Origin of the sequence: Halorussus halophilus (genome assembly GCF_008831545.1) — an archaeon.
In the GTDB taxonomy this organism is placed as follows: domain Archaea; phylum Halobacteriota; class Halobacteria; order Halobacteriales; family Haladaptataceae; genus Halorussus; species Halorussus halophilus.
On sequence record NZ_CP044525.1, the window covers coordinates 57,672 to 114,929 of the forward strand.

The 57,258-nt window shown below is 57.8% G+C and carries 57 protein-coding genes and 4 pseudogenes (1 of these 61 cut by a window edge); 40 read left to right on the plus strand and 21 right to left on the minus strand.

Annotated features, from left to right (window positions below; all coding sequences use genetic code 11):
• Positions 1-213 precede the first annotated feature (213 nt).
• Positions 214-813 (minus strand): DUF5789 family protein, encoded by a 600-nt coding sequence (locus F7R90_RS20935; RefSeq protein ID WP_158059523.1) that lies wholly within the window; start codon positions 811-813, stop codon positions 214-216.
• Between the two features lie 108 nt (positions 814-921).
• Between F7R90_RS20935 and F7R90_RS20940 the strand changes: the two are divergent.
• The 4 genes and pseudogenes from F7R90_RS20940 to F7R90_RS20955 all read left to right on the plus strand — a co-directional run.
• A pseudogene (locus F7R90_RS20940) lies at positions 922-1,262 on the plus strand (CBS domain-containing protein); the annotation flags it as partial.
• 129 nt (positions 1,263-1,391) lie between these two features.
• Entirely contained in the window at positions 1,392-3,563 is a 2,172-nt protein-coding gene (locus tag F7R90_RS20945) for a CDC48 family AAA ATPase (protein WP_158059524.1), read from the plus strand.
• Between the two features lie 450 nt (positions 3,564-4,013).
• The gene (locus F7R90_RS20950; RefSeq protein WP_158059525.1) at positions 4,014-4,322 is read left to right on the plus strand and encodes an amino acid kinase family protein; all 309 of its coding nucleotides are present in this window, start codon (positions 4,014-4,016) and stop codon (positions 4,320-4,322) included.
• A gap of 34 nt (positions 4,323-4,356) precedes the next feature.
• Entirely contained in the window at positions 4,357-4,596 is a 240-nt protein-coding gene (locus F7R90_RS20955) for a hypothetical protein (protein WP_158059526.1), read from the plus strand.
• Positions 4,597-4,634: 38 nt separating this feature from the next.
• On the opposite strand, the gene F7R90_RS20960 is transcribed toward F7R90_RS20955, so the two are convergent.
• Complete coding sequence (locus F7R90_RS20960; protein ID WP_368408588.1) at positions 4,635-5,075, minus strand: hypothetical protein; 441 nt, start codon at positions 5,073-5,075, stop codon at positions 4,635-4,637.
• 343 nt (positions 5,076-5,418) lie between these two features.
• Between F7R90_RS20960 and F7R90_RS20965 the strand changes: the two genes are divergently transcribed.
• The 3 genes from F7R90_RS20965 to F7R90_RS20975 all read left to right on the plus strand — a co-directional run bounded on the left by F7R90_RS20965 (position 5,419) and on the right by F7R90_RS20975 (position 7,121).
• On the plus strand, positions 5,419-5,826 hold the full coding sequence (locus F7R90_RS20965) for a universal stress protein (protein WP_158059528.1): 408 nt from the start codon (positions 5,419-5,421) through the stop codon (positions 5,824-5,826).
• Between the two features lie 215 nt (positions 5,827-6,041).
• Positions 6,042-6,470, plus strand: coding sequence for a DUF7539 family protein (locus F7R90_RS20970; protein WP_158059529.1), 429 nt, complete (start codon positions 6,042-6,044; stop codon positions 6,468-6,470).
• 318 nt (positions 6,471-6,788) lie between these two features.
• Positions 6,789-7,121 (plus strand): DUF5789 family protein, encoded by a 333-nt coding sequence (locus F7R90_RS20975; protein ID WP_158059530.1) that lies wholly within the window; start codon positions 6,789-6,791, stop codon positions 7,119-7,121.
• A gap of 58 nt (positions 7,122-7,179) precedes the next feature.
• Here F7R90_RS20975 and F7R90_RS20980 read toward each other — a convergent pair whose 3' ends face one another.
• From F7R90_RS20980 to tnpA (F7R90_RS21000), 4 genes are all read right to left on the minus strand, one after another.
• A complete protein-coding gene (locus tag F7R90_RS20980; RefSeq protein ID WP_158059531.1) occupies positions 7,180-8,430 on the minus strand; it encodes a magnesium transporter in 1,251 nt (416 codons plus the stop codon).
• A 389-nt stretch (positions 8,431-8,819) separates the two neighbouring features.
• Positions 8,820-10,031, minus strand: coding sequence for a CBS domain-containing protein (locus F7R90_RS20990; RefSeq protein WP_158059533.1), 1,212 nt, complete (start codon positions 10,029-10,031; stop codon positions 8,820-8,822).
• A 308-nt stretch (positions 10,032-10,339) separates the two neighbouring features.
• Positions 10,340-11,575, minus strand: a complete 1,236-nt coding sequence (locus tag F7R90_RS20995) for an RNA-guided endonuclease InsQ/TnpB family protein (RefSeq protein WP_158059534.1) — start codon at positions 11,573-11,575, stop codon at positions 10,340-10,342.
• Positions 11,572-11,961, minus strand: a complete 390-nt coding sequence (gene tnpA / locus F7R90_RS21000; RefSeq protein WP_158059535.1) for an IS200/IS605 family transposase — start codon at positions 11,959-11,961, stop codon at positions 11,572-11,574. The genes F7R90_RS20995 and tnpA (F7R90_RS21000) overlap by 4 nt, the downstream gene beginning before the upstream one ends.
• A 437-nt stretch (positions 11,962-12,398) precedes the next feature.
• Here tnpA (F7R90_RS21000) and F7R90_RS21010 point away from each other — a divergent pair, with 437 nt between their 5' ends.
• The gene (locus tag F7R90_RS21010) at positions 12,399-12,752 is read left to right on the plus strand and encodes a hypothetical protein (RefSeq protein WP_158059536.1); all 354 of its coding nucleotides are present in this window, start codon (positions 12,399-12,401) and stop codon (positions 12,750-12,752) included.
• 181 nt (positions 12,753-12,933) lie between these two features.
• Here the strand turns inward: F7R90_RS21010 and F7R90_RS21015 are convergent, their stop codons facing one another.
• Complete coding sequence (locus F7R90_RS21015) at positions 12,934-13,482, minus strand: hypothetical protein (RefSeq protein WP_158059668.1); 549 nt, start codon at positions 13,480-13,482, stop codon at positions 12,934-12,936.
• 141 nt (positions 13,483-13,623) lie between these two features.
• Between F7R90_RS21015 and F7R90_RS21020 the strand changes: the two genes are divergently transcribed.
• The 16 genes and pseudogenes from F7R90_RS21020 (at position 13,624) to F7R90_RS21095 (ending at position 25,925) form a co-directional block, all read left to right on the plus strand.
• Positions 13,624-14,037, plus strand: a complete 414-nt coding sequence (locus F7R90_RS21020) for a MarR family transcriptional regulator (protein ID WP_158059537.1) — start codon at positions 13,624-13,626, stop codon at positions 14,035-14,037.
• Between the two features lie 795 nt (positions 14,038-14,832).
• A pseudogene (locus tag F7R90_RS21025) lies at positions 14,833-15,147 on the plus strand (toxin-antitoxin system TumE family protein).
• Between the two features lie 20 nt (positions 15,148-15,167).
• Complete coding sequence (locus F7R90_RS21030; protein WP_158059538.1) at positions 15,168-15,587, plus strand: HVO_A0114 family putative DNA-binding protein; 420 nt, start codon at positions 15,168-15,170, stop codon at positions 15,585-15,587.
• Positions 15,588-15,705: 118 nt separating this feature from the next.
• Positions 15,706-16,188 (plus strand): hypothetical protein, encoded by a 483-nt coding sequence (locus tag F7R90_RS21035; protein ID WP_158059539.1) that lies wholly within the window; start codon positions 15,706-15,708, stop codon positions 16,186-16,188.
• Positions 16,189-17,060: 872 nt separating this feature from the next.
• Positions 17,061-17,627, plus strand: a complete 567-nt coding sequence (locus F7R90_RS21040) for a DUF7342 family protein (protein ID WP_158059540.1) — start codon at positions 17,061-17,063, stop codon at positions 17,625-17,627.
• Positions 17,620-18,069: a hypothetical protein gene (locus tag F7R90_RS21045; protein WP_158059669.1), complete on the plus strand. Its 450-nt coding sequence runs from the start codon at positions 17,620-17,622 to the stop codon at positions 18,067-18,069. The genes F7R90_RS21040 and F7R90_RS21045 overlap by 8 nt, the downstream gene beginning before the upstream one ends.
• 135 nt (positions 18,070-18,204) lie before the next feature.
• A complete protein-coding gene (locus F7R90_RS21050; RefSeq protein WP_158059541.1) occupies positions 18,205-18,651 on the plus strand; it encodes an SWIM zinc finger family protein in 447 nt (148 codons plus the stop codon).
• A 56-nt stretch (positions 18,652-18,707) separates the two neighbouring features.
• Entirely contained in the window at positions 18,708-18,926 is a 219-nt protein-coding gene (locus tag F7R90_RS21055) for a hypothetical protein (protein WP_158059542.1), read from the plus strand.
• Between the two features lie 118 nt (positions 18,927-19,044).
• On the plus strand, positions 19,045-20,436 hold the full coding sequence (locus tag F7R90_RS21060) for an ATP-binding protein (RefSeq protein ID WP_158059543.1): 1,392 nt from the start codon (positions 19,045-19,047) through the stop codon (positions 20,434-20,436).
• Positions 20,437-20,737: 301 nt separating this feature from the next.
• Positions 20,738-20,989 carry an AbrB/MazE/SpoVT family DNA-binding domain-containing protein gene (locus tag F7R90_RS21065; protein WP_158059544.1) on the plus strand — a complete coding sequence of 84 codons (252 nt, stop codon included), beginning with the start codon at positions 20,738-20,740 and terminating at the stop codon, positions 20,987-20,989.
• Positions 20,990-21,124: pseudogene (locus F7R90_RS21070) on the plus strand (VapC toxin family PIN domain ribonuclease); the annotation flags it as partial.
• Positions 21,125-21,256: 132 nt separating this feature from the next.
• Positions 21,257-21,688 carry an IS200/IS605 family transposase gene (gene tnpA, locus F7R90_RS21075; RefSeq protein ID WP_158059545.1) on the plus strand — a complete coding sequence of 144 codons (432 nt, stop codon included), beginning with the start codon at positions 21,257-21,259 and terminating at the stop codon, positions 21,686-21,688.
• Entirely contained in the window at positions 21,685-22,959 is a 1,275-nt protein-coding gene (locus F7R90_RS21080; protein ID WP_158059546.1) for an RNA-guided endonuclease InsQ/TnpB family protein, read from the plus strand. Before tnpA (F7R90_RS21075) ends, F7R90_RS21080 begins: the two co-directional genes overlap by 4 nt.
• Positions 22,960-23,009: 50 nt before the next feature.
• Positions 23,010-23,780, plus strand: a complete 771-nt coding sequence (locus tag F7R90_RS21085) for a CARDB domain-containing protein (protein WP_192498524.1) — start codon at positions 23,010-23,012, stop codon at positions 23,778-23,780.
• Positions 23,781-24,754: 974 nt separating this feature from the next.
• Complete coding sequence (locus F7R90_RS21090) at positions 24,755-25,444, plus strand: nucleotidyltransferase domain-containing protein (protein WP_158059548.1); 690 nt, start codon at positions 24,755-24,757, stop codon at positions 25,442-25,444.
• Complete coding sequence (locus F7R90_RS21095; protein ID WP_158059549.1) at positions 25,437-25,925, plus strand: hypothetical protein; 489 nt, start codon at positions 25,437-25,439, stop codon at positions 25,923-25,925. The genes F7R90_RS21090 and F7R90_RS21095 overlap by 8 nt, the downstream gene beginning before the upstream one ends.
• A gap of 10 nt (positions 25,926-25,935) precedes the next feature.
• Here F7R90_RS21095 and F7R90_RS22615 read toward each other — a convergent pair.
• The 4 genes and pseudogenes from F7R90_RS22615 to F7R90_RS21115 all read right to left on the minus strand — a co-directional run.
• Positions 25,936-26,145 (minus strand): annotated as a pseudogene (locus tag F7R90_RS22615) (IS200/IS605 family transposon protein TnpB); the annotation flags it as partial.
• A 19-nt stretch (positions 26,146-26,164) separates the two neighbouring features.
• Complete coding sequence (locus F7R90_RS21105; protein ID WP_158059550.1) at positions 26,165-26,938, minus strand: fumarylacetoacetate hydrolase family protein; 774 nt, start codon at positions 26,936-26,938, stop codon at positions 26,165-26,167.
• Between the two features lie 205 nt (positions 26,939-27,143).
• Positions 27,144-28,442 (minus strand): MFS transporter, encoded by a 1,299-nt coding sequence (locus F7R90_RS21110; RefSeq protein WP_158059551.1) that lies wholly within the window; start codon positions 28,440-28,442, stop codon positions 27,144-27,146.
• Positions 28,443-28,540: 98 nt separating this feature from the next.
• Positions 28,541-29,371, minus strand: coding sequence for an aldo/keto reductase (locus F7R90_RS21115; RefSeq protein ID WP_158059552.1), 831 nt, complete (start codon positions 29,369-29,371; stop codon positions 28,541-28,543).
• Between the two features lie 158 nt (positions 29,372-29,529).
• Here F7R90_RS21115 and F7R90_RS21120 point away from each other — a divergent pair, with 158 nt between their 5' ends.
• The 6 genes from F7R90_RS21120 (at position 29,530) to F7R90_RS21145 (ending at position 36,544) form a co-directional block, all read left to right on the plus strand.
• Positions 29,530-30,186 carry a hypothetical protein gene (locus tag F7R90_RS21120; protein ID WP_158059553.1) on the plus strand — a complete coding sequence of 219 codons (657 nt, stop codon included), beginning with the start codon at positions 29,530-29,532 and terminating at the stop codon, positions 30,184-30,186.
• 153 nt (positions 30,187-30,339) lie between these two features.
• Positions 30,340-31,242: an ABC transporter permease gene (locus F7R90_RS21125; protein ID WP_158059554.1), complete on the plus strand. Its 903-nt coding sequence runs from the start codon at positions 30,340-30,342 to the stop codon at positions 31,240-31,242.
• Position 31,243: 1 nt separating this feature from the next.
• The gene (locus F7R90_RS21130) at positions 31,244-32,287 is read left to right on the plus strand and encodes an ABC transporter ATP-binding protein (RefSeq protein ID WP_158059555.1); all 1,044 of its coding nucleotides are present in this window, start codon (positions 31,244-31,246) and stop codon (positions 32,285-32,287) included.
• Positions 32,284-33,363: an oligopeptide/dipeptide ABC transporter ATP-binding protein gene (locus tag F7R90_RS21135; protein WP_158059556.1), complete on the plus strand. Its 1,080-nt coding sequence runs from the start codon at positions 32,284-32,286 to the stop codon at positions 33,361-33,363. The genes F7R90_RS21130 and F7R90_RS21135 overlap by 4 nt, the downstream gene beginning before the upstream one ends.
• A 109-nt stretch (positions 33,364-33,472) precedes the next feature.
• Positions 33,473-34,474, plus strand: a complete 1,002-nt coding sequence (locus F7R90_RS21140; RefSeq protein ID WP_158059557.1) for an ABC transporter permease — start codon at positions 33,473-33,475, stop codon at positions 34,472-34,474.
• A gap of 294 nt (positions 34,475-34,768) precedes the next feature.
• Positions 34,769-36,544 carry an ABC transporter substrate-binding protein gene (locus tag F7R90_RS21145; protein ID WP_158059558.1) on the plus strand — a complete coding sequence of 592 codons (1,776 nt, stop codon included), beginning with the start codon at positions 34,769-34,771 and terminating at the stop codon, positions 36,542-36,544.
• Positions 36,545-36,643: 99 nt separating this feature from the next.
• On the opposite strand, the gene F7R90_RS21150 is transcribed toward F7R90_RS21145, so the two are convergent.
• From F7R90_RS21150 to F7R90_RS21160, 3 genes are all read right to left on the minus strand, one after another.
• Entirely contained in the window at positions 36,644-37,375 is a 732-nt protein-coding gene (locus tag F7R90_RS21150) for a fumarylacetoacetate hydrolase family protein (RefSeq protein WP_158059559.1), read from the minus strand.
• Between the two features lie 277 nt (positions 37,376-37,652).
• The gene (locus tag F7R90_RS21155; RefSeq protein WP_158059560.1) at positions 37,653-39,101 is read right to left on the minus strand and encodes an amidase; all 1,449 of its coding nucleotides are present in this window, start codon (positions 39,099-39,101) and stop codon (positions 37,653-37,655) included.
• 92 nt (positions 39,102-39,193) lie between these two features.
• Complete coding sequence (locus F7R90_RS21160; protein WP_158059561.1) at positions 39,194-39,982, minus strand: HpcH/HpaI aldolase family protein; 789 nt, start codon at positions 39,980-39,982, stop codon at positions 39,194-39,196.
• A gap of 250 nt (positions 39,983-40,232) precedes the next feature.
• Here F7R90_RS21160 and F7R90_RS21165 point away from each other — a divergent pair, with 250 nt between their 5' ends.
• Entirely contained in the window at positions 40,233-41,492 is a 1,260-nt protein-coding gene (locus tag F7R90_RS21165; RefSeq protein WP_158059562.1) for an RNA-guided endonuclease InsQ/TnpB family protein, read from the plus strand.
• A 201-nt stretch (positions 41,493-41,693) separates the two neighbouring features.
• Complete coding sequence (locus F7R90_RS21170; protein ID WP_158059563.1) at positions 41,694-43,403, plus strand: pentapeptide repeat-containing protein; 1,710 nt, start codon at positions 41,694-41,696, stop codon at positions 43,401-43,403.
• Between the two features lie 353 nt (positions 43,404-43,756).
• On the opposite strand, the gene F7R90_RS21175 is transcribed toward F7R90_RS21170, so the two are convergent.
• Positions 43,757-44,797, minus strand: a complete 1,041-nt coding sequence (locus F7R90_RS21175) for an NAD(P)-dependent alcohol dehydrogenase (protein ID WP_158059564.1) — start codon at positions 44,795-44,797, stop codon at positions 43,757-43,759.
• A 573-nt stretch (positions 44,798-45,370) separates the two neighbouring features.
• On the opposite strand from F7R90_RS21175, the gene F7R90_RS21180 reads away from it, so the two are divergent.
• The 6 genes from F7R90_RS21180 to F7R90_RS21200 all read left to right on the plus strand — a co-directional run bounded on the left by F7R90_RS21180 (position 45,371) and on the right by F7R90_RS21200 (position 50,156).
• Positions 45,371-46,024 (plus strand): ribonuclease HI family protein, encoded by a 654-nt coding sequence (locus F7R90_RS21180; RefSeq protein WP_158059565.1) that lies wholly within the window; start codon positions 45,371-45,373, stop codon positions 46,022-46,024.
• An 81-nt stretch (positions 46,025-46,105) separates the two neighbouring features.
• Positions 46,106-46,522 (plus strand): DUF1214 domain-containing protein, encoded by a 417-nt coding sequence (locus F7R90_RS21185; protein WP_225741389.1) that lies wholly within the window; start codon positions 46,106-46,108, stop codon positions 46,520-46,522.
• A gap of 318 nt (positions 46,523-46,840) precedes the next feature.
• Positions 46,841-47,962: a DUF1214 domain-containing protein gene (locus F7R90_RS21190; RefSeq protein ID WP_158059566.1), complete on the plus strand. Its 1,122-nt coding sequence runs from the start codon at positions 46,841-46,843 to the stop codon at positions 47,960-47,962.
• Between the two features lie 19 nt (positions 47,963-47,981).
• Complete coding sequence (locus tag F7R90_RS21195) at positions 47,982-49,106, plus strand: DUF1214 domain-containing protein (RefSeq protein ID WP_192498525.1); 1,125 nt, start codon at positions 47,982-47,984, stop codon at positions 49,104-49,106.
• 511 nt (positions 49,107-49,617) lie between these two features.
• Positions 49,618-49,770, plus strand: a complete 153-nt coding sequence (locus tag F7R90_RS22430; protein ID WP_192498526.1) for a hypothetical protein — start codon at positions 49,618-49,620, stop codon at positions 49,768-49,770.
• Positions 49,767-50,156, plus strand: a complete 390-nt coding sequence (locus tag F7R90_RS21200; RefSeq protein WP_158059567.1) for a type II toxin-antitoxin system VapC family toxin — start codon at positions 49,767-49,769, stop codon at positions 50,154-50,156. Before F7R90_RS22430 ends, F7R90_RS21200 begins: the two co-directional genes overlap by 4 nt.
• Positions 50,157-50,718: 562 nt before the next feature.
• Here F7R90_RS21200 and F7R90_RS21205 read toward each other — a convergent pair.
• Together F7R90_RS21205 and F7R90_RS21210 are read right to left on the minus strand one after the other, a co-directional pair.
• The gene (locus tag F7R90_RS21205) at positions 50,719-51,639 is read right to left on the minus strand and encodes a universal stress protein (RefSeq protein ID WP_158059568.1); all 921 of its coding nucleotides are present in this window, start codon (positions 51,637-51,639) and stop codon (positions 50,719-50,721) included.
• 371 nt (positions 51,640-52,010) lie between these two features.
• Positions 52,011-52,553 (minus strand): hypothetical protein, encoded by a 543-nt coding sequence (locus F7R90_RS21210; RefSeq protein ID WP_158059569.1) that lies wholly within the window; start codon positions 52,551-52,553, stop codon positions 52,011-52,013.
• An 818-nt stretch (positions 52,554-53,371) separates the two neighbouring features.
• Here F7R90_RS21210 and F7R90_RS21215 point away from each other — a divergent pair.
• Entirely contained in the window at positions 53,372-54,241 is an 870-nt protein-coding gene (locus F7R90_RS21215) for a matrixin family metalloprotease (RefSeq protein WP_192498509.1), read from the plus strand.
• Between the two features lie 86 nt (positions 54,242-54,327).
• Here the strand turns inward: F7R90_RS21215 and F7R90_RS21220 are convergent, their stop codons facing one another.
• Positions 54,328-55,050: an alpha/beta fold hydrolase gene (locus F7R90_RS21220; RefSeq protein ID WP_225741391.1), complete on the minus strand. Its 723-nt coding sequence runs from the start codon at positions 55,048-55,050 to the stop codon at positions 54,328-54,330.
• Here F7R90_RS21220 and F7R90_RS22620 point away from each other — a divergent pair.
• Positions 54,988-55,179 carry a hypothetical protein gene (locus F7R90_RS22620; RefSeq protein WP_225741392.1) on the plus strand — a complete coding sequence of 64 codons (192 nt, stop codon included), beginning with the start codon at positions 54,988-54,990 and terminating at the stop codon, positions 55,177-55,179. The two genes, F7R90_RS21220 and F7R90_RS22620, sit on opposite strands and share 63 nt — an antisense overlap.
• Before the next feature lie 62 nt (positions 55,180-55,241).
• Here F7R90_RS22620 and F7R90_RS21225 read toward each other — a convergent pair whose 3' ends face one another.
• The 3 genes from F7R90_RS21225 to F7R90_RS21235 form a co-directional block, all read right to left on the minus strand.
• The gene (locus F7R90_RS21225; protein WP_158059572.1) at positions 55,242-56,066 is read right to left on the minus strand and encodes a class I SAM-dependent methyltransferase; all 825 of its coding nucleotides are present in this window, start codon (positions 56,064-56,066) and stop codon (positions 55,242-55,244) included.
• A 193-nt stretch (positions 56,067-56,259) separates the two neighbouring features.
• Positions 56,260-57,084, minus strand: coding sequence for a helix-turn-helix transcriptional regulator (locus F7R90_RS21230; RefSeq protein WP_158059573.1), 825 nt, complete (start codon positions 57,082-57,084; stop codon positions 56,260-56,262).
• 144 nt (positions 57,085-57,228) lie between these two features.
• On the minus strand, positions 57,229-57,258 hold the 3' portion of the coding sequence (locus F7R90_RS21235; protein ID WP_158059574.1) for a hypothetical protein. Its footprint extends 390 nt past the window's final position; the window shows 30 of its 420 coding nt (coding positions 391-420); its start codon lies beyond the right edge, outside the window — the gene reads right to left on this strand; its stop codon occupies positions 57,229-57,231.

Genomic DNA, 57,258 nt, shown 5'->3' on the forward strand with positions numbered 1-57,258 from the left:
ACGAATCGCTAGTGACTGGGACGTCGAAAGCGACTGGACTATCTCCACATCGGCTCTAGATTGTCTGCTCGTGGGAGGGAGCGATAGATGGTTCTGTCGAACGTCTGCCGATTCACCACCGGTCCCACTGGAACACCCGTTCGATAGGTGTGGGTTACAATCACACGTGGCGCTTGCTAGCCACTGCTTCCACAGATGCCCGTGACCGTCGCTCTAGATGCCGAGCCACTCGTCGACCCTGACCTGATAGCCGTTCGCCCGACAGAACTTCGCCGCCTGTCGGCGCACAGCTCGGGACGAGGGAAGCTTCTCTTTCTCGTGGATTTGGTCGACGATCCAGTCGCTGATAGCTGTGATCCCTTCGTCGTCGTCATCGGCGTCGATCGATTCGAGTTCCTGGAACGTCAGCTCGTAGGCTTTGCGCTGTGTCCAACTGAACTCCGTATTTCCCAGCGTCTCACTGGCTTCGACGACTCGTTTCATCGCCGCAGCAATTGTCGGCCGCTGTACCTGCACTCGCACGGCAGCCGGGGAGTCGAACGTCTCGGCCTCCGTTGCTGGGACGAGATCCTCGATCGTGTAGGTCCCATCGATCGATTCGATCGCGCTGTCACCGACCGTCGCGACGATCTCAGCCCCCGTCGCCGGGAAATCTATTGTTTCGAGTTCCGCCTCGAGATCACCGAGTTCCGCCGCCTCGACCGGTGGCTCTGTTTCGTCTCCCCGCTCCAGTTCAGTGGCGACCTCACGCTCTTGTTGGCGTCTCTCTGCGTCTCGCGCTTGCTTGTCTCGCCCGCTCTTATTATCTGCCATTTCATGACCTAGGCTCTCCAGTCGGATAGTCCTGTGGTGGAGGATAGGTGCGCCTGGCGTTCACGCTGGGTGCAGCCGAATCATTCGCTACGCAGGCGTCCTATTTTCCTCGATAAGTTCGAGGGCCTGACGCGAGACGATGTCTTGATGGGTATCGACAGCGTCACCTCGAAGTACGGCGACATGACCGTTATCAAGGCGAGTGTCGAGCTGCACGAACACAAGGAGCAGTCACGGGGTGTTCCGATGGTGCTGGCCCGCATCCGTCTCGTCACCGACTGAGGCTACTTCACGGCAGACGGTGAGGGCTACGGCGCGACACACGCCCTCCGTCTGGCGGCCAACGCTATTGAGCGACAGCTCCTCAAGGGCAAGACCTACGCCAGTCGAAGAAGCATCCGAACCCGGACGCCCGGGAGCAACTGTACGGCTGGTGGCTCGGCGCCTGATAGGACAGGCAGACGCACAGGTATTTCCGTCAGGGAGCAGTAGTTGGGGTAGTTCCAGTTCTGTATCTGTCTCGACGACGTGGACAGCCGCGTCACTTCTTTCGAGTGCAGCCTGGACGGTGACTACTGATGAAATTGATTGTGAAGCCACTCGACAGGCAGAGTGCAGGCAAGGGTATCGCAGCGATAGACCGCGAGGCGATGTCGGAACTCGGCATCGAAAGCGGTGATTTCGTCCGTATAGACGGCGACAGCGGCACTGCAATCGTCCGTGTCCGACCGGGACAGACCGGCGAGCGACAGCGCGGGGTCCTCGGTATCGACGGGCAGACGCGGAAGGCTATCGGCGCACGCCTCGACCGGCTCGTCTCGGTCGGGGCCGCCGACGTGGAACCAGCGGCGACGCTGTCGGTTGCGCTCCCCGAGGGTCTCCAGATTCGAGGGAACCTCTCCTCGTATCTCCGCGAGAAGCTCGCCAACCGGGCCGTGCAGGCGGGCCAGACCATCCCGCTCTCGCTCGGACTCGGCGCGGCGATGGGGCGCTCGAACCGCCGGATTCCGATACGCGTCGTCGGTACCGACCCCGAGGGAACAGTCGTCGTCACGGGGTCGACCGACGTCGAGGTCGTCGACCGATCTACCGAGGCCGTCGACGCGGCGGGCGACGTCGAGAGTTCGGCTGCCGAGCTACCAGGCGTCACGTACGAAGACGTCGGTGGGCTGGACGACGAGCTCGACCAGGTGCGGGAGATGATAGAGTTGCCGATGACACACCCCGAACTGTTCCAGGCGCTCGGTATCGAACCGCCCCAGGGCGTCTTGCTTCACGGCCCTCCGGGGACTGGGAAGACGCTGATAGCGAAGGCGGTCGCCAACGAGATAGACGCCAACTTCTCGACTATCAGCGGGCCGGAGATAATGTCGAAATACCACGGCGAGAGCGAGGAGCGACTCCGTGAAGTGTTCGAAGAGGCCGCCGAGAACGAGCCCGCGATTATCTTCATCGACGAGATCGACTCCATCGCTCCGAAGCGCGACGACACCCAGGGCGAGGTCGAGCGCCGGGTCGTCGCCCAACTGCTCTCGCTGATGGACGGCCTCGAAGAGCGCGGCCAGGTGACTGTCATCGGGACGACGAACCGCGTCGACTCCATCGACAACGCCCTCCGGCGCGGCGGGCGATTCGACCGCGAAATCGAGATCGGTGCGCCCGACACACAGGGCCGGAAGGAAGTTCTCCAGATTCACACCCGCGAGATGCCCATCGCCGAGGACATTGACCTCAACACGTACGCCGACAACACGCACGGCTTCGTCGGCGCGGACCTCGAAAGCTTGGTCCGCGAGTCGGCGATGAACGCACTCCGGCGCGTCCGCCCGGACTTAGACCTCGAAGGCGACGAGATAAGCGCCGAGACGCTTGAGACGCTCGAAGTCACTGAAGGGGATTTCCGTTCGGCGCTTCGGGAGATTGACCCGAGCGCGCTCCGAGAGGTGTTCGTTGAGAAGCCCGACGTGACATGGGACGATGTCGGTGGCCTCGCCGAGACCAAAGAGCGACTGCAGGAAGCCATCGAATGGCCGCTCGCTTACCCCGACGCCTACAAACAAGTTGACCTCCAGTCGACGAAGGGGATTCTGCTGCACGGACCGCCCGGCACCGGCAAGACCCTGCTCGCCAAGGCAGTCGCGAACGAGGCACAGTCGAACTTTATCTCCGTGAAGGGCCCCGAGCTGTTCGATAAGTATGTCGGTGAGAGTGAGAAAGGTGTCCGGGAGATATTCGAGAAAGCGCGCTCGAACGCGCCCACCGTGATATTCTTCGACGAAATCGATGCCATCGCCAGCAAGCGCGGAAGCGGTGGCGGGGACAATCAGGTCGGCGAACGCGTCGTCTCGCAACTGTTGACCGAACTCGATGGGTTAGAGGAGCTCGAAGACGTGGTCGTGGTCGCCGCCACGAACCGGCCAGACCTCATCGACGATGCGCTAACGCGAGCGGGCCGCATCGAGCGCAAGATAGCGGTCGAGGTGCCCGACGAGGCGACTCGGCGCGAGATTCTGACGATTCACACCCGCAAGCGGCCGCTGGCAGACGACGTGGACCTGGACCAGCTAGCCGCCGACATGGACGGTCTCGTGGGGGCGGATGTGGCCGCGCTGTGTCGCGGCGCGGCTACCGCCGCCGTTCGCGAACACGTTCGCTCCCAGTCCGGCGACGAACCGACGGCCGTTGAGGATATTGTCCTCACCCAGGCACATTTCGACGCGGCACTCGCAGAGCTGACAGACGAGTCATAGGCTGTGACGGCCGTCGTCTCCTCATGGCGTGGGCAGATTTTCCTGTACGCTTTTCGGAAGCCGATTGCCGGTCGGGTAGCGCTGTGAAAGCGTAGCGGGCACAGGTGATGCGTCCGCGTCACCCGAACGCAACGTTCCCATTCGAATTGCTGATTTTAGAGGTGAGCGTCGGCAAGGCCTCAAGTACCCGCGTTGTCGGTCTTCGTCAGTTATCGCATACGACAGCTCTCGAGAATCTGAACGACATCTCTGTAATCCACAGTCACTCGCGAGCACCCGCCCGTTGACTCAGAGATGGTGAAGGCCGTGGAACCCCTGCGGTTCGACACCGTTTCTAGTGAGCGGTCGTTTGGTCGGTGGGCGGAGGAGTCTCGGTACTGAGAGCCTACTTTTCAAGAACCCAAGCCATATCGGCGTGCGGACACTCCGCCTTAGGGAGGTTCTCAACTGATGGATCTGCTCGATTCGTTCGGGGCGTTAGTTAGCGCGGACCCTCACACTCACCCAGACGCAGAGCCATTCGACGAGTTACGTGCGAGCCAGCTCATTACCCTCATCCTCGATATGGACAGTACTGCCGGGAGCAGTGTGCCGATCGACCTTCTTGCCGCGAAGATGATTCAACGTGCACACTGCGACACAGTGGTTATCGATGGAACGGATCCAGAGTGCATTCTCACCGCTGTCCAAACCGGCGAATTCGAGGGGACGAGAATCATCTCGGATGGCGACGATGACACGCCACCGGCTGAACCATGACATTTGTTAACTCCGTGGAGAACTACATCTGCGTATGTCTCGTTACCAAGCGTCCTTCGAGATAGACTCAAAGACCGATTCGTACGCCGCTCGACGCATTCTGGAACGAACATACGATACGATTCGAGAAGAATCACGGAGCGTCAGAGAGGGGTCGGACGACGCCGACGAGCTCCTGGAAGCGTTCCGGACGCTTCGAGACGCAGCGAAACAGCCGACGGCGGGGAAACTGACCATCACCTACGAACAATACGATGACGAATTCGAGAACTGAGCTCGCAGAACATCCCTCACCGGGAGAGATACGCAACCTCAGTCTGCAGTCCGCCAGCGTCCCCCAAGTTCTTCACGTTCGAAATCGTTATGTTTTCCATCGCGGAAGACGGTCACACGACCGTTCTCTTCGCTCAGCGTTACGCTGGCAAGGACCTCTTCTCGCAGGGACACCTCTAACGCGCTGAGATGTTTGGTTCCCATCCAATCGGCATAAGCGAGGGGTGGCTCTTCGACCACTTCAGCAGCATTTGGAGTCCGAACGCGAACCATCTGCTCTTGGATCGTCCGATCCGCAGCAATAACGACTGCCCCATCGCAGCTGAATGCCACGTTGCGGGCTGCGTCGATGAACTCATCGGATGAGATGGCGACTGACCGACACTGGTCGACGGGCCACCTATTGTCCCCCAGCGGATCGGTGTATCTACCGAAATCGATGTCAGCGACGATAATAAAATAGAGACTCGGTCCGGTCACATATGGTTCGTCCCACCGGTTGAATGAGAGACTCAAACTCTCTGCGACATATCTGAGAATGTCGATAGTTTCTGGAATCGTGGCATACTCCGCTTGACCGCTGTTGGATTCTATGATAATTCTCTCACCGGTATACTCGATTTACGTTGAGAATCCGTTTGAATGCTCTGCCCGTAATTGAAATCACCAGAACACTATCCGCATCCGGGTTTGGTAGAATGTCTCATTCACCGAAGAAGAACAGGCGATTGTCCTTATCACGTCGATATTAGGTGAACTGTTGTCATTCTTCCCCCTCGCCGAAGAGTAAGTACTGGGCAGCACCAAGTGACGTTCAAACAGTATGCACGAGACTGGATTCTTGGTCCCTATTCGATATCCACTTCAAGAGGGGAGCGTCCGAACCCTGAAACGAGCGATTGAACTCGCTGATGAATATGAAAACGCTCACCTGTATATCCTCTATGTGAATCTCCTCCACAAAGGTGTACACGTTGAGCGAGATGACCTTGTTCGCGCAGTCAAGCAGGAGTTCGACTCACTCCCGAACGCGAGCTATCACGTCCGAAATGCGTTCTTGCTCGAAGAGGCCATCCTTTACGAGGCCATTCAGCAAGATGTAGACTACGTCGTCATCGGAAAGGACACCAGAGCACGGTGGCGTCAGATACTCTCCGACCGCCTCGACATTGACACAGATCTCGAGGTGTTCTTGCAGCGCCATCTGAACACGAAACTGGTAGTCGTGTAGCCACAAACACCTCTCTGTGGGTTCACGGTCGAAAGCGTCCCCTCGCCGAAGACAGGAATTCACTTCTCCCGAGTAGTCTGGTACATACACGGACCAGACGCAAATGTGAGTAACAAAGCCGGTGTTGAGTACACCGCCGCTACCGACACCTCCACTATCTATCTATCTATCTACGTCGTACAAACACTCATTCGCCTTGCACCCCTTCTAGGACCATGGCCGAGTTTCCAGACGAACGACAGCTCGTTCTTCGGGCGCGTTCCCAGTTGGACCAGTGGACGAAAAGTTCCCGGATGGAGGCGTACGCTGAATTGTTCGAAGGTGACGATTCCCTACTGTCCCCTGAAGAGGTGCAATTGCTCGATGCGCTCGACTCCGAACTGGAGCGAGAGGGCGGCGATGGTGTCTGGGGAACCGATCAGTACGGGATTCACACGGCGGGGACCTCGAGTTCGGATACCTCACTCGGCGTCGTCTGTGTGTACCACCCACAGATCACCAAAGACTCCGTTCTTCGTGGAGCAGACGACCTCGACGACGAGACCGAAGAGCGACTCAACGCAGCACTCTGGCAATACAGCGAGCGCGTCGCGACACTCATCGAAGAGCAACTCCACGAGTTCACCCGTCAAACGCAGAGTTAGGCCCCGGCTCAGATTCGGCCCCGCATTGATAGGTAGTTGGTTTACAGGCGGCCTCGTCTTTCCACGAGTTGATTGCGGGGAATCGACTGCTCGAATGGCACTCGTGGCTTACTCGTTCTCAGATTGCTCGAGCACTCTGATTGTGCTCCCTATTTCATCGACTGGCATCATCAGCCGCGTTTCGTAGAGATCGTGCATCTCCATTGGCGAAGGCCATTGAGTACGCTCGACGACCTGCTACCCCTCCGAGATGTACCCGTGGTGTTCTCACCGACGAGCGTCCACACAGTTATGCGAATCGCGCGCGTATTGGAAAGGATGCCAGACGACAAGCGGAGTCGAGACGATAACACAGACGACGAACAGCGACAACAGCCGGAGCGAGAGGTAGAAGAGGTGCGTGACCGCGCCCGTGAAGACCGGGCGATGAGCGGTGACCTTGGCGGAAGGCTTGGTGACCTCGATGATGTACTCGACGCCCACAGCTACCCAACCTCGACAAACGAGCTGGTCGAGGCCTATGGCGACTACGAAATCGAGACACAGGGCGGAACGGAGTCCCTCGAAGAAGTGCTTGCTCCAACCAACGATCAAACGTACGACTCCGCCGATGATGTTCGAAGTCGAATACTGGGACTGATACATCGATAACGAATCGACTCGCGATGTGCTAGACCACCGGCACGGACTAGTATCTCTAACAGTCCATTCAGAGGAGTACGACCTGCGCCAGTCCGAGGAATATGAAGAATCCGAGGACGTCAGTCGCGGTCGTAATGAAGATAGTCGCCGACGTTGCCGGATCGTACCCGAGTCGATCCAGTACGAGCGGAACGAGCGCGCCGAAGAATCCGGCGATGACGAGATTCAAGACCATCGCGATGCCGATGACCACCCCTAACAAGGGACTCTGGTTGAACAGGGTGGCGATGGCGGTCACGATACTACCGGTGATGACGCCGTTTGCACCCCCAGCAAGCACCTCGTTACCGATGGCGCGTCTCCCTGTTCGAAGCGAGATCTGCTCTAGCGCGATTCCACGGACCGTCACGGCCATCGACTGCGTGCCGGCATTCCCACCCATCCCGGCGACGACCGGCATGTAGATCGCCAGCAGCGTCAACGCCGCGATTGTGTCTTCGAATAACCCGACAGTCGCCGCAGCGAGAAAGGCGGTCCCGAGGTTGATGATGAGCCACTTGTACCGTCGGCGAACCTTCTCGAGGGCGCCATCGAGAACGCTCTCCTGCTCGTCGACACCAGTGAACTCATAGAGCGTCTGACCGGCCGCTTCCTCGATAGCCTGCAAGAGGTCGTCCGCGTAGATGACTCCGAGAATGCTGTCGTCTTCGTCGAGGACGACGATTTTATTCTGCGGGTTGGCCCTGAACACTTCTATGACCTCCGAGTCGGGTTGTTCGTATCGAACCGTGGGAGCGGGGCGAAGATACTCGGTGATGACCGTCGGTCCGTGGCCAGCTAGGGCCAGGGTATGACCGGGTAACTCCCCCAACACCTCGTCGCCATCGGTGACCAAGACGGTCGGGAAGCGCCCTGTTCGGGCCTCGTGGCGGCGGACGAGCCGTGCCACCTCTTCGAATCCCTGGTCCTTGTCGACGGTGACGTAGCCGAGATCCATCATACCGGCGGCGCTGTCCGGACTGAACTTCAGGAGGAACTCGATCCGCTCTCGTCGGTCGGTATCGAGCTGACCGAGCACTGCCTCTTGAGTGTCCCCGTCGAGCAATCCGATCGCGTCGGCCGCATCGTCGGGATCGAGACGGCGGACGAATCGCCGTACTTCTTGGCGATCCATGTCGTCGAGTACGTCTCGCTGGATCGACTCTGGGAGCTGGAAGAATAGGACTCGTTGTCGTGTCCACGGTAGTGCCTGGAACTCCGCACCTGGTGTCTCCGAGGCAGCGATCTGCTGTTGGACATCGATCGTGAGTTCTTGCATACGGTTACCTCGTCTCGCGTCGCACGAATCCCAGAGATCGACGTGACGGAGCGGAATCCGGGGGGTTTGAACCAATAGTAAGGGAAACGCTGCACATAGCCCTCCCTACCCCCGAGATCGTTCGTGTTCCGGGGCAAGGTTGAGAAACACGTCGTTCTCTGTCCCACACTCCGGACAAGTATGCACGAAGTGAAGGCCGTCCTCATCACGCTTTTGTATGCGCCACTCTGACCGGGCACGGGCGACATTTCCACACTCCTTGCAGCGTTTTGGATGATCTTGGAGGTACGTCTGCATGAAGTCGATGAACGACTGCGTTCCATGGCGGTGCGTCGGCATACTCTACTCATACGATGTGTATGCGTATCAGCGTGTTCACCCCTTTGGCACTATTTTCCCCCGAGCCACCAGCCGTAGAGCTGTTCCTGCTCGTCACTGTCGGGATGCTTCTTCGACTGGCCGTAGGTCTTCCCCTTGAGGAGTTGGCGTTCGACCGCGTTCGCGGCAAGACGAAGCGCGTGGGAGGCACCGTACCCCTCCCCATCGGCCGTGAAGTAGCCACGGTCGGTGACTAGTCGAATCCGCGCCAGCACGAGTGGTACGCCCCGACTCTGTTCTTTATGCTCCTGTAGTTCGATACTGGCCTTGATGACGCTCATCTCACCGTACTTCGAGGTCATGTTCTCTATCAGCGCGGAGACCTCGTCGTAGTCGATCCCTTCTAGCAAGTCGAGTCCGAACACTTGCACGGCGTTCCGGTCGTCGCGTTCCCAAGTAAGCGCCTCAATGACGTCCGTCTTCGTGATGATACCGACCGGCTCACTGAAGTCGTCGGCTGTGACGACGAGCGAGGAGATCCCCTGCTCGAACATCGTTTCGACGACCTTGTCGAGCGGGGCGCTCCGTTCGACCGTCGCGACTGTGTCGGACATCAGATTTCGCACCGGCAGATCGAGCAGGCGGTCGGCGTCGCCTTCGCGGGCACCGAATCCACCGTGGCTGCTCCCAGAGCGTCCGCGGCCACCGAAACTCCCCGGCGAACCACCCTGGCTCTTGCTCCCGCCCCGCGTGGTAAACTCGATAACGTCGTACAGGCTCAACATTCCCGCGAGGTCGTCCCCGTCGACGACGGGGAGATGAGCGATGCCGGCTTCTCGAAGCATATTGAGTGATTTCCCGATCGTGGTCTCAGGGGTCGCACTGATCAACTCCGCCGTGTAGGCGTCGTCGACGGTCGCCGCGTCGAGAAACGGGCGGACGGCCTCGAGAACGGCATCGCCGGTCACCACTCCGACGGGACGGTCGTCATCCAGTACGGGAAGCGTTTTGGCATCGCTGCCGATCATGAGCCGCGCGACCTCGCGGACGTCCTCGGTACGTTCGACAGTCGGGACGTGCTGTACCTGTGAGCCGACCTTCGCAGACGGCTGGTTGGACGAGGACGCTAGCTGTCGGCGACTAACGACGCCGCGATATTCGTCGCCGTCCGTTACGACGACGGCATCGAGTTCTTGATTCTCGAATGCGCCGGCGACCTTCGAGAGCGGCGTCCCAATATCGAACTCGGTGAACTTTGTGGAGAGGATCTCGGAGATATCCATGAGTAACTCTCTAGTGGAGGGGGCCAGGACGGTTATGCCTGTCTCACCCCTGATTCGAGTGGTTGAGACGTACGAAGGGCTGCGTTAGGGCGACGAAGGATGCCAGCAGTCTAACGAGAATGGCATGTGATTGATGGAGAGTATTCGTTTGTGAAGCCAGTATATTCTTTCTCCTGCTGCTCGCTTTGATTTCACACAGGCAGTGTGATAGCGGTTTGGAAGATGGACATCTGCAATTGACCTCCTCCCGCGCCTAAAGTCACGAGAATCCCACCATGGGATTTCAGGCCGAGCGCGGCCCTAAGGTTTCAAGACGCATACGTTCCAAGCGTCTCTTGCTGGGTGTCAGCATCGGCTTGGCTATCTTGTGGGACGGTCAAACGTCCCCCTTCCTCAGCCGAGTCATCGCCATTCGTGTGTTCTCTTGAATGGCTCTCTCCGCCGAGGTAGCGGTCTGCAATATTGAGCGCGGCATTAACGTCTGCTTGGTACTCCGAAACCCAACACGCCGAGTTGGAACACTTGAACGTCGCCTGCTTCGGACGGTAGCCCTGTTCTCCACAACAGTGGCACGTCTTCGAGGTGTACGCGGGATTCACCGTCTCCACACGAATCCCCTTCTCAGCCGCCTTGTAACAAACCTGAGCGTGCATCTTGGCGAACCCCCATCCGTGAAGCCGTCGGTTCATGAACGCGCCGTAGTCCATGTTCTCACGGATGTGCGTCAAGTCTTCCAGAACCAACACGGGGTTCTCAAATTGGTTGGCGTAGGCGACGACCTCCGACGTGACCGAATGGAGGATGTGGTCGATGTGTCGCCACAACTTGTCGCCGTAGGATTCAGCGATACGTTCGCTTCCGCGTTGCTGAAGGCGTCGAGTCGCCGTGAAATACGTCTCACGGAGTTGTCGGACTCGCTTGCCTTCGTCGTTCCAGAGGTTGGGTGCAGTCGGGGAGCCGCGCTCGTCACGGTGACACACCGTTATCAAAGAGGCTTCCCCGATGTCTACCCCAATCGGCGTCTCCGCCGAACTGGTTTCTCGCTCCTCTACGTTTCGCGTGGCGACGATGTGGAAGTACCACTCACCGTCCCGGTCGAACAACCGACATTCGCCCATCTTCGCGTCTCCCGCGTGCAACGCTTCCAGCCACTCCCGTTGTTCGGGATTCGGTTGGGCTGGCAACCAGAGGTTGTAGTCGTCGTGATGCGGGATTTTGACGTACCACTCGATGGCGTTCTGTGGCTTGTGGTCGAGCTTCGGCCCTTCGTTCGTGAAGCGGACAGGGTGGTCGTCGTGAAGCTCTTTGGCGTCGTAGCTTCCACCACACAGTTGCGGGACGTACTTTTTGAGCGCGTTCTTCGCGTACCCGCTCAAGTCGTAGTTGACCACCACGTCGTTGGCCGCCGACTGTGAGGTACAGTTGGCGTTGAACGCGGCTTCAAGAGCGGCTTGGTACGCTTGCTTCGTCTCACAGAGTTTCCGATGCTTGTGGGCGTTCGGTTCCACAAGCTTCAGTTCCAGCGTCTCGGTGAGTTCTGTCACTGTTCATCCGCCTCGTGACGCTGGATGTACTTCTCGACAGTTTCACTCGAAACGTGTCCTGCTGTCCCTGCGTAGTAGCCCCGCGCCCACTTGATTTTCTCGCCGTCGTGGTCGGCGTAGCGGTGATTGTATTTCCGCGAACTGATGCCTTTGAACCAGTTGGCGAGAAGTGACGGAGCGTGTTTGGGTGGACTACTGACGAACAGGTGGATGTGGTTGGGTTGGACGGTGAGGTCGATAATCTCCAAGTCCTTCTCGTCGGCTATCTCGTGGATAATGTCCCGCACACGGGTTGCAACGTCACCGACGAGTACCGACTGGCGGTACTTCGGTATCCACACTATGTGGTAATTAAGGTCGTACGTTGCGTGCCGTGTGGTCTTCATCCGTACTACACACTATTCCCCTGAGGTATGTTAAAATTATCGTACACGGTGGGAAATCCAGCCGTACCATCATCGGTGGAAATGTACGCTATTGTCCGCTTGACCCGCGCCTGAAGACGCGGGTATGCGCTCGCACTATGTATCACGCAGCGTTTGACCGAGAACTATTCACGCTTGACGAAAACTATCGAGTGCGAGTCAATCCGTCATTCGAAACGCAGAGTGACTTGTTACAGCGAACGATTATCGACAGAGCAGGCGAGCGAGTCTCAGTTCTCGGGGAGAGCCTGAACCCGAAATATCTCGCTAAACATAATTCGGGGCTTGCGTGGGTGTGAGTGGCGGGCGTCGAGAACGTCACCATTCTGGGCATCGTCCAAACAGTCTCAACTCTATCAGAACCGGGTTTTATAGGTCGCAGAGTCTCCAGTGTTCGTATGACATATGGACTCCAGCCTTCAGAAGAATCTGATGGTACGATCATAGTAAAAGTCCTCAAGGACAAAGAAGAAAGCGAGAAGATTAGATGTTCATCCTATGTGGAAGCGATTGAGACGGTAACAGAAAAGAAGGACTCAGCCACCGTTACGAAAATCGTTGATCGGGATGGTCAAGTCGTGTTTACTTCCAGTGAGATGGATATACGCGACTGGGAAGTCGAATGGAAGAAAGAAAAACGACGACAATCAGTGAACGTAGAAGCCCATGACTGTCCATACGATGATAGGGCCTGTTTCTCCGATGACCTATGTGTACAATGTAAAATGGACAAAGTACAAGATCAGTATTAGACACCTCGAATAGCGCAACCACGAAAAAGCGAGAACCTACTACCAGTCCTTCTGAAAACAATATGAAGGAGAGGATGACGGCAAGCTAAAACTGCGCAGTGGTCTGCTCGAAACCCCCGGAAGGAAACCTCTTGGAACCACAGTAGTTAGATTCACAACCACATTTCTCGTTGCAACCGAGTTACGGGAGTTCAGCAGTCGCATCGATGAGTTCCTCTTCAGTTCGCCAGCGATGCAGTCGGCCTTCTTGGTCAAAGAGGTCGAACACGCCATCCTGCATCCATCCAAATGGATGGTTTTCATCCTCGTACTCTCGCTTGAGGACGTGACTCTTAGTGAAGTACTCGACTGTACCAACAAGTAGGCCTTGTTCCACGAGGAAGTCACTAGGTTCCTTCTCAGCGACACCTACCAGAGACGTCACGATATCCGCAATCAGACAGAATTTCTGGATGCTGTTGTCCCACTCCCCGCGAATATCAACCATTCTGAAAGCATAGGCGTTCGTCCGGCGGTTCAGTCTATCAACGACGAGATTCAGTCGGCGAATAGGTTCGCGATCGTAGTTCCTGAGTACGAAGTACGACCGGTCGTTCTCGTAGACCGGTGTGAGTTCGCTTAGTGCATGGAGGATTTCCTCGTTGTCCGCTAGCGAAATCTCCTCCTCGTCGAGTTGGGTTTTCGCACTCTTCAGGACTTCATCAGGAACAGGCGACTCCTCTTCAGTTATATCAAACCGGTCTCGTTGAGACACGATATGGCTTGTGGAGTAAATTACGAGGTAAGGTACTGAACTATTGCACGCTCGATTTACTCCGAGGTAATTTACTCAAGGGTGAACTACTTGCCTCACCACTACGTAGTGAAGAGTATGAGCACAGACCTCGGAACTACCGACGGGACCGAATCCCGCGAACTCGTTCACTTCGTCACCCAACAGACACGGTTCGCGCTCATCAACAATATCCTCCAGCATCCCAAGCAACTCCCCTCGATGTACGAACTCGAGGAACTCAATCCGAGCGTCAGCGAAGCCACCGTCTACAAGCACATTCAGAAGTTAATCGACGCCGGTATCGTCGAAGAGGTCTCCCTCGATGACGATGAGCGCCGTCAGGGGTACCCCTGGAAGTTCTACGGACTCACCGAGGACGGACGAGACTTCCTCGAAGCGCATAATCTCCTTGCAGCAGAGGAGACGCTCCAACAGATCTACGAGACGATTTCCGACAAGTCCGAGAAGATGGTCAAATACGAGAACGCCCCACGCCCCACCCTCTCGTAGTTCTTTTATCTTTTTGCGAGGAGAGAATCCTGCCGTTTACGGCGAGGAGGATGTCACCGAATATCAAGGATTCGCCAAATTCTCAAGCAGAGCTAACTCGGGAGTGGCGAAACTCCACACCCCATAACACTTGTCTCCACAGCATATTTTCTGCGCCTGCAAGGGGTGCAGGCGCACTCGGACAGATAGCGTCTGAGAGAGTGACTACCAGTGACGACAGACATCCAGAGACAGATTGAAGCCGCTGACGAAGACTTACTGAACTGGCTTAGGACGTACGCCGATGCGGGCGTCCCCGAACTCGTGCTAATTGCTCTCCTCGAAGCACACGTTTCTCAAGCCGAGAGGAACGGATACATCCCGCGAACGCAAGCCCAGAGACAGAGCGATTGCAACCAAGATGGTCGGTATAGATGATTTCGGTTCTTCGTCGAATCATGAAGACAGGCGCTCGCCGCCAGACAACTGTTTGTGAGTGCCGTCGATGTGGCACAACGCTCGACACTACCAACTCGGTGTGTCCATACTGCGGACTAACGGACGTCGTTGAGTACAACCTCAGTTGACGTGCTTCGAGTCAGAATTTCATCAGAGAGTTTGTTTTGTGCGCGCCAGCGAGCAGTGCTGGCGCACTGTTGCGTTTCGGAAATACTCGTAGAAACGAGGTCGGTGCCTCGTTTCAAACGAATTCAGAAAGACCCGGAGCTAGAAATGATAGAGACTACCGAAAACGTACTATCGCAGGAACGTCCCAGAAATACTTTTGGTGTTGGGCGACTTCCCAACAGGTGACGGATGGGCCACGAACTCACACACCAGTATACCCATGTTGAAGCTGGACTCGTGGAGAACGTCGTGATACGACGAACGACAGACCGAGATCCGTACCCGTCCGGTTGGAAGTATACGCTTCATCTGGGAACACTCGAAGACCTGACGCTCATCCGGTACGACAACGCTCACGAAGCAACCAAAGGCCACGAACTCCATACTGCCGCAGGCGACACGGACGTCTAGTTTCCCGGCATGGAGGCACTCGTCACCGAGTTCTGGGCGAGCGCTGACGAATACTGGGATGCGCTTGGCGGCACGCCACCACGACCGTACTGAACATAACACAGTAACCAATCATGACTACACTACACATCACTGTCGGCGACCGAACAGACCTCCAAGAGGATACCCTTCAGTTCATTCAGGACGCCGAAACTGGTATTCAAGCTGGACAGGAAGACCGGGCGGTGCTTCAGTTTGGGACCTACGACGACCTCGTGGAGAGTCTCACTCCACTCCGTCTCGAATTAATCAAGACTATCGCGGAAGAACAGCCTACGAGTATGCGTGCGGCCGCTCGACTTGTCGAGCGAGACATCTCTGACGTTCACTCGGATTTGAAGCGATTGGAGGTACTTGGGATACTTGACCTCGAAGAAGGTGGTGCTGACGGTGCTGTCCAGCCTGTCGTTCCATTCGATAAGATCGAGATGCATATCGACTACCCACTCATCGACGACCTCGATACGGATAGCGCCCCTGCGAGCGCGGACTGACGTTTCCTGTTCAGTGCGGGGCGTGTTTTTTTGCGCGCCAGCGAGGGGTGCTGGCGCGAGTCGGAGTACTGAGACAGCGTTGTGACTGTGAGAGTACTGCGTCGGCAAGGTTACCAAAATGCATCTCGTAATCTATGCGCTCGTAGACGCATCGACCGAAGACGAAGCCCTTGCAGCAGGAAAATCCGCGTTTGCTACCCTTGTTGGCTCTCGGTACGCACCCTTCGACTATTACGTGACATTCGACGAGGAAGGGACGACGGTCGCGGGGAAAGCCCGCTGGGGTGACCTCCCAACTGCCGCGCGTCTCGACTCACCAGCAGGCGAAGAACTCCTAGAAGTGGCGTGGACCGCAACCGAGCGAGAGTTCGAACGCAACCTCAAGAAGATAAGAGACGGCCTTTCTGAATTTGATGACGAAGAGATAATGCGGGATACTGATCTCGTCAGGCACGCGTGTTATGCGCTTGGAGCGTACCGTGGCCCGGCTGTTCACCTGTACACTGAAACTGGAGATGGAATCCGGGATGCGGTCCACTTAGAAGAGGTTATAGATCGTCTCGAAACACCATGGATTGTCCCTGCGGACGTGCATTACTGATTTTCTCACGGAGGATATGAGTAGGCCAGTTTCCCGAAGCGAAAAGGGGAACGGCGTAAGCGTTCACGAACGCCCCAGTTTCGGGAGATTGGGTCACCCACACTGCCGGATTAACCAACAGTGGTCGTCCATTACTACGTTTGTTGGTTAACAGCGAATACGTCCTTACGCAGACATCGAGTTTCCAACTGTAATAGGGATAGAAAATGAGCTACTTCTGAGAGAGCCTATGATTCGCCGTCAGTGAGCCGTATTTTGCCGTTCACTTCGTAAATATACCCGCGATTCTGGAGTTCGTCCAGTGCCGCACTGATAGTTGAGGACTCGAACCCCTCCTCGTCAAGGTACGCTTCTGCGGTCTCCTGAGCCACCCCGTTCGCTGTCGACGCTACCTTTGGTTTCAGGGCTGCAAGCACTTCTTCCGCGTACGTAGGCAACGGTCGCGATGATGGCGGCCCACCCATTAGGTGGTGCTACGAACGGAACCCACAAGAACACCAGCATTTCTATCATAAAAGATAGAATTCGGCCAGCATCACTCCTGCACAACCACGGTCTAAGTGAAGCGACCCACCCCACATTTCCAACGTTCTCAGAGGCAACTCCTTGCATCGAATTGAGATGGAACAATGATCGGGACACACCATCGCTCCCTGAGTGCTTGGCACTCAGTGACTGCGGATACAGAAAGTGGAATCTGACGAAGCCTATCATAATTCCAGATTCAACCTGTAAAGACTGACTCACAACCCCAGAGGCACGTTGCCACTACTGCACAGACTGACGAACTCCGATGAAGCAGAAATAATTCAGTGTGCGATAGATATATGTCCGATAGAGTCCATAGGTTAGGACGTAAACGGAGGGATTCGATGGACTTGACTGACACTCCCGACGATGTTCGAGATCCGAACGAGGAACCACCAGACTTCACCGACTGGGACGCACCCGAAGCAGTTCTGAAGGGTGGGCCAATACGAGAACGACTCCTCAGTGTTATCCTGCAACTCCGCACTCCAACCAAGGTCGCCGACATCGCGGACCAAGCAGACTGCGATACCGAGACCGCTCGAGACTACCTCAAATGGTTCACCTCAATGGGGATGACGCGCGAGATTCCGGGGCGGCCTGTAAGATACGAGCGCAATGAGTCGTATCTGCAGTGGCGCAGAATCGAGCAGATTCGAGAGCAGTATTCAGAGACCGAAATCGTCGAAGAACTCACAGCGACGATGGAGGAACTCGAAGCGTATCGAGCGCGATTCGATGCCGACAATCCGGACGAGGTATCGCTCGTGGATGAGACCGGAGAGTCGTCGGTCGAGGAGCTGTGGGACGCCGTGAGTGAGTGGAAAACGCTTGAAGAGCGCGCCGAACTGTTAGATACCGCCCGCCAAAACGGTCATCCATCGAGTGGTGGTGCCAGAGTCGATGCCTGAGGATCGGTCGGGTGACGATGAGGATGTCGCGGAGGATGTTGGTGGCATAGATACCGAGATTCTCGAACAAATTGGACAGCCCCTCGAACGAAGCCATCAATTCTCAGAAGTCGTGTTTCAGCCAGACTACGCGCCAAGTTCCGTCGTCGCCGAGTACGACATGGGGTACTTTCCGGCGGCTATCGACCGTGCATATCTCGAGATTCGATGGTATGAGACGGACGATTTCAACGTTCACTACTCCGAGCAGTACAACGATGGTGACCACTGGGAGTGTCGGTGGGACCGCCATCCGAACAGCCACAACGCACGCTCGCATTTCCACCCACCGCCAGAGGCAACGACGCCCGGTGACGATGCAGAATACGCGAGAGACTGGCGGGATGTACTCTCAAGCATTCTTGAAGACTTAGACGACCGAATCGAAGCGTTCTGGGCGTAGTTAGGTCCCAATCGAAGTAGTGAGTACGAACCGTCTCTCTCCAGCAGATTCTGCGTAGTCGTTTCGATACAGCAGTTGTGTTTTGTGCCCCGAAGGGGTGCGGGGCACTCGATTTCTCAGTGCCTCACGACAACAATGACAACACCTCTTGACCGACTCCAAACGACGAATCGTGTTCGAAAACGCGCTCAATACGAAGCCTTCGAGTTCGAACTCCGAAACGGCAGTGTCCGTGTTCGGAACGGGAGTCACGCTGACCCGGAGAATCACGAATACACTATTCGAATCGAAGATGACCTCCCCACGGCATGCACCTGCCCGGCGGACATGAAGTACAGTGGCGCGTGCAAACACCGTGTCGCCGTCGCAATTCGTCAACCGATCCTCGATGCAGTCCGACACCAGCAAGTACTTGCGGACGGCGGCGTGCGCTCTCGAACTTCGAGCCAGTCCCACGATAGCGAGAAGAATTCAGAGGAACCGGCAGACGCAGAAGACGACGCCTGTGACTGCGCGGACCTTTCTGGTGGCTTCCCGTGCTGGGAGTGCTATCGAAGTGGCCGACGAGATTTCCCAGAATAGTTGAGTTGCTTCTGGTTATTTTCCGTCGCCTCCAACAGGAGTGGAGGCGACAAGAAGTGAGCAACTCTACGAGTCTTGAGGAATCGAACAGGCTAACGCCGGAACAACGACTTGAGCCACCGAACATTCAACTCATTGCTCCTGGAATTGCGACGATCAAGGACATGGACACCCTTCGTGCCTGTGTTGCCTACGAGAACACTCACCAGCAGCGACTCCAGATTCTCCGGCGACTCGAACGACGAGCGAGAGAGATTCGCGCAGAAGACGAGTGATCAACGTCCGGTGAAACAGCGTTCAGATTCCCGAAACCAGATAATAATACTCTGAAGTATGGTACTCTAAAGTACGATTATCCGAAGTACTATAATCAGTGGGAGCGTATAGAGTCACATGCCGGATTTCATCAATCGAACGGAGGAACTTTCTCGCCTTCACGACCTCTATGACTCAGACGAACCAGAGCTAGCAGTGATTTTTGGTCGACGTCGACTCGGGAAGACCGAACTCGTCAAACACTCGCTTCGCGAGGCGGATGACGCAGTCATATATCAAGCGAAACAGAAGACGGCCGACCTCCAACTCCGACAGTTCATCGAAGTCGCGGCGGAAACGTATCCCGGAATCACACGCATTCGTGAAGACTGGGAAGCGATTCTTGGCTATCTTGCCGACCAGGACGCTGTCATCGTCCTTGACGAGTTTCCGTACCTCGTCGAGCAAGATCAAAGCCTTCCCTCCGTCCTCCAAGCAATGTTCGACCACGAACTCGACGACTCAGCCGCAACAATCGTACTCGTCGGGTCGTCAATTAGCATGATGGAGGAGGCAGCACTCCTCGGGAATAGCCCCCTCTACGGACGGTCGTCACTGAAGCTCGATATTAGGCAACTCTCGTTCGACGCCGCGATGGAATTCTTCCCCAAGGGTTACACGGCCGCCCAACAAGTTCTCACATGGGGTGTTTTCGGTGGCGTCCCCTACTATCTCGAAGAGGTCTCCTCCGATGCGAGCCTTGGCGAAAATATTCAGCAAACGATTCTTTCACGTCACGGCTCACTTCGGAACGAACCCGATTACGTACTCCGAATGGAGCTCACAGAGCCGACTCGGTACTTCTCGATTCTGGAAGCAATCGCTGGAGGGAATACAGGTCGAAACGAAATTGCGGGGACCACCGGTATCGACTACAACCAACTCTCAAAGTATCTCCAGCGGCTATCACGACTCCGATTAGTCGACCAGCACGTCCCAGTCACCGAGCGGAAAGAGCGAACGAAGCGAAGTCGCTACCGCATCCGTGATCCCTTCTTCCGCTTCTGGTTCCACTTCGTCTACGGGACTGGCGACCGATACGACGAGTTCGGCGACGAAGCATACGAGGTACTCGTCGAACCCGAGTTACCGGACTTCGTGAGTCACTCGTTCGAAGAACTGTGCTGTTCAGCGTTGCGAACGCTCTATCCAGAATACACGATTACAGATACAGGCCAATGGTGGTACGGTGAACACGAAGTCGATGTTGTCGGTCTCACAACTGGAGACACCCTCCTTGCAGGGGAATGCAAATTCCAGCGTTCGCCACTCGGTTACGATGCGTTATCGAAACTCGAAGCTCACGTCGAGGAGTTACGGTGGACGCCGGACGGAGGAAGGGAGCGAACTGAGGAATATGCGCTGTTCTCACGGAGTGGCTTCAAAGCATCAGTCGAAGAAGCCGCCGAAGAGCGGGAGAATCTCCGTCTGTTTACTGTCGAAGATATCGTCGAAGCACTCAATCGGTAGCCCCAGAAGGTGAGTGCTGGCTGTCTTTCTCCAGTAGATTCTGCGTAGTCGTCTCGATACAGCAGCTGTGTTTTGTGCCCCCGAAGGAGTGCGAGGCACTCGATTTCTCGGTGCTCCACGACCAAGATGACAACACCACTTGCAAGGCTCAACACGACGAATCGTGTCCGGAAACGCCCCCAGTACGAAGCCGTCAAATTCGAAAAGTCACCATTCGAAATTCTACCGCAATTACTAGCCCAGACAGAAGGTAGTGTGGCTTCACACTACTTTTTTGACGAAGGAGTTCTATCTTCTGACTATGAGTAGTGACCGTATCGACGCCGAGAGCAAGGTGTCGGGCAACCAAGCGAACATTCCTGCTCGAATCCGTCGAGAACTCGGCATCGACGACGGCGACCAGCTCCGTTGGCACATCGAAGACGACGGTAGTATTCGAGTGCACGTCATTCAACAACGGACAGGAACCTTCAGTGACTTCGACGGCTATGACGGAGACACACAAACAGACGTCACTACCGAGCACGACGCGTGGGGCGTCGATACCAAATAAATGCCCCGAGCCTTGCTCGACACGTCAGTCCTCTTTGCAGCTACTTACCGCCGAGATAGCGCACACGATACTGCACTTCCCGTTCTCCGTGGCGTTGACGATGGATCGCTCCCGGAGGCAGTCATTCTCGATTACGGAAAATTCGAGGCGAAAGCCTCGCCCTTCAGGGCGGGGATGAAGCCGACCAACAGTGTTCAACCGCCGACGATGGCATAGACGGGGTTCCAACGCAATCTATAAGCTAGCCAGCCATGATAGTATGCATAGATGGTAAAGGGTACCCGTCACGCGAAATACGAGCTCTACTACCACATAGTGTTCGTGCCGAAATCTGGCGGGACCGAAGGTCCCGCTGACCTCGCGGAACAGGGTTCCGCTCAGTATCGGCGTTCGCACCTGACGGGGAAGACGAAGGAACGTCTCGAAACCATCTTCGCGGAAATCTGCGAGGACAAAGACCTCGAACTGGCCGAGTCCGATGTCATGCCCGACCACGTACACCTGTTCATCGGGAGTCCACCGAAGAACGCCCCGTCTCTCATCGTCAACTGGGTCAAGGGCATCTCGGCGCGGAAATACAACCAACGCTACGATGACCGCGTGAAGTGGACTCGTTCGTACTACGTCGGAACAGCGGGAAGTGCCTCGAAGGGCGCTGTCGAACAGTACATCGCTGAACAGGAAGGCGACGACGCATGAAGCGCGTCAACACCTTCGAGGTCGTCCCACAGTCCGAGAACGACAAAGAATGCCTCCTACGGCTACTCGACGCCTCCGCCTCCCTGTGGAACGAACTCACCTACGAACGTCGTCAGAACTACTTCGATGACGGCGACGTATGGGACACCTCCGAGTACCGAGGACGCTACAACGGCGCCGTCGGGAGCGCGACCGTTCAACAGGTCACGCGCAAGAACAGCGAAGCGTGGCGGTCGTTCTTCGCCCTCAAGGGTAAAGGCGAGTACGCCAACCCACCGTCATACTGGGGCAACGAGGAGGACGGACGAGAACTCCGCACCTACATTCGGTGCAACCAGTACACGATTCAGTGGGGCAAGCGGTCGCGTCTCGAAATCCCTGTCGGGCAAGAACTGAAAGAGGAATACGGACTCGGCTACCACGAACGACTCCGCCTCGAAGTCCGAGGCAACCCGAAATGGGATGGCAAACAGGGACGTCTGGAACTTGAGTACGACGAGGTGAGCGACACGTTCAGGGCTTTCCAACCAGTCACCGTCCCTGATTCTCGACTGGATTCACCACTGGCTTCCGAAGAAGCCGCCCTCGACGTTGGCGCAAACAATCTCGTCGCCTGTTCCACGACCACTGGGAACCAGTACCTCTACGACGGGCGAAAGTTGTTCGAGCGGTTCCGCGAGACGACCGACGAAATCGCCCGCCTCCAGTCAAAACTCCGAGAGGGACGCTACTCCTCGAAACGGATTCGACGGCTGTACCGACAGCGAACCCGTCGCCGTGACCACGCACAGAACGCGCTGGTGCGCGACCTCGTTGAACGGCTGTACGACGAGGGCGTGGCGACTGTGTACGTAGGCGACCTGACCGACGTGCTGGAAACGCACTGGTCGGTCAAGGTGAACGAGAAAACGCACAACTTCTGGGCGTTCAAGAAGTTCATCCACCGTCTCGCATGTGTCTGTGAGGAGTACGGCATCAGCCTCGAAGCCGAGTCGGAAGCATGGACGAGTCATACGTGTCCCGAGTGTGGCGACCACGAAGCGACGGTTCGCCACGAGGATACGCTGACGTGTCCGTGTGGTTTCGAGGGGCACGCCGACCTCACAGCGTCAGAAACGTTCCTTCGAGAAAACAGCGATACGGAAATCAGGCCGATGGCACGGCCCGTGCGATTCGAGTGGGACGACCACGACTGGTCGAGGAAACCACACCTTCACGAAAGTCCCAAAGAAGTGCGCACAAACCCGCAAGTTGCCTCCGTGGGTCGGTAGCCGAACCCCCAACGGAGGAATCCCCGCGCTTTAGCGCGGGGAGGATGTCAATGCGACACAAAGGAACGTCGCTCGCGGACTCGCTTCCTGCGTTCCAGGCGAATCCAGCACTGATCTACGACGGCATCTCACCACAGTCCGGACGGCGGGTCAACCGGGAGTGGGCTCTCCCACTGAAACCGTTCGGCGCCATCGCGCCGATGTTCGACCAACTCGGCGAAGTCGGACAGGACCTCTACGGCGCAGGTGCGTACCCCGAGATGGCGCGAATCCAATACCATCCACTCGGGGACGAGGCCGTCCTCTACGTTGACGGACCCACCATTGTAGAACGTGAAAATGCACACACGTGGCGTGTCGAACCCCTCGGCCACCAGACGACCTATGACGCACACCTCGAGGGAGAGACCGACACCCTCATCGACTTCGCCATACTGCCAGCGGACGAGAGTGACGCGGTGGCACTCACCTACGACACGGATACCGACTGCTATCGGTGTGAGCTCGCTGCTGACAACGAGTACGAGATAACACGAAGGGTCCCCAAGCGTGCGATAATCGTCGAGGACTTTCAGGTGACTCCGGAGTCTATCAGCGTTGGCGAAACCGCAACTGTCTCGATGACGGTCAAGAACACGTCCGCGCTGGCAGGCACCCACGAAGTTTCGCTCACCGTCGGCAGGGCGTCGTTCACTCAGTCAGTCACGCTCAATTCCCATAGCTCACAGGACGTGCGCTTCGAGGTCTCGCCTGAGACGCCGGGAACATACAATGTCACTATCGCCCACGAAAATCGGGCACTGCACGTCGAGGACTCCTGAGCTCGATTTCCAAGCAGCGTTTCTGACAGTGCCTGCTCGTGCTCCATCTGTGGCCGTACAGTAGCGTACCTTGTGCTGCCAGCCCCTTACCCGAACCAGCAAGTAGGATCGTCCCATTCCCTCCCGGAAATCCGGATGGATACGGTTGCGCTTGCACGAACTTCGTTCGGTGTTATACGTAACGCACGCCCGCGCTCCGCCACACATTCCGGGTATTTGACCGCACTCTCTGAGCGCCAGTGGGTTAGTCAGTCGGTTCCTGCCTGCGCAGAACACGCCTCGCTGTCTCAGGGGCGATGCCGTTCGGCTGAATCTGCGTATCGGAGGTGTTTTGTACCGATGAAAGAATTCGCTACGTAGACGGCACGGTTGGCAGCGTCCTTTCAACCCGCGTGGTTTCCACGTGTGGTTCCCGCTGTCTACCTACCCCGTCTATTCAATAACCACGAGCGACAGCTATTACGATATCCAGAAGACGCTACGCTACTCTACCAGCGTTTCCCCCAGTGCTTACAACAACAGGTCAAAGCAGCCGATTCTCCGCAATTTAAGCAGTCACCCATCTATCGAGTGTAGTCACCGTTGGAGCAATAGGTACGAATCAAGCTTTTTCCGGCAGCTGCCCAGATAATAAGAAGTGTAGTACTGGGAGTCAGGGACAGCCGGAACATACCTGGTGTTGACGACGGCGTCAGAATGTCAGTACCTGCGCCCCGACCCAAGTAACGCTGAATGGTGAGGATAGCTGTGGTTCCACCGGAGCGTGCTGACGGTGTAAACTACCCCGTCCTACTCGCTCGCCTTTCGGCTCGCTTGTTGAGGGCGGGCCCTCCGCGCTACCGCAAGGTGAACCGCAGGCTCGGAAGTTGCTCTTCCCAGATTTGGAGTCCTCAAGAGCATCTTCCAGCTGATCAAATGGAAGAGACATTACTTCGACCTAGCATCTTTTATACCTCGTTGCACAAAATCAGATAGTGTCCGAAAATACGAAACAAGGTATAAAGGTCTGCATCAGCACCACTCCTGACGACGATACAGATATCTTCCGAATCAGTGCCGCGGACGACATCCTTCGACTGCTGGTTGACGCGAACGACACGGAATTCACGATTCCAGAACTAGTCGATGCAGTGGGAGTGACCCGTTCGACAGTCTGGCGAGCTGTACAACTACTCGACCACCTCGACGTGGTGCGTATCCGCGACACCCCGCAGAGGAAGTACGTCTCGATTGACCCGGAACGTCTCCAGAAAGACGATCCAATACTCGCAATCGAACAGCCAGAGTTTCACGACCCCGTCAGAGCGTTTGTCGAAGAGGTTCGGTCTGCACTCGGTGAAGCAGACGACGTCGAAACCGTCGTCGGTATCGTCCTGTTCGGAAGTGTCGCTCGCGGCGAAGCAGACCGGCAGAGCGACATCGACTTCTTCGTCGTCGTAGATGGCGATAGAACAACTGCCAGACGGTGCGTGACAGACGTGGTCAGCGAACTCCGTGAGCGTCGTTTCGACGGCGACCGATTCGACTTTGAGCCGTACGTCGAATCAGCAGAGAGCGCACGCCGGGCAGGAGCAAAGCTACGAGAAATCTTCGAGGAAGGAATTACCGTGTATGGAACTGAGCAACTGCAGTCGATTCGCAAGGAGGTTTTCGCCGATGAGTAGTTCGAAAATCGAGACGCTACTGGACGACGTACAAGCCGCCTTCGACCGGCGACCCGAAAACATCGAAACCGGACTGACCGTCGAAGATACCGCCCTCCTGCAACTGCGGAAGGCGTGCCGTCTACTGGCAGGTGCCGACGCACTCCGTGACGACGGCTACTACACGCTCGTCATCGAAGCGTCGTTTGTCGCAATCGAGCGGACGGTCGAGTTCCGACTCTTAGAGCGCGGGACTGCACAGTCCGACGCGCTTCCCGGAACCCATCCAGGCGTCTATCGTGAGGCCGCGTCGGCAGGTATCTTCTCCGAATCGGTTGCTAACGACCTCGCAGACTTGTGGCGCGAACACCGAGCGAAGACGTACTATCAGGACGGTCTCGCGGCAAGGAGCCGGGCAGAGAGAATGTACGAACTTGCGTCGGAGATACACTGGTTTGTCGTCGGTCGCTCGTCACAGGGACACGAGTGTATCTGTGAGTGAGGGGATCGTCGGACTCTGACCAGTGATGGTCGTCCCACTTGAAGCATACAGGACGTGCCATCGACCGTGTTACCGTTGTCTGCCGTTGACGAGACGCAGAGCGTCTCGTTCGCCAATCAGAACTTTCCGAGTTCTGATGACGTCTCAAGAACGTCTCTGACGCTGTGAGGTCTGCGTGCCCCTCGAATCCACCCGGACACGTCAGGGTGTCTTCGTGGCGAGCAACGAGATAGAACACGCTATTGATCAGGCATAAAGTTGTGATCAATTTCTCCGCTGAACTCTTTGGCGACGAACTCATTGCGAAGCGTGCCGACCCCTTCGACTTCGACCTCGATAGTGTCTCCGTCGCTTATTGGGCCGACACCCGACGTGGTGCCCGTTGCAATTACGTCCCCTTGCTCGAGGGTAATTAGATTCGTAATCTCCGCTATCAATTCGGGAATAGAGAAAATGAGGTTATCTACAGTTGACTTCTGTTGGACCTCGCCGTTCTTCCGCAGTTCGATTGCGGCATCGTCGGGAACCCGATCGGATGACGCGACGACCGGGCCGATCGGGGCGGCGTTGTCGAACGACTTCCCGCGCACCCAGTTCTGTTCCTGACGCTGGTCGTCTCGATTCGAGAGGTCGTTGACGCAGGTGTACCCCGCGATGACGTCTTCGGCGTGGTCGGCCGAGACGTTCCGACACTGCTCGCCAATGACGACGCCCAGTTCGGCCTCATGGTCGATGCGCTCTTTGTCCTCCGGGAGCGCAATCGTATCACCGTGGGCAGCCAGCGTATTCGGCGCTTTGAGGAACAACAGCGGTCGCTCCGGGATCTCCGAATCGGTCTCCTCGGCGTGGTCTCTGTAGTTCAACCCGATACAGACGATCTTACTTGGATTGGTCGGCGGTAGTATCCGTACCTCCTCGAGGTCGTACCGTCGATTCTCGAATACCACGTCCCCGTCCTCCCATTCTCCGAGACGTACCGAGCCTGCTGGGTCTCGGAATCGAACTCGTTGCATGCTAACCATACGCACGGGTAATTCAGGTAAAAAGATTTGCCTACAGTTGCTGTTGAATGGGCGTTCACATTGCCTCGTCGGAAATTCAGCATTTTCGAGCCGAGTTCGGGGTGGAACCGGCAATCGCACAACCTTGTGCGTGGTCGTGCGAACCTGAACACCACCCATCTGATGTTGATAAGGGCACCGCGCGAAAACGACCGGTTCAGTCGGTGTCGGCGACGGTCGGAGCCCTCTCGGAGTAGATCCTTTCGTTCAATAGCAACGCGATCGGAACGGCCGAAAGGAGGACGACTCCGGCGAGCATGGCGAACGCAACGCGCAGGCTAAGGATTTCACCGATGTACCCAATGATCGGTGGTGAAATTGACGCCGCCACGAGCGCCCCGGTCCAGAGGTAGCCGAAGGTCCTCCCTTCGCGCTCGGGCGGGGTGATATCGCTCACCAACGCGTCTCGTGCCGGATTCTGGCTGAACAGACTCGCACCGAGAACGACGAGGACGACGACCAGACCGACGGGCGAGAGTGCCAGCGTCGAGAGCGCCGTCAGCGCAACCGTCGCCACCAGGAGGTAGCCAATGACGATCTTCCGATGGTCGAACCGATCGGCAAGCACGCCGGTTCCCAGCTGCGCCAGCCCGGCGACTATCAGGAGTGACGAGTAGTAGAAACTAGCGGTTGATTCGGGCTCAAGCGTCGTACCGAACGCCGAAACCGTGAATCCGTATATCGACGTGACGAACTCGGGGAGGAAGACGGTGACGCCGTTGGCTGCCATTATCTGGACGGTGAAGTAGACGAAGATAACGATCATCGGATACCTGTATGCGCGGCCGTCATCGTCGCTCTGGGGTTTGGCAGAGGTTTCGGGATCGACGTCCACCGGTTCGGTCTCGAAGGCTCGGAGAACAACGAAGAGTGCAGCCGTGAACGCGACGGCGAGCGCACCGAACAAACCGAGGACAACGGTCCACGGCACGAAGACGAGCAGGACGCCGACCGCCGCCGGAGCCAATCCGTCGCCGAATTTAGACGCGCTCCCCCACATTCCGAGGACTCGCCCCTTGTTGGCCGCGTCCACGTTCACTGTGATGAGGGGATACCCTGTCGGATGAACCGTACTCGAACCGAGGCCGGCAACAAGCATCGCCGCCAGCATCGTCACCAAGCGACTGTCCACGCCGTATCCAAGGACGGAAAAACTGAGACCGAGTGGAGTGATCGCCGGAATCGTGGCGAGAATCAGTACGCCGACTCCCATCACGCCTATGCCCACAGAGAGCAGATACCGCCGGTCGTACCTGTCGGAGAGGATTCCCATCGGTGCTTGCCCAAGCGCGGAACCGAACGTGTGGGCGCCGAGTATCAGGCCGAGTTTCCAGAGGGGGTAGCCGAACGCCGCCGCCCATATCGGAATCAGTGGGGGGAAGACTCGCTTCAAGAGATGGTCGACCCCGTGCACGCCGCTAACGACGAACGCGAACAGCCACTCACGGCGTTGCATCGTACAGTTGGTGTCGGTTTCGCCGGACCGAGGCCGAGATGATACGACCGGGTCGGACCCGTCCGGAGACGGGGCGGCACGACCGGGCCGGACGACAGTTACCAGTCCGGCGCATAGGGATTGTCGTACTGGCGTTTCTCGCGGTCGATCGAGTCGATTCTCGAGATGTCTTCGTCGTCGAGGCCGAGGTCAAGGTCGAGGTCGAGCGACTGCCAGTTGTCGCGGATGTGCTCTTCGCTCGTTGCCTTGGGGATGGCCGCGACGCCCTTCTCGCGCAGCCACGCGAGGCTGACCTGTGCTTCGCTCACGCCGTGTTTCTTTCCGATTTCGCGGAGTTCCGGAACCTCGAACACGCGGCCGTTACCGAGCGGGGCGTAGGCGACCAGTGCCATCCCGTGGCGGTCGCAGTACTCCCGGATTTCCTCCTGTTGGAGCAACGGGTGCATCTCGACCTGTACGGCCGAAATCGGCAGGTCGGAGACGTCACGAGCTTCGTCGATTAGTTCGGGCGTCATGTTGCACACCCCAAGGTGGTCGAACGCGCCCTCCTCGTCGAGGCGGGCGCAGGCCTGAAATGTGTCCTCGGGGTCGTAGTCGCCACCCGGCCAGTGAACGCCGTAGAACAGGTCGACCGAGTCGACGTCGAGGCGGTCCAGGCAGGCCCGGCCGTTTTCGACGATGCTCTCGGTCGAGTAGTCGTCGGTGAACTTTGGGTGCAGGACTTTCGTGGCGAGAAAGACGTCCTCGCGCGGCACGCCGCCGGTCGCTATTCCCTCCCCGACCGCCTCCTCGTTACCGTACGCTTCCGCGGTGTCGAAGTGTCGGTACCCCACCTCCAAGGCAGTCCGTACGCTCTCGGCGCACTGGTCGGGATCGTCGTTTCGGTACGTGCCGAGCCCGAGCGTCGGTATTTGCGGGCGTGTCGCCATGACCGTGGTAATAGATAACGATTAACAAAAGCGTTTCCCAGTCAGTGAAGTGACCGACCGTGCCCGCGACGATTCGGGGCAATAGCCGTCTGACGGCTCGCCGTCCACAGCACTGCTCGCGATGGATTTATGCCTCTGCGGGCCGCCTATAATGTGGAATGTCAACAAGCAACGCACTGTTCGCCGCGAACATCCTGACAGTCGTTGAAGGGGCGACAACGACAACCGAGGAGTTCGAGGACGCGGTGGGGGAGTACGGGGCCGAGTTCGAAGGATGCGACGCCGATGACCTAGTCTCCGCGGTTCGGCGCCGGATCGACGACGAGAGGGTGGTCGAGCAGTTCGCCGCACTCGGCTCGGCGGACTCCCGGACCGTCGCCGAACTGTGCGCACTTGCCGATCACATGGAGCCGGCGGCCGATGACGAATGGCTGCAGTTGCTCCCCCCGTTGCGGCTATTCCGGGACGACGACGTCAGGGTCGAGGGTGCTCCCGAACCGTTCGTTCCGGTGCCAGCAACTCACCTTCCGCAGCTGACGCAGGTGTACTCGCCGTCGGTGGTCTACGCCTGGCTCGACGATTCGCGGAGCTGCGAGCTGGCCCGACGCGACCTCGAGAAGGTCTTCGAGGAGCCCCGGGGAGTGATGCCGTTCGCCGTGTACGGGCCGGCGTACAAGGAGTTCCTCGATGAGGAGTACAACCTTACCGCGGGCCCGGCGCTGTTGTTCATGCGCGAGGGGACGGTCGAGGCGCGACTGTACGGGGCCCACGGCACCACCACGATCGAGGCGGAACTGGAGCGCCACTGCGCATGACCCCCACCGCGAAACACCGGCGACTCACAGGGGAGCCAGGTCAACGCCCGCTTAATCAAAATCTTTATGGCTATTGGAGTGTGTGAACATGTACCACATCATGACCGTCGATGGAGAGGGTGAATACGGGGTGCCGGTGTCGTGGGGGATCCGATGAGCGTCGCGGAACGGTTCGAAGCGTATCGGGAGAGCGACTTCGTAATCATCACCCGACGGACGCTCCGGAACCTCCTCTCAGAGCGAATCACCAAGTTCGCGTTCGCAATTCTAGTCGGGATTCTGATTCTGGGCATCATCGGACCGATGATCGCCCCGTACCCATACAACGAGCAGCAGACGACCGCCGACGGGGAACTGATGCGATACGAATCGCCGTCGTTCGAGCACCCGCTCGGCACCAACGACCGGGGAGAGGACGTACTCTCCCGGCTTCTGATCGGCGCGCGGACGACGCTGATCACGGGACTGCTCGCGGGTGGGCTGATGATGACCGTCGGACTGGCCGTGGGGATGACCGCCGGCTACGTCGGGGGGAAGACCGAGAGCTTCCTCATGCGTTTGGTCGACTTCATGTACGGCATCCCGTTCATCCCGTTCGCAATCGTTCTCATCACGTTCTTCGGCGCGGGCTTCTACACCACGATTGCGATTCTCGGTCTCGTCCTCTGGCGGTTCATCGCCCGAGTGATACGCTCGCAGGTGCTCCAGATCAAACAGCGGCCGTACATTATGGCCGCGCAAGCCTCGGGCGCGAGCACGACGTGGATAATGCGCAAGCACATCCTGCCGAACATCGCGAACATGGCCGCCCTGTTCTTCGCGATGGGGGTCGGACTGGCGATACTCGAACAGGCCGGCCTCTCGTTCATCGGCGTGACCGACCCATTCACGCCCACATGGGGCATCATGATTCGCAACGCCAACCAGGCCGGACGGGTCGCGGACGCGTGGTGGTGGTCGTTCCCGCCGGGCATCATGATAGCACTGACCGTCCTATCGCTGTACCTCCTCGGACGGGGCTACGAAGGCGGCAACGACGACGAGGTGGTGGTCTAACGTGTCCGACCCATTACTCGAGTTCGAGGACGTCTACATCCGCTACCGAACCGACGGGTTCAACGACGTCCACGCGGTCAACGCCGCCTCGTTTTCGATCGACGAACACGACTACTTCGGATTGGTCGGCGAGAGCGGGTGCGGCAAGAGCACAATCGCCGACGCAATCGTCGGGGGCCTCGACGACAACGGCGAGGTCGTCTCGGGGACGATCCGGTACAAGGGCAAGGAGATTCAGGACTACTCCGAGGCAGAGTTCAACAAGAACATTCGCTGGAAGGAGATCTCAGTGATCCCCCAATCGTCGATGAACAGCCTCGACCCCGTGATGAAGCTGAGCGAGCAAGCCGTCGAGATGGCGAAGTACCACACCGACCTCTCGAACGCCGAGGCGCTCGACCGACTCCGGGAGCTGTTCGACGTCGTCGGGCTGTCAGAATCCCGAATCGACGACTACCCGCACCAGTTCTCGGGCGGGATGCAACAGCGGGCGATCATCGCGTTCGCGCTGTTCCTCCGGCCCAGCCTGATCATCGCGGACGAGCCGACGACGGCGCTCGACGTCATCATGCAGGACCAGATCATAGACCACATCAACGGCCTGAAAGACGAGTGGGACGTCAGCATGCTGCTCATCACGCACGACATCTCACTAGTGTTCGAGAACTGTGACTCGATGGCGGTCATGCACGGCGGCCAAATCGCCGAAGCGGGCACGGTCGAGGACGTGTTCGACCACCCGCGGCACCCGTACGCGATCCTCCTCCAGAACGCGTTCCCGGACGTGCGCTTTCCGGACCGCGAGCTGGCCGTGATAGACGGGCACCCGCCCCAACTTCACGACGAGGTGGACTTCTGCACGTTCGTCGATCGGTGTCCGTGGGCCGAGCCCGCCTGCCGCGAAGGTGCGCCTCCGGCGAACCCCGTGACCGGCGACGAGGACCACCTCGCGTGGTGCATCCGGGCCGACGAGATGTCGGAGCTGGCGGCCGAGTACCTCGACCGCTCGACCGAGTCGACGAGTATCTTGGAGGGAGAAGGATGAGCGCCGACGAACCGGTCTTCGAGCTACGGTCGCTGGAGAAGCACTTCGACACGACCTCGGGGCTGACTGAGACGATCAAAAACCGGCTTGCCGGCAGGGAGCCACGACTGGTGCGGGCGGTCGACGACGTCGACCTGACGCTGGAGGAGAACCAAGTCCAGGGCGTGATCGGCGAGAGCGGTTGCGGGAAGACGACACTGTTGCGGACCCTTATCGGGCTCTACACTCCAACGGGCGGCGAGATGCGATTCCACGGCCGACCGACGTCGGAGTTCACCAAGGAGGAGTGGAAGGAGTTCCGCCAGCAGGTCCAAATCGTCTTCCAGGACCCCTTCAACTCCCTCGATCCGAAGTTCAGTGTGCGCCGGACTCTGGCTGAGCCGCTACAGATTCACGGTATCGACTACGACCGCACCGACATCGAGGAGATGCTGGAGACCGTCGGCCTGACGCCGGCGAGCCAGTACATCCAACAGTTCCCGAACCAGCTCTCCGGTGGGGAGAAACAGCGTGTCGCCATCGCGCGGGCGTTGATCACCGAGCCCGACGTGATCCTGGCCGACGAACCGGCGTCGATGCTCGACGTGTCGACGCAGGCCGAGATTCTGAACCTTCTGAACGAACTCACCGACGAGTTCGGCGTTTCGATGGTGTACATCTCCCACGACCTGTCGACGGTGTCGTACATCTGCGACTGGATCAACGTAATGTACCTCGGACGGATCGTGGAGAAGGCGCCGACCCGGGAGTTGCTCTCGAACCCCAAGCATCCCTACACGCAGTCGCTGATTCGCTCCATCCCGATACCGGACCCACATTACGAGCGCGAGCAGGCGACCATCGGGGGCGAGCCCGGGGACCCGATAGACATGCCCCAAGGGTGTCGGTTCAAGAACCGATGTCCCAAGCAGATGGGGATTTGCGACGAGACGCCCCTCGACGTCGCGCCCGACGGTGACGAGGACCGCACGGTCGCCTGCCATCTCTACTACGACCACGAGACGGAGGCCGAGTCCGAGATGAGAGAACGACCGAGCGACGACTTTCGTCCGAGCAGTCCGGAGGACACGGTATGAACAGAGACGCGTTACACGTTCACGACGACAGTGAGACGCACTGTGCGACGACAGACGGGTTGCCGCCCGCCGGTGGGGCGGCGGCGTCGAGGACCAGAGGTGAGTGCTCATGAGCCGCCTGCGGTATTTCGCTCGGCGCACTCTGGTGACGGCGGTACTCATCTTCCTCGTCGCAACGGCATTGTTCCTGTTCTTCCGGTTCATGCCGGGCGACTACACCTCGCTACTGGTACAGCAGGGGATGGACCCCCAGCAGGTCGAGGCATTGAAGCGTAAATGGGGCCTTGCCGCGCCGTTGCACGTCCAGTACTTCCGCTACATCCTCAACATCCTGACGGCGGACGTCGGTCAATCGTTCCGCTACGGGGAACCCGTCTGGGACCTGGTCTGGCCGCGGATCCTCAACTCGTTCGTACTGGTCGCGCCCGCCATCACGGCGACGTACATCATTGGGGGTATCTTCGGCGCGATTATAGGCTGGCGCCGTGGCGGATACCTCGAGAAAACCGGGATCATCGGTGTCTCAGTGTTCCACTCCATTCCGGACTTCTTCCTGGGCATCATCCTGATCGCGACGTTCTCCTCGTCACTGGGCATCTTCCCGACGTCAGGGATGCTCTCTGCGCCGACGATGATCATGATCGGGGACCAGCCGTACTGGCATCGGTTCTTGCTGCCGGAGTTCTGGATGCACTACGCGCTCCCCTTCGCGACGGTGACGCTGTACTTCATGCAGTACCCTGCGCTGATCATGCGCAACAGCGTCGTCGAAGTGAGCGACCAAGAGTTCCTCCACTACCACCGTCTGAAGGGGCTTCCGCAGTCGAAGCTACTGCGGAAGATCATCCGCCACGCGTCCCTCCCCGTCGTCACGCTCTACCCCATCTCGCTGGCGGCCTCCATCAGCGGACTCGTCCTGATCGAGATCGTGTTCAACTGGCCCGGAATCGGCTCGCTGCTGGTCAGTTCGGTCTTGGCGCGGGACTTCCCGGTTATCCAGTTCGTGTTCTTGGTCGCCGCTGTCTGGGTGATCCTCGGGAATTTCCTCGTGGACTTGCTCTACGGGGTGCTTGATCCGCGCGTCTCCGTCGGCGGCGACGAAGCCGAGTAGACTCTGTGGGTCATCGGGTTCGGCGTCGATAGGGGGTCCCCGATTCGGCGTTTGGGATGGCACCGCGCGACGCTACAGTTCGACTGCGTCGGCATTGGGCGGGATAGTTCGAACGCTCGACCGTCTCCGGTAGGTGCGAACGGCGGAACTCCTGACTATTTCGAAGCGGCCCCATAAACGTGGTATTATTTACATTAACTAAGGCTGTAGTTTCTCGAGAAGGAAGAAATTAAGCGCCGAGACGGTTTCAATGTCACCGGTATTATTTTATCACCGGGTGTAGAGGTGTGTTCCATGCCAACGAATGGCAAAGAGAACGGCATTGACAGGAGAAGGGTGCTGCAAGCAATAGGTGCAGCAACAGCCGCCGGGCTGGCCGGACGCGGCGGCGCGACACGACAGGAGACGACGACAGAGGGCGGTGGTGGTGGCCTAGGCGAGCGCGTGCCGACGCTGACCTTCCAGTACTGGTCTGACCAAGGTCCGCCGACGGTCCTGTTCGAGGAGACCATCTCGAACATCCAGTCGGTCGCCTCGGAACTCGGTATCCAGATCGAGACGCAGCCGATGACGACAGCCCAAGGGATCACCGCAGTCAGCGACGACGTGCGTGATTTCCACGTCGCGGTCAACAGCCACGGACCCGACCCCGGCAGGCTCGACCCCAACAACCTCCTGCAATCGTACAGCATCGACCGAGCAGGGTCAAACGGAGAGTACAACCCCTCGAACTACGCGAACACGCAGTTCTCGAATCTGGCAGACCAGCAAGAATCCATCGGCGTCCCACAGGAACGCCGACAGGTCGTGGGCGAAGCGATGAGCATCTACTCGGAAGACCTGCCGTTCATCCCGACGATAGAGCGGCCGACGACCGCCGCGATCAACACCGACATGGTTCAGTCCATCGAGGCCGGTGGCGCGGGACTATCCGCAGTCAACTGGTCCGCGCTGGTCGAAAGCGGCGCGCAGACCCAGTCGGGAACAGACACGATTCTGGGGAACCTTCCCGGTGAATTCCTCACGAGCAGCTTCTATCCGACCGTCGGCGACACTGACTCGCTGGGACTGTACACCCAACTGACCCACTCGCCGTTGATGTTGTACAACTCCAACTACGAACGGGTGCCCGTGCTAGCCGAAGGGCTCGGACAGGTTTCCGACGACGGGACGGCAGTCACGTTCAACCTACGGGACGCGACCTTCCACAACGGTGACCCGGTGACGCCCCAAGACGTCAAGTGGACCTACGAGTTCTTGGCCGCCCAGTACCACGAGGGCAACTATCAGTGGACCGCGCTGCCCGAAGAGCTGACCGTCGAGGTCGTCGACGACAGCACGGTCAGGTTCGTCACACCGGAGCCGTCCCCGACACTGGTGACGGCCCAGTTGCCGACGTTCGGGGTGCTACCGCGCGATCCCTACGTCGAGGCCGGTATCGAGGAGAACCCGACCGACTTCGAGGACCCGATGATCGGCGCCGGCCCCTACCGGATAACGCAGTACAACAACCAGGAGAACATCGCACTCGAGCCCCACGACGGGAATCCTCAGTTCGAGGTCCAATCGCCGATGATCCTGCAGATCTACGACAGCGTCTCAGCGGTTCGGCGGGCGTTCGAGAACGGCGAACTCAGCATCGCGGTGACGCTGACGCCCGACGCCGGCCGCCAGATCTCTAACAGAATGGGCGACACCACCCAGATTGTCAACGGTGCGGCGTTCCTCCCGTTCGGGATGATGCCCCAGATGTCGTACGCGCCCGGGATGTTCCGGGAGTTCCGTCAGGCACTATCGTACGCAGTCGACCGCCAGGGCCTCAACGATACCTACGCGTTCGGCGAGTCCGAGGAGGTCACCTACTGCACGTTCAACTCCCAGCAACACCCGTGGTACGACGAGCAGTATCTCACTCAGGTTGGCGGTGAAACGCGCAACGTAGAGGCCGCTCGTCAAGCCCTCTCCGAGGCCGGTTGGGGATGGGACGACCAGGGCAGGCTCCACTACCCGCCGGACGCCAACCTGGAGGCCTGGCCGGAAGGCGAGACGCCCAACCCCGAGAACTTCTGAGGAACAGCACTTTTCTTTCTCCCTTTTCATCGCTACGGCGACGACTTGGCGCAGCGAAGTTCGGTCGAAGACGGCGACGTGGCGCCACCCCGACGTGGGTCAGTCGAACCGGACCTCGTTCCGGAGGGTGCCGACCCCGTCGACCTCAATCTCCACGCTGTCGCCCTCCTCCAGTCGGCCGATTCCCTCAGGGGTCCCCGTGGCGATAACGTCGTCGGGTTCGAGCGTCATCAGCTTCGTTATCTCCTCGATGAGTTCCGCTACCGGGAAGATCATCTTGTCGGTCGTAGCCTCCTGTTTGACCTCGCCGTTCACCCGTGACTGGACCGTCGGGTTTTCGGGCAGTTCGTCCGGCGTCGCCACCACCGGGCCGATCGGCGCGGCGTTGTCGAAGGCCTTCCCGCGAATCCAGTTCTGCTCTTTGCGCTGGTCCTCGCGGTTCGAGAGGTCGTTGACGCAGGTGTACCCCCGTATCACGCTCTCGGCGTCCGACGCGGAGACGTTCCGGCACTGCTCGCCGATGACCACGCCCAGTTCGGCCTCGTAGTCGATGCGCTCCTTTTCTGCCGGCAGGGAGATTGTGTCGCCGTGTGCCGCGAGCGTGTTCGGTCCCTTCAGGAACAGTAGCGGCCGGTCGGGGACCTCCGAATCGGTCTCTGCGGCGTGCTCGGCGTAGTTCCGCCCGATGCAGACGATCTTTGACGGGTCGACCGGCGGGAGCATCCGGACATCGTCTCGGTCGTACGTCCGGCCACCGAAGGTGACGCCGTTGTCGGTCCACTCGCCGCGCCGTTCGCTTCCAGCCGGATCGAGAAATCTCACCCGCTTCATACCTATTCACGACGTCGACCGGTTCCGCAAAGTATCTTATCTATAATTATGATTCAATAGTGCATTATACGAAGGGTTAATCTCTGATATTTCGTCCTGTCTCTCGCCACTTCTTTGGATGTCCATAATCCATCTGTTAGGAATCGACCCGTAATGACGAACGAGTGTCAGGAATTCGTTTGACGTAACTACTGTCGTCCGCTCGCTTTCGACCAACGACCAGATGGTTCTAGACCCAGGTGCATAACCGATTCCGCGCGAGCCGACCTCCCCAGTGTCACTCCGGGTACGACTCGTCCCACGGGCGCTTGCGCTCAAAGGCGGCGCTCGCCGCGAGCACGTCGTCGTCCGCGAACCGTCCACCGACGACCTGCATTCCTACTGGGAGGCCGTCGTCGGTGAATCCGGCCGGAATCGACGCCGCGGGATGACCGCTCATGTTGAACGGTTGGGTGAGAACCCAGCCTCGGAGCGGTTCGACCTCGGTTCCGTCTATCTCGGTCGGATGCTCGCCGTGGGGGAACGGTGGGACCGCGAGCGTCGCCGTCGCGAGGAGGTCGTACTCGGCGAATAGCTCGCGTAGTGCATCGTATATCTGCGTACGGACGACGTCTGCGAGCTTGTACTCCCGGGTGGTTACCGGGTCGGATTCGAGGATGGTCTCGACGGTGACCGGCCGGAGGCGGTCGCGGTCCGCGCCGCGGGGGTCCAGGTTGCGTTCGGTTTCGAGTGCGTCGAACAGTGCCTCCCAGCGCACCTTTGCGAACGTGTAGAACGCGTCGAGAACGTCAGCCTGTTCGAGGTCGAGAGCGGGATCGGCGCGTTCGACGACTGCACCGGCGCGTTCGAAGGCATCGACGGCGTCGTCGAGGACGGCCCGAACTTGAGGGTCGAGCGGATAGATACCGAAGTCCGGGGTGTACGCGACCCGCAATCCGTCTATCGAGCGCTCGGTAGCGGCGACGAAGTCGGTCCCGTCGTCGGGGAGGGTGAAGGGATCGACCGGGTGTGGGCCCGACATCACATCGAGCATCAGTGCGGCATCCTCGACCGAACGGGCCATGGGACCGAGGTGTGTGAACGGTGTGTGGTGGCCGAACGCGTCGGGGCGGCTTTCAATGGGGACGCGACCGAACGACGGCTTCAGACCGTACACGCCGCAGAACGAGGACGGCGTTCGAATGGAGCCCCCGGTGTCCGACCCCTGCGCCAGCGGGACGAGCCGGTCGCCGAGGGCCGCGCCGGCACCCCCGGACGACCCACCGGCATTCCTGTCCGGGTCGAACGGGGTTCCAGTCGGCCCGAAGACCCTGTTGTCGGTCGTACACCCCAGACCGAACTCTGGCGTGTTCGTCTTGCCAATCACGATTGCATCCGCGTCGAGGAGGCGTTCGACGAACGGTGCGTTCGCGTCGGCGACGTGATCCTCCAGCAGTTTCGACCCGTGAGTCGTGACCACCCCAGCAACGTCGTCGAGGTCCTTGATCGCGACCGGGACGCCGGCCAGCGGCCCGAGAGATTCGCCGTTCTCGACTGCCTCGTCCACCTCTCTGGCTGTTTCGCGCGCCAGTTCGTCGGTCACCGTCACAAAGGCGTTGGTTCGGTCGTTCCGTTCATCGATTCGCTTCAACAGTGCTTCGACTATCGCGGTGGCCGTGAGGTCGCCCTCACGGACTCGTCGCGCCACCCCCGCCGCCGTCAAGCCGTGTATCTCGGGATCAGCCATGTCCCCGTACTCGTCGGCGACCTGCAAAAGCTTATCCTCGACCAAGCGACGTGCCGTGTCCGGCCGCCCGAGCGCTCGGTCCGTCCCGCCGACTACTCGTTCGGTTCACCGGCCGTCGACCGGAGATGGTCTATCCGTTCACCGAGTACCGCACGGGCCGCCGAAATTTCGTCGCCGACGCGCAACAGCCGATACCCCTCCTTGAGCGCGGATTCGCCGGCCGCACGGTCGTTGGCTACACATCCGACCGGGACGTCGGCCGCGAGGCACGCGTCCCGAATCGTCGCGACGGCCTCCCGGACCTCCGGATGCTCCTTTTTGACGGGGTAACCCAGCGCGACCGAGAGGTCGGCGGGCCCGATGAAGGCGAACCCGAGTTCGGGCACTGACAGGAGTTCGTCGATGTCTTCAAGTGCGGCCTTCGTCTCGATCATCGTTCCGACGACGATGTCCTCGTCTGCTGGACGCGCTCGCGCGCCCCACGCGTTCGCACGGCCCGTTGTCGCACCGCGGCCACCGGGGTCCCCATCGTACGTGAATCGAGTTTCCGAGACGACATTCCGGAGCTGGGTGGCCGTTTCGACGTGTGGCACGAGGATGGTCCGGACGCCCGCGGCGAGTACCTTCTTGACGATCGTCGGGTCGGGGTCGGGAAGGCGGACCAAGGGTTCGATGTCGGCCGCGTCGGCCGCACGGGTCAACTCGTCGACGACGGTGCTGTCTAGGGGACTGCCGCCAAGTTGTTCGAAGTCGAGCCACGCGAAGTCGAACCCGAGCGCGCCGTACACCTCGATGACGGCGGGCGACATTGTCATCGCCTTCGCGCCGATCACGGGTCTCCCCTCATTCCAGTTGCGGCGAATCGTGTTATTGGATGCCATGGGAGGACTGAAACCGCCCATGGAGTTGAACATTTCGTGGGGAGTACTGGTGGTCGAGCCAGTGCGTGAGAGTTCAGCGTGGGACGACAACCCGCCGATTCAGCATTTTCGAGGTGGAGCCTTCGGCCTCAAGGAGCGAACGTAGTGAGCGAGTAGGCCGGAGAGGAAACCGACATGGTACAACACAACCGCCACACTGCGACCACTCGACTCCCGCATGTTTAAGAACCGTCGAGTACACATCTGAAACATGGAGGTCCGGCGAACCGTGTCCGTCAAACTCGTCGTCCCCGACGAACGCTGCGACGACCTCCACGCATCCGCCCGGCAGTTCCTTCACTGCGCCAACCGTGCCACCGAGTTCTGTTGGTCCAACAACTCCTACACCGAGTGCGTCACGGCCAACACAACCGCACGAGACGCGCTCTACGACGACCTCCGCGACGAAACCGATCTCACCGCGAATCTCGTTCAAGAAGCTATCCGACGCGCCGTCCAAGCAGTCAAAGGATGCGTCGAACGATGGAAGAACGGCAAGCGAGTGAGCCAACCGAAGTTTACGTCGTGGAGTATGCTCTACGACAAGCGCAGTGCCACGTTCTATCGGAACAAAGTCTCGCTCTCGACTGTCAACGGACGTGTCGAGTGTGACTTTGAACTCCCCTCGGACAGCCCCACACCATACGAACGGTACGTGCTGTCAGAGGAGTTCGAGTTCCGTGCAAGTACGCTCCAGTACGACGCCGTGGACGACGAGTTCTACTTCCATATCACCACCCGGAAGTACGACGTAGAAGGAGACGACGGTGGGGACGTAGAGGTTCCGGCAGATACTGAGCACCAAACAGTCCTCGGTATCGACCTCGGCGTTAACAGTCTCGCCGTCTCCTCCACCGGGCGCTTCTGGCACGGAGACGATTACGACCACTGGTGCCGCGAGTTCGAGAAGCGACGTGGCGAGATGCAACAGCGCGGGACGCAAGCCGCTCACAACGCCCTGCTTCGCCTCGGCAAACGCGAAGAAGCATGGCGGAAACAGTACATCCACACGGTCGCTAACGAAGTCGTCACGGAAGCCCTCGAACACGACTGCAATGTAATCGTGTTCGAGGATTTGACCGATATTCGAGAGCGACTTCCACAGGCGAAGTGGCACCACGTATGGGCGTTCCGACGTTTGTTCAAGTACGTCTCCTACAAGGCTCCGGAGCGGGGTATCTCCGTAGAACAAGTCGAGCCGAACCATACATCCCAACGCTGTTCTCGGACGGACTGTGGGTTCACGCACGACGATAACCGCCATGGAGAACATTTTGAGTGCCAGAAGTGCGGCTACGAGGTCAACGCGGACTACAACGCAGCGAAGAACATCGGGACGCGGTACGCTCGAAAGCGGAGACACAGACTCCGTTCCTCGCCCACGTCGGGGAGCGGAGACGCACCAGTAGACGTGCGTGTGAATGGTGGGGCGTTGAACGGCGAGAGTTACCGGCCTATTGCCGGGGACTGACTGCCGGGAGTCCACATTAAAGCCCCACCCTCAAGGACCGAGGCGCGTCAGCGCCGAGGGAGTAGGGTGGGGTAGTTTACCCAGTTCCGTTACGAAGCTAAACCCATTACGGTCCAGGCTTCGGGGACTCGTTCTAACGCAGATGAGCACAAACGAGCGTCCGGTGGATAAGCTTAAGAACGGGTTATTTGTACAAATCCTATGGCAGTCGTTGAAGGAAGCTGTAGGTACGTTCTAGACCCAGACGACCCCGAAACATGGGGTGGTCGTGAAGGTGATGAATGCCACGTCGATGATGAAATACTGAATGAAGACGGTGTATGGACGTGCCCACACAGTGCCGAAAGGGATGGTGAGTTCTGTGTATTTCATCAACCAACGACTGAGAAAGACGATGAAGACGTCGTCGAGGCCCTCCGAGAAATCATCGAGACAGCCACCAAGAGCGATGAGAACGACCAGCAGAATGAACTCTTAGGCTTTCTTGGTGCACGATTCGGAACGGTTGATCTGAGCGAGAACCCACTTGACCTCACAACCACGAAAAGTGGACTGGATTTCTCCTACGCTTCGATTGAGGGCGAATGGGATTGGTCTGATTCGATACTCAATATCCCGTACATTCGATTTATTGGCGCTTCATTCTCGGGGAATGTGAAATTCCGGGACGTAGTCTTCGGGGGTGAGATTAACTTTCGCGGAGTGGAATTCAGGCGCAATGCGAGTTTCTTGTGTGCGGAGTTCAATGGTTCGACGACGTTCGATCAAGCAGAGTTTCGAGGCTACGCAAACTTCATCGATACAGTATACGAGACGAATGCCAGTTTCGTAGAAACCACGTTCAGGGAGCTAACGCGGTTTCGAGACGTGGAATTCAAGGACGAGTGTAGCTTCAATCAAGCAGTATTCGGGGACACCGCAAATTTCAGTGATGGCGAATACGTTGGAGTAGCGAAGTTCTACGGTGTCGAGTTCAATGGGTCGGCTTACTTCCGGGGCACGAACTTCACCGGGGAGACCTACTTCCGGAATGCGAAGTTCAGTGAACGGTCTGATTTTGTCGAGGTGAATCTCCAGGGCGTAACGTTCATCGATGCAGACGTCTCCGACGTCCGCTTCACTGACGCTGATTGCCGTGAGGCGAACTTCGAATCAGCGATCATGAGCCGCACAACCTTATTCGGAGCTGACTTCCGGGGCGCGAAACTCTCGGGAGCGATTCTCGGCGATGTCCGAGTTGACCAGGACACCCGGTTTCTTGGACATCACGATACCGAGACCGAATCGTCTCCACACAGTCGGTCACTGATTCGTTCCCGACCGTGCTGTGTGTATGACCCCGACTACGAGCAGGATACTAACTTCGAGGATGTTGACAAGGCAAAAAGCGTGTATCGAGCACTCGAAGAGCTTGGACGACGAGCGGCTCGCCCTCGATTACAAGCACAGTGTTTCGTCCGACGCCAAGACCTCCAGAAGAACGCCTACTGGAATGTGGCTACTGATCCCGAGACATCTCTCAGAGAGCGATTGATCGCTGGATCCCGGTGGAGTCGAGCGCGAACTGCAGAATTAGTAATCCTGTACGGCGAGAGCCCGTGGCGAATCATCGCCTATAGTCTCGGTGTGATTCTTACGTTTGGATTGCTCTATCCCCTGGGTGGATGGGTGAGAACTACCGCAACTACTGGCTCCCAGTCACCGGTGACGTATGCGCGGATTGTTGAAGACCCGATGTTACTCTGGAAGAGTATCTATCACAGTGCGATGTTGTTCGCGACGGGGAATCGCTACGGCGGAGTCATGGCTGTCAATTTCACTGGTGAAGTACTCACAGCCACAGAAGCCCTCCTCGGACCAACACTATTAGCACTATTAGTGTTCGTGCTCGGTCGAAGAGCCGCTCGATAACCCTCCATCGAATGCATGCCGGTCGGGGTTCCATAGCTCGGGTCGAACTACTTGGGTCGAGCGGACAAGTACACCGTCCCAGAAGACACCAAGTGCCGCGGCTCGATTGTAGGCTCGGGTGTGGTTCTGGAAATCGTCGACCGAGTCGTTCGATGCGGAGAGGACACAGAATTCTAAGGTCCGCTGGATAGCGGCGAACGACATCTCGATGACGCTCGTGTGGTAGCCATCGTGATCGCTGAGGGTGCGACATGCGTCGAGAAGACGGCACGCCTTTCGATACTGTCAAATCGGGGGTTGATTAGCCTCTGGATCGAGGTTTTCGTCCTCGAATCTAAATTTCCGGCGAGAGCCTACGGTGTGATGACGGCGCGACCCTCAATTTCGCCGTGTTCGAGCCGTTCAGCGACCGTGTTGATGTCAGCGAGGTCGTAGCGCGTGGTCCGCAACTCGACTTCGCCCTGTTCGACTAACGCAACGAGTTCTTGGAGTTCAGTGTATTTCCCGACGAGGGTGCCGCGATACGAGAATTCCCCGTCGACGAGTGCTTGGGCGGGTTCGTGGACGTGCCCGCCGTACCCGACGACGTGGTGGTCGCCGCCAGCAGCGACGATGTCTGGTGCGTACCCCGTCGTCTCGTCGGCGCCAACGAAATCGAGGACCTGTGCGACACCTGTTTCATCGGTCAGGTTCCCAATCGCGTCTGGCACGTCCTCGTCCGTGGGATTGATGGTGTGGTGTGCGCCGAGGTCGGTCGCCAGGTCGAGCGCATCGTCTTTCAGGTCGATTGCGGTGATGGTCGCTGCACTCATCGCATCGAGACATTGGAGGCCGATATGGCCGAGACCACCGACCCCGATGACGACTGCGTGGTCACCAGGGTTCAGCTCGCGCACAGCCTTCTTCACTGCATGGTAGGCTGTGATTCCGGCGTCGGCGTGTGGTGCAATATCAGTCGGGTCGACGCCGTCGGGAAGCGGGATAACAGCTCGTTCGTTCGTGAGCAAGTACTCAGCAAAGCCACCGTCCGTGGTGAGACCGTTGAACGCACTGTTCTCACAGTACATGTCTTCTCCGAGGCGACAGGGCCGACACGTCCCACACGTCTGGACGGGATGACAGATAACGGGGTCGCCCTCCGAGACAAGTGTAACGTCGTTGCCGACCTCCGAGACGATACCTGCGTTTTCGTGGCCGAGCGTCATTGGCAGTTCTTGGGGGACGTATTCGGTCCACATTCCCTCGATGATGTGATTATCCGTCTGACACCATCCTGCGCCTTCGACTTCGACGACCACGTCGTCCGGTTGGTTTGCAGTGGGGCGGTCGATCTCCTCAATCGCAAGCGCGCTGCTCATGTCGTCAGTGTATTCGTGGAGTCTCGCTGCTTGCATGATCGTCTCTTCTATCGTGACCGCAGACAGTAAGTGGCGTGGCCGTGCTTCACAAACACCGTACATTTTGTTGGGAGTTTGTCTGCGCTTGCAGGGGTGCAGGCGTACTCGGTCAACATCGAACTTACGTCTGGGCGAGTGACCACCAGTGACGACAGATATCCAGAGAAAATCCAAGCCGCTGACGATGACTTTCTCGAATTGACTTGCATACTCAAGCGTGTTGTCGTGGTGTGAAATTACAGAGTATCTGGTATTATAGCGTGCGTCCGAGGACTGTTAGTGGGCATATTCGTCGAACGGGAAATTCAGCTACATACAGCCGAGCAAGTGCACCAATAGTCGCTTGCATCAACCGATGACCGTGTGCTGAAACACCCACTATATTCAGCAAACCGTTCGTGTCAGGCGTTGAGGATTCCAAGGTTTGACCGATTCAAACCGGTTCGACACCTGAAGAGGTTATCCCGCTTGACCACCGAGAACCTGTATGCAGTGGTGCGACAAGCCAACGAAAGCACCCGAGAGTACGGGTATGAGAACCCAGAATCGGAGCCCGAAGGGGGAAGTGGCGTGACCGACGACCCCCTCCCAGCCGAACACCTCTCGCCGCTCGCCACACTCGTCGACGAGGTACTCGCGGAACTCGGCTACGAGGTGGCGGCCGCCATCGACGCCATCGACGACGCTGTCCCCGGCTACGGCGGTCTCTTCGACCCCGCAACCAGCCCAGACGAACTGCGTCGCGCGCTCGAAAATCTGCAGGCGTCAGGACTCACCCGACCATCCATCCCCAAACCGGCGAGCGACGCATTCGTCCTCTACGTCGATGGCAGTTCACGTGGCAATCCTGGCCCTGCAGGTGCTGGCGCGGTCATCATGGACGGTGCGGAGAAAGAACTTGCTCGTCTCGGCCGACCCGTCGGGTCTCGGACGGGAAACAACACCGCCGAGTACGTTGCCCTCCAACTCGGACTCTCCGAACTGTTGGCTCGCTACGAGCCACGTAAGCTGGAGGTACGCATCGATTCGATGACGGTCATCCGAGACGTCTGGGGTGGCGATGACCCGACGGAACCGGGCGTCGAGACGTACAGCGAGGCCGTCACGGCCGCACTGTCGAGCATCCCGGAACACCACTACACGCATCTGGCCGACAGCGACCCGAATCCCGCCGACGCACTGGCGACAGTGGGAGCCGATATCGCGGCCTTTGGCCCGGGATAGCAGCGGTACGCCGCTTCAATTTCGAAATTGCGATTGGCAGACGCCGAGTGGGAGTCTTGACCTGACGCAAACGGAGCAGAAATGAGGGGCTTGTTACAGCTATTCGAGGAGAACGTCCACGACTTCAGTCGTGAGTCGATTCCGATTTACGACGCGCAGGGCTACTTCGTCGAGAACGAACTCGACCACTACAGCATCAACGGCTTCATGCTCGAGTCAGGCCGGTTGCACACCGAAGCCAACGAACTCGTCATCTACGTCCAGCACGAGCATCCGATGGCTCCAGAGAGGGTGCAGAACTGGCTGCCAGCCCCCGAAGGGGCATGCGTTTTGCGCCGCGATTCTACGGTCTCCGCTGGTCGGTGGTCGACGGGTCCTATGACATGCCCGAGGTCGTCTCCGCGAAAGGGTAACGGCTTCAAACCCTGTCTCCACACAGACAGGTTGGAACGTCTTGACCGAGAACTTCGTAGCCAGCGGTTGCTCGCCGATCTATGAACCGTGTCTCTACGCTGTGGGACTCGAATTCGCTGTTATCGGCCGCTGGGCAGACAGTATCGCACCACTCCCGACGATAATGGCATGTCTCCCCTCCGGTCGGACGGTGTAGACGGAGCCTTCGCGCCTCCAAGTAGTAACATTCGTTACGACGGTGATTACGTCCAAATAACTATCCGCCTCCCTCTCATCTGGGTTCGTCACCGAAATGGGGTGGCCGTGGTGAACGAACACCGTGACAGCGGCGTCGTCTGGAAGTCACAGTCGGGTGGGGAAGGTCTGTTCGGGAACCACGCAAGCGACCCGGAGATATGAGCCATGTGCAATGACGCACACGAGACGACGACTGAATCGAACTCCGAACCGCTACGGGCAACCCGCCGAAGCGCACTTCGTGGAGCAGGTCTCGCCGGTTTACTCGTGATGGGCGGTGGCGCCAGTGCCCGCCAAGACGCTCCGGGCGCGAACGCCCAGCAGACGGCGACAGATGACGAGACCGTGCCGGTGACGTGGAAGAACTACTCACGCGCCAACTGTCAGACGTCGTTCCAAGCAGCCGTCGACGAGGGCGGGTTCGGACAGCTCTATCATTACAGGGAGATCACTCCTGTCAGTAATCAGTTGGACGTCGAGCCTAATCGTGACACGATTTACTCACTCGGGGTGTTCGATCTGACCGAGCCAGTCACTATTACGCTCCCAGACACCGGTGACCGCTACCAGTCGATGAACGTCCAGAACGAGGACCAATATGTGAAGCTGTACGCCGACGAACCCGGCACGTACACGATCACACAAGATATGGTAGGGGCTCGGTATGCCGGCGTCCTGATTCGCACATTCGTCGACCCTACCGACCCGGACGATATAACGCAAGTCCGGCAACTCCAGGACGAGACCGTCGTGGAACAAGCATCGGCTGGCTCGTTCGAGATTCCCAACTGGGACCAGCAATCATTCAAACAACTCGACGACGCGCTCACGACAGTTTTTATCACGCTCGAGAATTTCTCGGGTGCATATGGTGACGTCGGCCAGGTCGACCCGGTGAAATTTTTCGTCGCCAGTCCGTCAGGCTGGACTGGCGTCCCGCAGCCGTCGGAAGCGCTCTTCCTCCAACGGATTCCCTCCCAGAATGATGGCACAACGCCATACACACTCACCGTTAAGAATGTCCCCGTCGACGCGTTCTGGTCAGTCACTGTCTACAACCGTGACCTCTACCTCGAAGAGAACGAGTACGACGCGTATTCGATCAACAATGTGACCGCAGAGCGGAATGACGATGACAGTGTCACGATTCACTTTGGCGGCGACCCCGACCAGCCGAACTTCATCTACACGCCAGAAGGATGGCATTATATCGTCCGGCTCTACCAACCCCGCGAGCCGATTCTCGACGGGAGTTATCAGTTCCCCGAATCTCAACCGGTGAAGTGACAACGTAATACCAATCGTCATGAGCAACGAGAAACTCGATACGACGGCTAACTCGAACTCCGAACCACTGCGGGCGACTCGCCGCACCGCGCTTCGCGGAACGGGTCTCGCCGGATTACTCGCAATGGGCGTCGGCAGCACTAGCGCCCGCCAAGACGCTCCGGGCGCGAACGCCAAGCAGACGTCAGCAAATGACGAGTCGGTTCCAGTAACGTGGGAGAACTATCCGCGCGCCAACTGTCATGCTAAATGGCAGGCAACCGTCGACGATGGCGGGTTTGGACAGTTCTATCATCTCCGAAGTCTCACCCCTATCGACGAGCAGTTTACCATCGGGGTGAATCGTGACACGCTCTACTCGTTTGGGGTGTTCGATCTGACCGAGCCAGTCACCATCACGCTCCCAGACACCGGTGACCGCTACCTGTCGATGAACGTCCAGAACGAGGACCAGTACGGAAAGCTGTGCGTCTACGATCCGGGTGAATACACGATAACACGAGACCTAACGGGCACTCGGTATGCTGGCGTCGCAATCCGCATATTTGTCGATCCCGACGACACGGACGACGTGAACCAAGTCCGGCAACTCCAGGACGAGATTATCGTAGAGCAAGCATCGGCTGGCTCGTTCGAGATTCCTAACTGGGACCGGCAATCACACGAACAACTCACCAACGCGCTTAATACAGTCGTAGCCACGGTAGACAACTTCTCGGGTGGGTATGGTGACATCGACGAGGTCGATCCCGTGAAATTCTTCCTCCTCTCTACGTCAGGGTGGACCGGCGTTCCGCAACCGTCAGAAGCGTTATTCTTCTTTCGGGCTCCCGCCCAGAATGACGGCGACACGCCACACACACTCACCGTCGAGGACGTCCCCGTCGACGGATTCTGGTCGGTCAGCGTCTACAACCGTGACCTGTTCTTCGAGAAGAACCAATACGACGCGTATTCGGTCAACAACGTGACCGCTGAACCGAACGATGATGGCAGCGTCACCATCCACTTCGGTGGTGACCCCGACCAGCCGAATTTCCTCTATACCCCGAAGGGGTGGAACTACGTGGTTCGACTCTACCAACCGCGCGAGCCACTCATCGATGGGAGTTATCAATTCCCCGAGGCCCAGCCAGTCGAGTGAGGCAAACGTGTAGATTTTGGTCTTGACGCTTCAGGCGACTGAATCGCCGCGATATCGAATATCTACTTGTCTGCTCTCTTTTACATCGCGATTAGCAAGAATAGACTTATAGGAGAGGTTGTGGCTGCGCGCGCAGCGGAGCGAGCACCGAGCGGTGGGTGGGGAGGCGGGCGTCGGGTGGACGGTAGCAAAAAGAAGCGATTCCGCCAGCCCTGCTATCTGAATCTCCCCGACTTACGCTCTCGTGCGATCACTTCCGTCGGAGTCGCTCGTCCATGTCTCGCTTTGTAGGCGTCATGCAACTCCCGAGAGTATCGCACAATCACGCTCTTCGAGGTTGGGCACACCCGACTCGCCACTTCTGCCACCCCCGCCTGCGTCACGGTCTTCCCGGCGGTCAACCTTCCGCCGCGTACACGGCCGTCCCGGCCATGGCCACACGTGACCGCCAGCTTCAATCGAGTGCTGTGGCACCAGCAGGTTTTTCCAAACAGCAGTACAATCGATGTGTATGAGCCTCACAACGGACGACTTCAAGGAGTTCATGGTCTCGGACCCCGAGGACGATGAGGCCGTTCCCCTCGGTGATGCACTTGCAGAGCTGTCTGTCGACGTCGAAGTCGATTCCGTCGAAGCCGTTCGCGATATCCGTGAACGATTATGAGGGTCCTGCTGGATACGAACGTTCTGGTTGCTGCGGTTACACGCGATACGCAACGTTCCGACGATGCACTCGAATTACTCAATGAAGCCGATGATGCGTACGTCTCCGTGCTGAATCTGATGGAACTCCGGAGTGTACTCACCAAAAAGAAGCAGTTTGAGCGCGACCGAATCGATCAAATTGAGCAGCGGATCACCTCACGTACCACAGTCACATTTCCGGACGCGTCAGACATGATGGCAGCTAACCAACTTCAGTCTGAAACACTGCTCTATCCGATGGATGCACTCGTCCTTACAGCCGCGAATGCTATTGATGCGACGCTTGTTTCGTTCGACAACGAGCTAGTCGAACATGGCGCAGAACAGCCCACCAACGTACTCTGATCTCGTCTTCGAGACGCTATCTCTCGGCATCAGTGTGGCCTGCAGTCCTCGGGCATTCGCTGTTCAACACGGTGCTGGTGTACATCTATTCGAACTTCACGAGCACCATCAGTGAAACCGCAACCACGACATTCTGGGTTTACACAGTGATGAGTTGGCTCGTCTGGATTGGACTAATCGCGGTCACTGCGCAGACTGTACGTCGTCGTGGCGCAGATGCCCCCGTGACCGTCCAGCAGCCAGCCACAACACGGATGACGTCCAACGAAGAATAATCGACCAACTAGTAGATACCCAGTCCTACCTAACGGCTGATTCAGCGGGAAAGCTATCACAACAATAGGATTTCAACAGAGCCACCGAGGACTACAATCTCAGTGAGATCACGAGCATTCAGTTCAACAGGGGACTTCGAAAGAGCAAGCTGAAACTACAGGGGTCGGCAATCGACGATGCATATCTAACGACGAAACGTCACGGGCAGGCGTTCGCCAGTGCGGCCCGGGAACTGATGGCGAAATAAGACCGATTCTACCGATTTGAAGGGTGCCAGTAGTTGGGGCTACTGGTCGTCTAGGAGGGAGTCAGGGTTCCGGTTGTTTCGAGCCGACAACACCACACTCTCTGCATCTGCGCGAATCGACTGGTTTGTCGAGCCATAGACGAACCGTCGAAGCGGACCTATCGTAGGTGCACCGAGCACGGTAAGATCGTAGTATGTCGACTGCTCTACGATAGCGTCAGTAGTCTCTTCGGCTTCGAGAATCCACGTAGTCGTCGTTTCTGGACGCGCAATGCGTTGATAGGCCGCCTCCACAAATTCACTGGCTCTTCTTCGTTCTTCGTTCGATGGGTCCTCGTCCACGACATGCAGAATATCGATCCATGCATCGAACTGCGAGGCGATTGTCTGTGCGATATCTGCGGCCAAGCCAGAATGTGGTCCTCCCGCAATCGGAAGGAGGATCGATGGAACCTCATCGTAGCCTGGCTCTCCATTGACCACGATTACGTCACAGTCTACTGCGACACTGATTCGTTCCGGGAGATTCCGCCGAAGAACGCCGTTTGATGTCGTACTGGGCAGGACAACAGTATCGCTATCGTACCGGTCCACCGATTCTAGTACGGCTTCGACAAGTCGCCGCCCGTACCGGAAGCTTCCGCTTACGTCCTGGGTTGTTGTCGCAGCTTCGTCCAGTGCCCATTGAAGTAGTTCGTGATCGTTTTCGTCTGGAATCCGCTCTTGCAATCCCCTCGGTGTTTGTTGGGGGACTCGAACTGGATTGACAATTTGTAGCGAGGCGTCTTTCACACGAGCGAGAGTGGCAGCGACCTTTATTTGGTCCGCTATTGCGGGGACAGATGGGTTGAGTAGTGGGACGAGTATCTGCTCACCCTCGAAGTTACCCGCGATGTACGGCCGGTCGTGGGTTGATCCCCTACCTGAAAACCAGCCGATATCGAACTGCGTGAAGCTCATAGCGACGCATTGCGAGTACACCCCGATAAATCTAGAGGGTAGTTCAGAGCAGTGGCGCCCGCAACTCTTGCAGGGTTCTTGTTCTGAATACTCTTCGAACCACGATCACTCAAGCAGACGGGTCGTACCTCTTCACGACAACAATGCAGCGTCTCGATACCTCAAGAGTGGATTGGTGATGGATACAATTTCGTGCGTGTCTAGACTGCTGACGGGTCAATGGTTCAGACGATGGCCAATTTGTCCGGGATGACCACCCGCTACTACTAACCAACAAATTCTCTGCTATCGCTAGGTGTTGGTTAGCTCTAGATATCACGTCGTGACGAGACCCACACCGCGTAGTGCAGAACGACACACATCAGTTACGACTACTCGTCAGTTGTGGACTCAAGTACGATATCCACGGCCGTCTTGTTCGAAGGCCCAACCGACTCATGGTGTGCAAAACGCGCAATCTGTGCTTGTGCGTCTGCGACAGTGACAGTACCAAGCGCCATCTCATCCAAGAGGTCGGTATACAATTCCAGTTCAGCAGTTACATCGTCCATGATCTGTTCGCGTGCATCTCGATACGACTGTTCTTCATCGATGAACACGGCGAGTTTCGTACTGTACTCGCGCAAATTTGCTTTCGATTGCTCACTGACTGCGGGATGGTCAAGCAACGCAGTCGCCGATAATTCCATCACGTCCGATTCGTTCGTTGTGGCTTGTATCTCGCTCCGAGCGAACTGCTTTACCATCTCAAATTTCGACAGTAGTTCAGTCCGCTCGTCCACACTCGAGTCAAGCCAGTCCTCTATTATCGAGATAGCAGTCCCGACAGCCTCAATCCGGCTTGCGAGCAGCTGATCGAACTCGACAGTACTCTCAGAGCCAACAACCTGCACTCTCTCCACAAACGTCGCCATCAGCACCCTCCGAAACGCTTGCCCAATAGTCGTACACCCCTCGAACCAGTATCGACAGAATAGCTATGACTGGTCGGGCAGTGTGTGGGTGACGGCTGATGTCGTCTCATATGTCCTCTTGGCGCTATCCTCACTTTGTTCTCTCGGGCACCCTGTAAGGGGCCATACAAATGACACCGTGGTCGAAAACGCGTTCATGACGGTGGATGCATTGGTCAAGGAGGGACGTGAGTATTACTGGCCAGTAACACCGGAGAGTATACCAGTAGTACCTGCGAGGATGTCTCATATGGAGGTCCTCGTTTTCACGATATCGAGAAACCTTCGGAAAGAATGCACTATCCACGAAATCGGCTTGCAATCAGACTACCTGACTGGAATCTAGCTAACCAACAGAGTGGAAGAATAATTCTAATCTGTTGGTTAGCTGCTCAACGATGAGAGTTCAGTACTCCAGCAAGAATCAATCACGGATCGGATTCTATTATCTGAATGTACTGAGGACCACATTTTTGTAGCTACCATTACCGCATCTTAGACAACAAGTGAAACACCTTCGGATTCTCACGGTAATCGTTCTCGTCGTCCTCGCAGGTTGCGGTGGGACACTCTCTGAAACACCTACCTCAACAACCCAGGAGCAGACGACACAGAAATCAACCTCAATACAAACCACTACGACACCCGAGACAGCCACCGAAACTCCAACTGAAACAACAACGGACACCGTATCCCAAACGACATCGACGAGCACTCAAGCCACGACAAGTCAGCAAGCCACCGAACAATCAGCCGACAATCCATGGAACAGGTACCGAGTGACAGTCGGCATCGACCAGAACGCAAACCTGTCGCGGGATATTCGACCACTGGTCAATGAGACGCTTCGGTACTGGAACGAGAACGCAACCCGGTACGGTGACTACGACGTACAATTCGTCTCTACTCCAAGTAGTGATGCTGACCTCGTCGTCAACTTCACTGCGAACGTGACGAAGTGTGGCATCGAGCGAGACAATCGGACACTTGGGTGTGCCCCAATCTTGGAACCCAATTCGAAAGTCGATCAGGAAACCGTCGAAATTGAAGCGGGATATACGAACAAGACGACACTGAAGATTTTGAAACACGAGTTCGGTCACGTGATGGGACTCGAGCACGGCGCGGAGCCAATGCCACTCATGGCCGCTGTCGACAACGAAACGGAGAGGTGGCCTGATCGAAACCTCGCGGACCGTGCGTGGCCGCGGCAATCGAGTAATCTCTCCGTTTACTACTCACTTGAGAATGTCTCTGAACCAGACCGAGAGGAGTATCGCGAGCAGATACAGCACGCGCTCGATTACTACGCGAACGGCGCAGACGGTTACGTGCCAGCAAACGTCTCGTTCACTCGGACGACGAACCAGTCTGGGGCAGATGTAGTGGTCGAATTTCCAGAGAGTACTGAGTGCGGTGGCGAGCGTGTTGAGGAGGGGTCGTGTGCGTCTCAATGGGTTATAAACACGGACCAAGACGAGGCCGCAGAATACCTCGGGACCACGGAAATCGCAATCATGGGAATGGATGCAGATGCTGTTGGTTGGCACGTCGGCGTCTGGTTAGCTGACTCGTTCGGTCTTGAGGAACGACCACCGCCATTCGTCGATGCAGACTACGACGAACGCCGAGACGAGTGGTGGAACTGACGGTAGCAGCGTTCGATTACTGGGGTAGTTGACACCCGTGCTTGCTTCAGCGGTTCTATCCAGTAGACGGGGGTGATTGGAACGTACTACGCCGTCCTCTCGGAGTACGAGTCGTGATCGAGCTCGTCATACAGTACGTCGAGGAACGATTGGGGCTGTTCCAGTTTTGGGTCGTCACCAGAGTCGTCAATCACGTGGAGTGGCCACCCATAGCGGTCGCTCGCCTCTCTGGCGACCCCGAGTCGTATGGCGCGGTCCTCCCTCCCCCAGATCAGTATCGTCGGAACTGTAATTCGCGCTAACTTCTCCGGTGATATCGTTGGCACCGCGACTTCTTTCATGAGTGTCCGCATAGCGGCCTTCACACTTGGCGTACGTGCTCGTTCGAGATTGTACGCCAAGAACGGCTTCCAGTCGTCGCCCAACTGCTCGATCAGTTCGTTCCGGTCGGCCAGACACTGATCGAGAAAACTGTGGTACGCACGGTCCGTCGGTCGTACGAGGAATCGGAATAGCCCGAACGCGAATCGTGCGGATGGCCAGAAGCGGTCTAGACCTAACGAATCTACGAGCACTAACTGTTGGATCCGATCCCCCTGGTTACTTGCGAAGCGGGCCGCGATAGCGCCACCGAGCAGATGTCCGACCAGTGTCGGTGGCACCGAGCACGTTTCCTCTATCAATTCGTCGAGCCACCGGGTCACTGAGTCTGCGTTCAAATCATTGGTAGTGACAGTTGATGCGCCGTGACCGGGGAGGTCGGGGACGATAACGCGATGGGTCGTCACGAGATCCGGGATGACTCGTATCCACCAGAACGCGGACTCTCCCGGACCGTGAAGCAGGACGATTGGCGGGCCGTCACCACCCTCAAGAATCGCGGTCGAAACCCCGGCCAGTTGCAACCGTCGTTCCGTGACGGGAAGCGAATCGAGTAACTGTGCTCGAGCGTCGTCCGATTGGTGTTCCTGTACAGTCATTGGTTTCAGTGTGAAATTGCTTATTTCGTCCCGACACCGATGTTGACCGTGTTGTTCAACACGGCGGGAGCGCTCCCTCCAGACCGTTCGGTTAGTTTGTCATCCAGTTCCTCCCGAGCCTCGGCTTGCTGCTGGTCTGTTAAATCGGCGACCAACTCCGCCCCGATTGGATTGCTGGCGGTCACCCAGTCCCACAACTGTGCACCGGATCGAAACTCCAACCGATGGTTTGTGGTCTCCACCTGAATATCCATCAGGCCGGCAGCAGCCAGTTCGTCACGCAATCTCTCGGGGTCCGACACCTGGAAGGGTAACAGCGGAGGGTCGACTGGGAGCCCTGCGAAGTCAGGGACGACAACCGTCACGGCATCGATGAAGAATCGAAGGAATTCGAGTTCCGAAGGTTGCCCCATTGTGACCAGTAACACGTGCCCACCGGGCTTGGTAACGCGCGTTAGTTCGCTCAGTCCCCGTGGCAGATCGGGGAACAACATGACTCCGAACTGTGAGCCAGCGATGTCGAAGGTGTCGTCCTCGAGTTCGAGGCTGTGACCGTCCATAACACGCGCTTCTAAGTTAGACAGTCCTTCCTCACGTGCCCGTACTTCGAGTTGCTCGACCATGGTTGGAGAAATGTCCGTTGCCAGCACTCGCGCGCCCCTTCGTGCTGCGGGAATACTCAGTGCACCACTGCCAGCCGCAACATCCAGTACTTGCATCTCCGGGCGAAGTTCGACCCGCCTAAGAGCCCGCTCTGCGACCGCCATATTCGATGACGTAACGTAGTCATCGTACGCAGATGCGATAGCAGTCCATGCATCCTGAATCTCTGCTTGATCGGCCATGATGCCTCTGATTCGGGTACGCCAGCCAGATACATCTAAATATCCTGTGAAATATTTCACCCTGTGAAGAACTACTTGGATTCGCGACACAGACAGGGTGCAGTCTGAACCCTGTATCGCGAAGACCAACCGAGTAAGCTGATGACCACCGGACAGCACGATGGCCGTCGAACGTTCCGTCTCCACACCCACGCTACGAAAGTAAGTCCGACGAGACGTGCGTTTCGAATGCTTGTGGGTCGACGAGTTTCGCCTCCTCGCGGACACGTTCGAAGGTAGAGATAGCCCAGTCTCGGGCTTCCGGTGCATCCGTGTCGATGACAGCAGTCAGTGCCCCTGTCTCCGTGTCGTGACAGCAGATTCCGGCGCGATCATCGACGATACCGAGTCCGCACCGTGATCGGTCGGGAAGGTCGTCGTGAACGAAGATAGTGCAGTGGTCACACGATGCGGCCTCCATAACTCGGTCAGGATTCCAACGGAGGGTCTTCTCGAGTGCTGTCGGCGAGTACACGTACTCTAGCTCCATACCGTCGAGGACTCCTTGGCAAACTGTCTCGTTGCTGATCGACTTGAACACGATACTGTCGAACCCCCGCAGTCGAGTGGTTCCCTCGATAAGGTGGGTTAGTCGCTCAATCGGTTCGTACGGGTAGCCCGGTCCAGGATATGAGACCACTGCATCGGCGAAGAGGTCGACGGAAAATCCGTCCATCTCCCGTGGAAGCCAGTGCCAGACGTCGCGGAGTTTGCGTTCGGTCTTCATCGCTTCGTGGAAGTCGAGAAATCGGTCTGCAACGAATTCGCCAAGGGGTGTCAGTTCGTACGTTGGTCCATTGCGGACAATCCATCGGCGGTCTTCGAAGTCGGTGAGGATTCGACTCATGGTCGGTGAGGAGGCTTCTGTTGCGGTGCGGAGTTCTCGTCTGTCGAGTGGGCCTTCGGTGAGTTCTTCTAGGACACCGATTCGGTGGTTGGATCTGGCGAGAAAGTCGATTTCTTCGAGTACAGCATCCATGTCATGAGTATGCATGGCATAGTATAAGGTATATCGGTAGACGTGACCCGTTCAAGACGAAGACACACATTCTATACCGTCGGGTATTCGCTATTTGGTGGGTCGAACGGATTCTGATTACCGATACGAAACACTGACCAGCAGTCAAGCGAATGGAGACGGGACTTCTTCGGG

Bases quoted from the DNA above. Each gene is read 5' to 3' on its own strand.
- F7R90_RS20935 (WP_158059523.1), bottom strand. From the start codon at position 813: ATGGCAGATAATAAGAGCGGGCGAGACAAGCAAGCGCGAGACGCAGAG.
- F7R90_RS20945 (WP_158059524.1), top strand. From the start codon at position 1,392: ATGAAATTGATTGTGAAGCCACTCGACAGGCAGAGTGCAGGCAAGGGT.
- F7R90_RS20950 (WP_158059525.1), top strand. From the start codon at position 4,014: ATGGATCTGCTCGATTCGTTCGGGGCGTTAGTTAGCGCGGACCCTCAC.
- F7R90_RS20955 (WP_158059526.1), top strand. From the start codon at position 4,357: ATGTCTCGTTACCAAGCGTCCTTCGAGATAGACTCAAAGACCGATTCG.
- F7R90_RS20965 (WP_158059528.1), top strand. From the start codon at position 5,419: ATGCACGAGACTGGATTCTTGGTCCCTATTCGATATCCACTTCAAGAG.
- F7R90_RS20970 (WP_158059529.1), top strand. From the start codon at position 6,042: ATGGCCGAGTTTCCAGACGAACGACAGCTCGTTCTTCGGGCGCGTTCC.
- F7R90_RS20975 (WP_158059530.1), top strand. From the start codon at position 6,789: ATGCCAGACGACAAGCGGAGTCGAGACGATAACACAGACGACGAACAG.
- F7R90_RS20980 (WP_158059531.1), bottom strand. From the start codon at position 8,430: ATGCAAGAACTCACGATCGATGTCCAACAGCAGATCGCTGCCTCGGAG.
- F7R90_RS20990 (WP_158059533.1), bottom strand. From the start codon at position 10,031: ATGGATATCTCCGAGATCCTCTCCACAAAGTTCACCGAGTTCGATATT.
- tnpA (WP_158059535.1), bottom strand. From the start codon at position 11,961: ATGAAGACCACACGGCACGCAACGTACGACCTTAATTACCACATAGTG.
- F7R90_RS21010 (WP_158059536.1), top strand. From the start codon at position 12,399: ATGACATATGGACTCCAGCCTTCAGAAGAATCTGATGGTACGATCATA.
- F7R90_RS21020 (WP_158059537.1), top strand. From the start codon at position 13,624: ATGAGCACAGACCTCGGAACTACCGACGGGACCGAATCCCGCGAACTC.
- F7R90_RS21030 (WP_158059538.1), top strand. From the start codon at position 15,168: ATGACTACACTACACATCACTGTCGGCGACCGAACAGACCTCCAAGAG.
- F7R90_RS21035 (WP_158059539.1), top strand. From the start codon at position 15,706: ATGCATCTCGTAATCTATGCGCTCGTAGACGCATCGACCGAAGACGAA.
- F7R90_RS21040 (WP_158059540.1), top strand. From the start codon at position 17,061: ATGGACTTGACTGACACTCCCGACGATGTTCGAGATCCGAACGAGGAA.
- F7R90_RS21045 (WP_158059669.1), top strand. From the start codon at position 17,620: ATGCCTGAGGATCGGTCGGGTGACGATGAGGATGTCGCGGAGGATGTT.
- F7R90_RS21050 (WP_158059541.1), top strand. From the start codon at position 18,205: ATGACAACACCTCTTGACCGACTCCAAACGACGAATCGTGTTCGAAAA.
- F7R90_RS21060 (WP_158059543.1), top strand. From the start codon at position 19,045: ATGCCGGATTTCATCAATCGAACGGAGGAACTTTCTCGCCTTCACGAC.
- F7R90_RS21065 (WP_158059544.1), top strand. From the start codon at position 20,738: ATGAGTAGTGACCGTATCGACGCCGAGAGCAAGGTGTCGGGCAACCAA.
- tnpA (WP_158059545.1), top strand. From the start codon at position 21,257: ATGGTAAAGGGTACCCGTCACGCGAAATACGAGCTCTACTACCACATA.
- F7R90_RS21080 (WP_158059546.1), top strand. From the start codon at position 21,685: ATGAAGCGCGTCAACACCTTCGAGGTCGTCCCACAGTCCGAGAACGAC.
- F7R90_RS21085 (WP_192498524.1), top strand. From the start codon at position 23,010: ATGCGACACAAAGGAACGTCGCTCGCGGACTCGCTTCCTGCGTTCCAG.
- F7R90_RS21095 (WP_158059549.1), top strand. From the start codon at position 25,437: ATGAGTAGTTCGAAAATCGAGACGCTACTGGACGACGTACAAGCCGCC.
- F7R90_RS21105 (WP_158059550.1), bottom strand. From the start codon at position 26,938: ATGCAACGAGTTCGATTCCGAGACCCAGCAGGCTCGGTACGTCTCGGA.
- F7R90_RS21110 (WP_158059551.1), bottom strand. From the start codon at position 28,442: ATGCAACGCCGTGAGTGGCTGTTCGCGTTCGTCGTTAGCGGCGTGCAC.
- F7R90_RS21115 (WP_158059552.1), bottom strand. From the start codon at position 29,371: ATGGCGACACGCCCGCAAATACCGACGCTCGGGCTCGGCACGTACCGA.
- F7R90_RS21120 (WP_158059553.1), top strand. From the start codon at position 29,530: ATGTCAACAAGCAACGCACTGTTCGCCGCGAACATCCTGACAGTCGTT.
- F7R90_RS21125 (WP_158059554.1), top strand. From the start codon at position 30,340: ATGAGCGTCGCGGAACGGTTCGAAGCGTATCGGGAGAGCGACTTCGTA.
- F7R90_RS21135 (WP_158059556.1), top strand. From the start codon at position 32,284: ATGAGCGCCGACGAACCGGTCTTCGAGCTACGGTCGCTGGAGAAGCAC.
- F7R90_RS21140 (WP_158059557.1), top strand. From the start codon at position 33,473: ATGAGCCGCCTGCGGTATTTCGCTCGGCGCACTCTGGTGACGGCGGTA.
- F7R90_RS21145 (WP_158059558.1), top strand. From the start codon at position 34,769: ATGCCAACGAATGGCAAAGAGAACGGCATTGACAGGAGAAGGGTGCTG.
- F7R90_RS21150 (WP_158059559.1), bottom strand. From the start codon at position 37,375: ATGAAGCGGGTGAGATTTCTCGATCCGGCTGGAAGCGAACGGCGCGGC.
- F7R90_RS21155 (WP_158059560.1), bottom strand. From the start codon at position 39,101: ATGGCTGATCCCGAGATACACGGCTTGACGGCGGCGGGGGTGGCGCGA.
- F7R90_RS21160 (WP_158059561.1), bottom strand. From the start codon at position 39,982: ATGGCATCCAATAACACGATTCGCCGCAACTGGAATGAGGGGAGACCC.
- F7R90_RS21165 (WP_158059562.1), top strand. From the start codon at position 40,233: ATGGAGGTCCGGCGAACCGTGTCCGTCAAACTCGTCGTCCCCGACGAA.
- F7R90_RS21170 (WP_158059563.1), top strand. From the start codon at position 41,694: ATGGCAGTCGTTGAAGGAAGCTGTAGGTACGTTCTAGACCCAGACGAC.
- F7R90_RS21175 (WP_158059564.1), bottom strand. From the start codon at position 44,797: ATGCAAGCAGCGAGACTCCACGAATACACTGACGACATGAGCAGCGCG.
- F7R90_RS21185 (WP_225741389.1), top strand. From the start codon at position 46,106: ATGAGGGGCTTGTTACAGCTATTCGAGGAGAACGTCCACGACTTCAGT.
- F7R90_RS21190 (WP_158059566.1), top strand. From the start codon at position 46,841: ATGTGCAATGACGCACACGAGACGACGACTGAATCGAACTCCGAACCG.
- F7R90_RS21195 (WP_192498525.1), top strand. From the start codon at position 47,982: ATGAGCAACGAGAAACTCGATACGACGGCTAACTCGAACTCCGAACCA.
- F7R90_RS22430 (WP_192498526.1), top strand. From the start codon at position 49,618: ATGAGCCTCACAACGGACGACTTCAAGGAGTTCATGGTCTCGGACCCC.
- F7R90_RS21200 (WP_158059567.1), top strand. From the start codon at position 49,767: ATGAGGGTCCTGCTGGATACGAACGTTCTGGTTGCTGCGGTTACACGC.
- F7R90_RS21205 (WP_158059568.1), bottom strand. From the start codon at position 51,639: ATGAGCTTCACGCAGTTCGATATCGGCTGGTTTTCAGGTAGGGGATCA.
- F7R90_RS21210 (WP_158059569.1), bottom strand. From the start codon at position 52,553: ATGGCGACGTTTGTGGAGAGAGTGCAGGTTGTTGGCTCTGAGAGTACT.
- F7R90_RS21225 (WP_158059572.1), bottom strand. From the start codon at position 56,066: ATGGCCGATCAAGCAGAGATTCAGGATGCATGGACTGCTATCGCATCT.
- F7R90_RS21230 (WP_158059573.1), bottom strand. From the start codon at position 57,084: ATGGATGCTGTACTCGAAGAAATCGACTTTCTCGCCAGATCCAACCAC.